This is a genomic window from Citrobacter sp. CtB7.12 (assembly GCF_001297795.1).
Classification (GTDB): Bacteria; Pseudomonadota; Gammaproteobacteria; order Enterobacterales; family Enterobacteriaceae; genus Citrobacter_A; species Citrobacter_A amalonaticus.
In genome coordinates this window covers 55,976-113,646 of record NZ_LIFT01000007.1, presented here as the reverse complement: position 1 = coordinate 113,646, position 57,671 = coordinate 55,976, and the positions used below count along the sequence as shown (strand labels likewise).

Annotated in this window: 53 protein-coding genes and 1 pseudogene (2 of these 54 running past the window's edge); 24 read left to right on the top strand and 30 right to left on the bottom strand. The window is 52.5% G+C overall.

The window, feature by feature from the left end; all coding sequences use genetic code 11:
- Both fdhF and AOY24_RS23815 read left to right on the top strand, forming a co-directional pair.
- On the top strand, nucleotides 1-1,275 hold the 3' portion of the coding sequence (fdhF, locus tag AOY24_RS10840) for a formate dehydrogenase subunit alpha (protein WP_054176615.1). The gene continues 873 nt to the left of window position 1, outside the view; 1,275 of the gene's 2,148 nt are visible here — the last part of the coding sequence; its start codon lies beyond the left edge, outside the window; its stop codon occupies nucleotides 1,273-1,275.
- 113 nt (nucleotides 1,276-1,388) lie between these two features.
- Nucleotides 1,389-1,594 (top strand): annotated as a pseudogene (locus tag AOY24_RS23815) (integrase); the annotation flags it as partial.
- Between the two features lie 533 nt (nucleotides 1,595-2,127).
- Here AOY24_RS23815 and AOY24_RS10835 read toward each other — a convergent pair.
- The 3 genes from AOY24_RS10835 to ycgZ all read right to left on the bottom strand — a co-directional run bounded on the left by AOY24_RS10835 (nucleotide 2,128) and on the right by ycgZ (nucleotide 3,051).
- Complete coding sequence (locus tag AOY24_RS10835; RefSeq protein WP_043001947.1) at nucleotides 2,128-2,394, bottom strand: biofilm development regulator YmgB/AriR family protein; 267 nt, start codon at nucleotides 2,392-2,394, stop codon at nucleotides 2,128-2,130.
- 41 nt (nucleotides 2,395-2,435) lie between these two features.
- Nucleotides 2,436-2,741 (bottom strand): hypothetical protein, encoded by a 306-nt coding sequence (locus AOY24_RS10830; RefSeq protein ID WP_051642342.1) that lies wholly within the window; start codon nucleotides 2,739-2,741, stop codon nucleotides 2,436-2,438.
- Between the two features lie 70 nt (nucleotides 2,742-2,811).
- Entirely contained in the window at nucleotides 2,812-3,051 is a 240-nt protein-coding gene (gene ycgZ / locus AOY24_RS10825) for a regulatory protein YcgZ (protein WP_043000940.1), read from the bottom strand.
- A gap of 324 nt (nucleotides 3,052-3,375) precedes the next feature.
- On the opposite strand from ycgZ, the gene AOY24_RS10820 reads away from it, so the two are divergent.
- Both AOY24_RS10820 and AOY24_RS10815 read left to right on the top strand, forming a co-directional pair.
- Nucleotides 3,376-4,596, top strand: a complete 1,221-nt coding sequence (locus AOY24_RS10820; protein ID WP_043000941.1) for a diguanylate phosphodiesterase — start codon at nucleotides 3,376-3,378, stop codon at nucleotides 4,594-4,596.
- 221 nt (nucleotides 4,597-4,817) lie between these two features.
- Nucleotides 4,818-5,549: a MerR family transcriptional regulator gene (locus AOY24_RS10815; protein WP_043000942.1), complete on the top strand. Its 732-nt coding sequence runs from the start codon at nucleotides 4,818-4,820 to the stop codon at nucleotides 5,547-5,549.
- 199 nt (nucleotides 5,550-5,748) lie between these two features.
- On the opposite strand, the gene AOY24_RS25365 is transcribed toward AOY24_RS10815, so the two are convergent.
- A complete protein-coding gene (locus AOY24_RS25365) occupies nucleotides 5,749-5,958 on the bottom strand; it encodes a hypothetical protein (RefSeq protein ID WP_224788339.1) in 210 nt (69 codons plus the stop codon).
- Nucleotides 5,959-6,430: 472 nt separating this feature from the next.
- Entirely contained in the window at nucleotides 6,431-7,681 is a 1,251-nt protein-coding gene (icd, locus tag AOY24_RS10805) for an NADP-dependent isocitrate dehydrogenase (protein ID WP_043000943.1), read from the bottom strand.
- A gap of 171 nt (nucleotides 7,682-7,852) precedes the next feature.
- Between icd and rluE the strand changes: the two genes are divergently transcribed.
- From rluE to purB, 5 genes are read left to right on the top strand one after another with little or no spacing between them, the layout of a single operon-like run.
- Nucleotides 7,853-8,518, top strand: a complete 666-nt coding sequence (rluE, locus tag AOY24_RS10800; protein ID WP_072185389.1) for a 23S rRNA pseudouridine(2457) synthase RluE — start codon at nucleotides 7,853-7,855, stop codon at nucleotides 8,516-8,518.
- Between the two features lie 3 nt (nucleotides 8,519-8,521).
- Nucleotides 8,522-8,983: an NUDIX hydrolase gene (locus tag AOY24_RS10795; RefSeq protein ID WP_044265517.1), complete on the top strand. Its 462-nt coding sequence runs from the start codon at nucleotides 8,522-8,524 to the stop codon at nucleotides 8,981-8,983.
- Between the two features lie 54 nt (nucleotides 8,984-9,037).
- The gene (mnmA, locus tag AOY24_RS10790; RefSeq protein WP_043000946.1) at nucleotides 9,038-10,144 is read left to right on the top strand and encodes a tRNA 2-thiouridine(34) synthase MnmA; all 1,107 of its coding nucleotides are present in this window, start codon (nucleotides 9,038-9,040) and stop codon (nucleotides 10,142-10,144) included.
- Between the two features lie 36 nt (nucleotides 10,145-10,180).
- Nucleotides 10,181-10,822, top strand: a complete 642-nt coding sequence (hflD, locus tag AOY24_RS10785) for a high frequency lysogenization protein HflD (protein WP_042320078.1) — start codon at nucleotides 10,181-10,183, stop codon at nucleotides 10,820-10,822.
- Between the two features lie 3 nt (nucleotides 10,823-10,825).
- On the top strand, nucleotides 10,826-12,196 hold the full coding sequence (purB, locus tag AOY24_RS10780) for an adenylosuccinate lyase (RefSeq protein WP_043000947.1): 1,371 nt from the start codon (nucleotides 10,826-10,828) through the stop codon (nucleotides 12,194-12,196).
- 320 nt (nucleotides 12,197-12,516) lie between these two features.
- Here purB and AOY24_RS10775 read toward each other — a convergent pair whose 3' ends face one another.
- A complete protein-coding gene (locus tag AOY24_RS10775; RefSeq protein WP_054176612.1) occupies nucleotides 12,517-13,827 on the bottom strand; it encodes an AppA family phytase/histidine-type acid phosphatase in 1,311 nt (436 codons plus the stop codon).
- 609 nt (nucleotides 13,828-14,436) lie between these two features.
- Here AOY24_RS10775 and iraM point away from each other — a divergent pair.
- From iraM to roxA, 5 genes are all read left to right on the top strand, one after another.
- On the top strand, nucleotides 14,437-14,766 hold the full coding sequence (iraM, locus tag AOY24_RS23800; protein WP_072185388.1) for an anti-adapter protein IraM: 330 nt from the start codon (nucleotides 14,437-14,439) through the stop codon (nucleotides 14,764-14,766).
- 617 nt (nucleotides 14,767-15,383) lie between these two features.
- Nucleotides 15,384-16,307 (top strand): lipid A deacylase LpxR family protein, encoded by a 924-nt coding sequence (locus AOY24_RS10770; RefSeq protein ID WP_224788347.1) that lies wholly within the window; start codon nucleotides 15,384-15,386, stop codon nucleotides 16,305-16,307.
- Between the two features lie 1,050 nt (nucleotides 16,308-17,357).
- A complete protein-coding gene (phoP, locus tag AOY24_RS10755; protein WP_043000951.1) occupies nucleotides 17,358-18,029 on the top strand; it encodes a two-component system response regulator PhoP in 672 nt (223 codons plus the stop codon).
- Nucleotides 18,029-19,492 (top strand): two-component system sensor histidine kinase PhoQ, encoded by a 1,464-nt coding sequence (gene phoQ, locus AOY24_RS10750; protein ID WP_043000952.1) that lies wholly within the window; start codon nucleotides 18,029-18,031, stop codon nucleotides 19,490-19,492. The genes phoP and phoQ overlap by 1 nt, the downstream gene beginning before the upstream one ends.
- A gap of 96 nt (nucleotides 19,493-19,588) precedes the next feature.
- A complete protein-coding gene (gene roxA, locus AOY24_RS10745; protein ID WP_044254920.1) occupies nucleotides 19,589-20,710 on the top strand; it encodes a [50S ribosomal protein L16]-arginine 3-hydroxylase in 1,122 nt (373 codons plus the stop codon).
- 103 nt (nucleotides 20,711-20,813) lie between these two features.
- Here roxA and pepT read toward each other — a convergent pair whose 3' ends face one another.
- Nucleotides 20,814-22,085, bottom strand: a complete 1,272-nt coding sequence (gene pepT / locus AOY24_RS10740) for a peptidase T (protein ID WP_054176610.1) — start codon at nucleotides 22,083-22,085, stop codon at nucleotides 20,814-20,816.
- A 327-nt stretch (nucleotides 22,086-22,412) separates the two neighbouring features.
- On the opposite strand from pepT, the gene potA reads away from it, so the two are divergent.
- From potA to potD, 4 genes are read left to right on the top strand one after another with little or no spacing between them, the layout of a single operon-like run.
- Nucleotides 22,413-23,549 (top strand): spermidine/putrescine ABC transporter ATP-binding protein PotA, encoded by a 1,137-nt coding sequence (potA, locus tag AOY24_RS10735; protein WP_043000955.1) that lies wholly within the window; start codon nucleotides 22,413-22,415, stop codon nucleotides 23,547-23,549.
- Nucleotides 23,533-24,390 carry a spermidine/putrescine ABC transporter permease PotB gene (gene potB, locus AOY24_RS10730; protein WP_043000956.1) on the top strand — a complete coding sequence of 286 codons (858 nt, stop codon included), beginning with the start codon at nucleotides 23,533-23,535 and terminating at the stop codon, nucleotides 24,388-24,390. Before potA ends, potB begins: the two co-directional genes overlap by 17 nt.
- Nucleotides 24,387-25,178 carry a spermidine/putrescine ABC transporter permease PotC gene (potC, locus tag AOY24_RS10725; RefSeq protein WP_054176609.1) on the top strand — a complete coding sequence of 264 codons (792 nt, stop codon included), beginning with the start codon at nucleotides 24,387-24,389 and terminating at the stop codon, nucleotides 25,176-25,178. The genes potB and potC overlap by 4 nt, the downstream gene beginning before the upstream one ends.
- Nucleotides 25,175-26,221, top strand: a complete 1,047-nt coding sequence (gene potD, locus AOY24_RS10720) for a spermidine/putrescine ABC transporter substrate-binding protein PotD (protein WP_054176608.1) — start codon at nucleotides 25,175-25,177, stop codon at nucleotides 26,219-26,221. Before potC ends, potD begins: the two co-directional genes overlap by 4 nt.
- Before the next feature lie 36 nt (nucleotides 26,222-26,257).
- Here potD and cobB read toward each other — a convergent pair whose 3' ends face one another.
- From cobB to lolC, 5 genes are all read right to left on the bottom strand, one after another.
- The gene (gene cobB, locus AOY24_RS10715) at nucleotides 26,258-27,079 is read right to left on the bottom strand and encodes a Sir2 family NAD+-dependent deacetylase (RefSeq protein ID WP_043000959.1); all 822 of its coding nucleotides are present in this window, start codon (nucleotides 27,077-27,079) and stop codon (nucleotides 26,258-26,260) included.
- 15 nt (nucleotides 27,080-27,094) lie between these two features.
- Nucleotides 27,095-28,006, bottom strand: coding sequence for an N-acetylglucosamine kinase (gene nagK, locus AOY24_RS10710; protein ID WP_054176607.1), 912 nt, complete (start codon nucleotides 28,004-28,006; stop codon nucleotides 27,095-27,097).
- A gap of 89 nt (nucleotides 28,007-28,095) precedes the next feature.
- Complete coding sequence (gene lolE, locus AOY24_RS10705) at nucleotides 28,096-29,340, bottom strand: lipoprotein-releasing ABC transporter permease subunit LolE (RefSeq protein ID WP_054176606.1); 1,245 nt, start codon at nucleotides 29,338-29,340, stop codon at nucleotides 28,096-28,098.
- A complete protein-coding gene (gene lolD / locus AOY24_RS10700) occupies nucleotides 29,340-30,041 on the bottom strand; it encodes a lipoprotein-releasing ABC transporter ATP-binding protein LolD (RefSeq protein WP_043000962.1) in 702 nt (233 codons plus the stop codon). Before lolD ends, lolE begins: the two co-directional genes overlap by 1 nt.
- Nucleotides 30,034-31,233 (bottom strand): lipoprotein-releasing ABC transporter permease subunit LolC, encoded by a 1,200-nt coding sequence (gene lolC, locus AOY24_RS10695; protein WP_044254927.1) that lies wholly within the window; start codon nucleotides 31,231-31,233, stop codon nucleotides 30,034-30,036. Before lolC ends, lolD begins: the two co-directional genes overlap by 8 nt.
- Before the next feature lie 252 nt (nucleotides 31,234-31,485).
- Between lolC and AOY24_RS10690 the strand changes: the two genes are divergently transcribed.
- From AOY24_RS10690 to AOY24_RS10680, 3 genes are all read left to right on the top strand, one after another.
- Nucleotides 31,486-32,559 (top strand): acyltransferase family protein, encoded by a 1,074-nt coding sequence (locus AOY24_RS10690; protein WP_054176605.1) that lies wholly within the window; start codon nucleotides 31,486-31,488, stop codon nucleotides 32,557-32,559.
- Nucleotides 32,560-32,668: 109 nt separating this feature from the next.
- Entirely contained in the window at nucleotides 32,669-36,115 is a 3,447-nt protein-coding gene (gene mfd / locus AOY24_RS10685) for a transcription-repair coupling factor (RefSeq protein ID WP_054176604.1), read from the top strand.
- Between the two features lie 199 nt (nucleotides 36,116-36,314).
- On the top strand, nucleotides 36,315-37,280 hold the full coding sequence (locus AOY24_RS10680) for a L,D-transpeptidase family protein (RefSeq protein WP_054176681.1): 966 nt from the start codon (nucleotides 36,315-36,317) through the stop codon (nucleotides 37,278-37,280).
- Nucleotides 37,281-37,376: 96 nt separating this feature from the next.
- Here AOY24_RS10680 and bhsA read toward each other — a convergent pair whose 3' ends face one another.
- Nucleotides 37,377-37,634 (bottom strand): multiple stress resistance protein BhsA, encoded by a 258-nt coding sequence (bhsA, locus tag AOY24_RS10675; RefSeq protein ID WP_043001950.1) that lies wholly within the window; start codon nucleotides 37,632-37,634, stop codon nucleotides 37,377-37,379.
- 243 nt (nucleotides 37,635-37,877) lie between these two features.
- Here bhsA and comR point away from each other — a divergent pair, with 243 nt between their 5' ends.
- Together comR and AOY24_RS10665 are read left to right on the top strand one after the other, a co-directional pair.
- On the top strand, nucleotides 37,878-38,513 hold the full coding sequence (gene comR, locus AOY24_RS10670; RefSeq protein WP_054176603.1) for a TetR family copper-responsive transcriptional repressor ComR: 636 nt from the start codon (nucleotides 37,878-37,880) through the stop codon (nucleotides 38,511-38,513).
- Between the two features lie 231 nt (nucleotides 38,514-38,744).
- Nucleotides 38,745-40,931: a TonB-dependent siderophore receptor gene (locus AOY24_RS10665; RefSeq protein WP_044257981.1), complete on the top strand. Its 2,187-nt coding sequence runs from the start codon at nucleotides 38,745-38,747 to the stop codon at nucleotides 40,929-40,931.
- A 57-nt stretch (nucleotides 40,932-40,988) separates the two neighbouring features.
- Here AOY24_RS10665 and AOY24_RS10660 read toward each other — a convergent pair whose 3' ends face one another.
- The 8 genes from AOY24_RS10660 to hinT form a co-directional block, all read right to left on the bottom strand.
- Nucleotides 40,989-41,528 (bottom strand): glycine zipper 2TM domain-containing protein, encoded by a 540-nt coding sequence (locus AOY24_RS10660; RefSeq protein WP_043000968.1) that lies wholly within the window; start codon nucleotides 41,526-41,528, stop codon nucleotides 40,989-40,991.
- 185 nt (nucleotides 41,529-41,713) lie between these two features.
- On the bottom strand, nucleotides 41,714-43,018 hold the full coding sequence (gene ndh, locus AOY24_RS10655; protein ID WP_044267520.1) for an NADH-quinone dehydrogenase: 1,305 nt from the start codon (nucleotides 43,016-43,018) through the stop codon (nucleotides 41,714-41,716).
- Nucleotides 43,019-43,263: 245 nt separating this feature from the next.
- The gene (gene ycfP, locus AOY24_RS10650; RefSeq protein ID WP_043000970.1) at nucleotides 43,264-43,806 is read right to left on the bottom strand and encodes an alpha/beta hydrolase YcfP; all 543 of its coding nucleotides are present in this window, start codon (nucleotides 43,804-43,806) and stop codon (nucleotides 43,264-43,266) included.
- 21 nt (nucleotides 43,807-43,827) lie between these two features.
- The gene (gene nagZ / locus AOY24_RS10645) at nucleotides 43,828-44,853 is read right to left on the bottom strand and encodes a beta-N-acetylhexosaminidase (protein ID WP_054176602.1); all 1,026 of its coding nucleotides are present in this window, start codon (nucleotides 44,851-44,853) and stop codon (nucleotides 43,828-43,830) included.
- Between the two features lie 10 nt (nucleotides 44,854-44,863).
- Complete coding sequence (gene thiK / locus AOY24_RS10640; protein WP_054176601.1) at nucleotides 44,864-45,688, bottom strand: thiamine kinase; 825 nt, start codon at nucleotides 45,686-45,688, stop codon at nucleotides 44,864-44,866.
- On the bottom strand, nucleotides 45,669-46,301 hold the full coding sequence (gene lpoB / locus AOY24_RS10635; RefSeq protein WP_043000973.1) for a penicillin-binding protein activator LpoB: 633 nt from the start codon (nucleotides 46,299-46,301) through the stop codon (nucleotides 45,669-45,671). Before lpoB ends, thiK begins: the two co-directional genes overlap by 20 nt.
- A gap of 22 nt (nucleotides 46,302-46,323) precedes the next feature.
- On the bottom strand, nucleotides 46,324-46,698 hold the full coding sequence (locus tag AOY24_RS10630; RefSeq protein WP_043000974.1) for a YcfL family protein: 375 nt from the start codon (nucleotides 46,696-46,698) through the stop codon (nucleotides 46,324-46,326).
- Nucleotides 46,698-47,060 carry a purine nucleoside phosphoramidase gene (gene hinT / locus AOY24_RS10625; protein WP_043000975.1) on the bottom strand — a complete coding sequence of 121 codons (363 nt, stop codon included), beginning with the start codon at nucleotides 47,058-47,060 and terminating at the stop codon, nucleotides 46,698-46,700. The genes AOY24_RS10630 and hinT overlap by 1 nt, the downstream gene beginning before the upstream one ends.
- A 351-nt stretch (nucleotides 47,061-47,411) precedes the next feature.
- On the opposite strand from hinT, the gene fhuE reads away from it, so the two are divergent.
- Nucleotides 47,412-49,607 carry a ferric-rhodotorulic acid/ferric-coprogen receptor FhuE gene (gene fhuE, locus AOY24_RS10620; protein WP_044267519.1) on the top strand — a complete coding sequence of 732 codons (2,196 nt, stop codon included), beginning with the start codon at nucleotides 47,412-47,414 and terminating at the stop codon, nucleotides 49,605-49,607.
- Nucleotides 49,608-49,667: 60 nt separating this feature from the next.
- Here the strand turns inward: fhuE and ptsG are convergent, their stop codons facing one another.
- The 9 genes from ptsG to fabG all read right to left on the bottom strand — a co-directional run.
- Complete coding sequence (gene ptsG / locus AOY24_RS10615; RefSeq protein WP_042319612.1) at nucleotides 49,668-51,101, bottom strand: PTS glucose transporter subunit IIBC; 1,434 nt, start codon at nucleotides 51,099-51,101, stop codon at nucleotides 49,668-49,670.
- A gap of 265 nt (nucleotides 51,102-51,366) precedes the next feature.
- Entirely contained in the window at nucleotides 51,367-52,191 is an 825-nt protein-coding gene (locus AOY24_RS10610) for a metal-dependent hydrolase (RefSeq protein WP_043000978.1), read from the bottom strand.
- A gap of 10 nt (nucleotides 52,192-52,201) precedes the next feature.
- Complete coding sequence (holB, locus tag AOY24_RS10605; RefSeq protein ID WP_044266009.1) at nucleotides 52,202-53,206, bottom strand: DNA polymerase III subunit delta'; 1,005 nt, start codon at nucleotides 53,204-53,206, stop codon at nucleotides 52,202-52,204.
- Entirely contained in the window at nucleotides 53,203-53,844 is a 642-nt protein-coding gene (gene tmk, locus AOY24_RS10600; protein ID WP_043000980.1) for a dTMP kinase, read from the bottom strand. Before tmk ends, holB begins: the two co-directional genes overlap by 4 nt.
- On the bottom strand, nucleotides 53,834-54,856 hold the full coding sequence (gene yceG / locus AOY24_RS10595; protein WP_054176600.1) for a cell division protein YceG: 1,023 nt from the start codon (nucleotides 54,854-54,856) through the stop codon (nucleotides 53,834-53,836). The genes tmk and yceG overlap by 11 nt, the downstream gene beginning before the upstream one ends.
- A gap of 2 nt (nucleotides 54,857-54,858) precedes the next feature.
- Entirely contained in the window at nucleotides 54,859-55,668 is an 810-nt protein-coding gene (gene pabC, locus AOY24_RS10590; protein ID WP_043000982.1) for an aminodeoxychorismate lyase, read from the bottom strand.
- A 119-nt stretch (nucleotides 55,669-55,787) separates the two neighbouring features.
- On the bottom strand, nucleotides 55,788-57,029 hold the full coding sequence (fabF, locus tag AOY24_RS10585; protein ID WP_043000983.1) for a beta-ketoacyl-ACP synthase II: 1,242 nt from the start codon (nucleotides 57,027-57,029) through the stop codon (nucleotides 55,788-55,790).
- 86 nt (nucleotides 57,030-57,115) lie between these two features.
- A complete protein-coding gene (gene acpP, locus AOY24_RS10580; protein WP_000103754.1) occupies nucleotides 57,116-57,352 on the bottom strand; it encodes an acyl carrier protein in 237 nt (78 codons plus the stop codon).
- Between the two features lie 277 nt (nucleotides 57,353-57,629).
- Nucleotides 57,630-57,671, bottom strand: the 3' end of a protein-coding gene (fabG, locus tag AOY24_RS10575; RefSeq protein ID WP_042319622.1) for a 3-oxoacyl-ACP reductase FabG. Its footprint extends 693 nt past the window's final position; only the last 42 of its 735 coding nucleotides appear in the window; its start codon lies beyond the right edge, outside the window; it ends in the stop codon at nucleotides 57,630-57,632.

Genomic DNA, 57,671 nt, shown 5'->3' with positions numbered 1-57,671 from the left:
ACAGTGATGTGGGGAATGGGCGTGACGCAGTTCGGTCAGGCCGTGGACGTGGTGCGTGGATTATCGAGCCTTGCCCTGCTGACCGGTAACCTGGGTCGTCCACACGTCGGCGTCGGCCCGGTTCGCGGGCAGAACAATGTCCAGGGTGCCTGCGACATGGGCGTATTACCGAATCTTTTTCCGGGATATCAGGATGTCACCGATGCGGCCGTCAGAGAGAAGTTCGCCAGAGCCTGGGGCATTGACGCCAGCCGGATGGATGACAAGGTCGGCACACGCATTACCGAAGTCCCGCATCTGGCGCTGGAAGGGAAAATTAAAGCCTACTACATCATGGGGGAAGATCCGCTGCAAACGGAAGCCGATCTGGGGCTGGTGCGTGACGGTTTCGCGGCGCTGGATTTTGTCGTGGTGCAGGATATCTTTATGACCAAAACCGCCGAGATGGCTGACGTCATTTTACCCGCCACCTCCTGGGGCGAGCACGGCGGCGTATTCACCTGCGCCGATCGCGGCTTCCAGCGTTTCGAAAAGGCCGTCGACCCCACTGGCGACGTGAAGCGAGACTGGGAAATTATCAGCCTGCTCGCCAGTGAAATGGGCTATCCCATGCACTATGAAAACAATCAACAGATCTGGGATGAGATGCGTGAACTGTGTCCGCTGTTCTACGGCGTCACCTGGGAAAAGATGGGCGACCTGGGGCATATCCAGTGGCCCTGCCCCGACCTCGACCATCCCGGCACGCCCTATCTGTATGAAAACAGCCGCTTCGACACGCCAGACGGTAAAGGCAAGCTGTTTGCTGCACCGTGGCGCGCACCCGCGGAAGTGCCTGACGAGGCCTATCCGCTGGTTCTGTGTACGGTGCGCGAAGTCGGTCACTACTCCTGTCGTTCCATGACCGGCAACTGTGCCGCCCTGCAGGCGCTTGCCGATGAGCCTGGCTATGTGCAGATCAGCACGCAGGATGCGCAAAAGGCAGGAATTCGCCATCGCGACCTGGTGTGGGTCAGCTTACGTCGGGGAAAAGTGATCAGTCGGGCGGATGTCTCCGGGCGCATCAATCAGGGAGCGGTGTACATGACCTATCAATGGTGGATTGGCGCGTGTAATGAACTCACGCAGGATAACCTCGACCCTATCTCAAAGACGCCGGAAACTAAGTATTGTGCGGTTAATGTCGAGAAGATCGACGATCAGTCGTGGGCTGAACGCTATGCCGCGCAGGCCTATAGTGACATGAAGACGCGCCTTTGCGAGGCGATAGGATAGCGGAACGGACGTAATAACGGGAGCCTGATGGCTCCCGTTCACATACAACCCAGAATCTGGAGTACATGCTTTTGATGATCGCGTCTGCGGCTTCGAACTACTGTATGCGACGCATCAATTTTAGCAAAGCAGGAGACCTTGCTGGCATTGAATGGGGAGAAGGAACGCCGGCAATTTTCCATGAACAGAGGTTATTATCTGAGCGTCTGTACAAAGTACAGGGTTAGATATACAAAAACTACCTGGCCATAAAACGCATCAACAAACCGATCGTTATCACGATGACTGCGGCAAAGGATGGAGCAAAGTAACGTTGTGAAAATTTAAGCATCCCAACGCCACCTTGATTAAGGATAGCGTTGCATCGACCCATTGAACTCACAGCGAAAAACAGACATAGACTTATCCAGACTCCAAAGGGATTCAAATGTAGCCGATGTAGCTTTCTGGGATAATTACACATTAGCGACTGAATCGCCTCGAGTTTTAATCTTCGCACCACCTGAACATTCAGCACGTTTGTTCCAAACGTCACTTCCGTCATGAGAATAATTTTGCTGCCACCTCGATCGCAGTTATATTTCAGGACGTCAATGTATTGGTTCTCGGTTAAAACACGTATCGTATTGCAGTATTCGCAAAGGAGATGTGTTCTAAAATGCTTTCCATTCCCCACCTGAGATAATTATCTGACAACCAGAGGTCGGCATGCGCTGACTGCACCTAGTTTTCGCTACGCATGATTTATTTTCCAGTTCAGGAAAACCAGGAACATAAGGTCGGCAATAATCGACTGACCCAACGCTGAGCATTTAAATAGAGCAGAAAATTGACTTCCCCCCGTTAAATACATCAAATATCGTCTATAGTATGTCCGACAACAATTTCCAGGGTTTTTCTTATCACATCTGCATGTACGATGTCATCCGTGACTTCCAGCGTTTGTATCAGAGATAAAATGATATTTTTGTTATTAATATGCTCACCCTTTATAAGAATATGGCGTATAGCTGCGCCCAAAACCATTGCTTCTTCAGCAAGGGCGTCGCCGGCATGACGAAAATAATCTGAAAGGACGTGATCAGGCAAAGCACTATAAATATCAGGTTGTTGTGTGATTGCTGTGTTCATCATTTTCACCATCATTAAAAGTTAAGCGTTTAGTGAATTTTTCCTTTTCCTGGCTTCAGGGTTGTCCCTGAAAGTGAGCGGACGGTGTCCATTTGACCGCTATGTCTGGATGTCGGTGTTGACGTTGCTTTATCAGCTATCACCGCTTCAATGTAAGAAATAATTAGCGGAAATACCTCTCGACGACGGGCGTCCATTTCAGTTTCCTGCATAACGCGGAGTTGAGTGACCAGGGCCATTGAATTCACCGCCGCTTTACGTTTCAGCAGCGTCAACACTGCCTGGCCGATAAGTTCGTCTGTGAGTTGTTCAATGTCACTTCTGTTCATCATCATTCTCTCTTCTGCCGTGTCGCCAAGGACAGGAACACAGCATCATGTTGATTCACGATTTTAATACGAGGGCTCAGCGCTCAAAAAGCAAACCAATCAGCGCGTTATAATGACCCTCCTCTTCTACACAGGTCGCTTTTTCCAGACGACCAAGTAATTTTGTACACAGTGTCTTGCGATTCAGATTGCGCCCGTCCATTAGAATTTCCACCACAATCTGCCCCAATGTTTCCTGCTGAGTCGGCAAATTGGCCTTACTGAAATACTGTGCAATGGCGTTAGCTGTATCTGAAATGTAACCATTTTGCTGCATGAGTCTCTCCTGTGCGAATCAGTAAAAGGTTAATGCTGCGTTATTCAAAGTTAGAAAAATTGTACACAAAACCTGTACAAATGCATGATTTCATTTTTAACAAAAAGTGCTAATGATTTATTTTCAATAAGTTATAACTTATACATAGGTATTGTTCTGATAGTTATCTGTACACTACTTTGAGGCTCATTTTTTGGTGATGCCATCGCTATCCTCCACTTCCAACCCCACCTGCCACTTTTAAGTAAAACTTTCGTTAATTTAATGTGTTATATCTCCTCCGTTCTGTTAGGGTTAAACATCATTCCTCAATGCCGGAAAATCATGCTCACTACCATTATCTACCGCAGTCATCTCTGTGATGACGTCCCGGTGAAGGCACTCGAAAGTATGGTCGCCGCCGCTAACCTTACAAATGGGCGTGCTGACGTGACAGGCATTTTGCTGTTTAACGGCACACATTTTTTTCAGCTGCTTGAAGGCCCTGATGAAAACGTAAGGGCTATTTATCAGGCGATTTGTGAAGACAAGCGCCACTATAATGTTGTCGAACTGCTGTGCGATCACGGTCCCTCCCGCCGCTTTGGGAAAGTGGGAATGGAGCTTTTTGATTTACGGGAACATGATCGGGAGGAGGTATTACAGACCATTCTCGATAAGGGCACATCCCGATACCAACTTACCTACAACGACCGTGCGCTGCAGTTCTTCCGCACCTTCGTGGAAGCCACTGAAAAAGAGAACTATTTTGAGATCCCTCCCTCTGACACGTGGGATTTTATTGCGACCGAATCCGCTCGCACGATTCCCCTGACGTCAGTCAGTGAGGAGGCCAATTGCAGCTTTGCTTTTCAGCCCATCATCGATCCTTTTGCTCAGGAAATTGTCTCTCTGGAAGCGCTGCTGCGTACCCGTTCGGGTGATTCGCCACAGCGCTATTTTGACAATATTAAGGGCGACGATATTTATCTGGCCGACCTGGAAAGTAAGAAAGTCGCTTTTACACTGGCGACCTCACTGGGTCTGCGCGATCAGGTTTTGTCCGTGAATCTGTTGCCCATGACGTTGGTGAAGGTGCCGGATGCAGCCAGCTATTTGCTCAATGCCATTGCTGACAGTGGTCTTGTTCCGGAACAGATCATCGTTGAGTTCACTGAACGCGAGGTTATCTCCGAGTTTGAAGCCTTTACGGAGACGGTGAGAACCCTGAAATCCTCTGGGATCAGTATCGCCCTCGATCACTTTGGTGCCGGTTTTGGCGGTCTGCGGCTGCTGGCGCAGTTCCAACCCGATCGCATCAAAATTAATCGCGACCTCATTTGCGATGTTCATAAAAGCGGCCCACGACAGGCCATCATCCAGGCCATGATTAAGTGCTGTGCGTCTCTGGAAATTGCGATATCAGCCGTCGGGGTTGAAAAGCCCGAAGAATGGATGTGGCTGGAATCGGCGGGTATTTCTCAGTTCCAGGGGCATCTTTTTGCCGCGCCTTGCTTCTGTGGAATTCCACCGGTTGCATGGCCTGAGAAAAAAACACCGCTGTAATCCTCTTATTTCACCTGCTGTATTCATGGCGGCAGGTGAACCTCGCTACACCATCAGGGGATGCTGTACACGTTTCCTGTCTCATCAGTCTTGTTTACCTGACGTTCATTATTTTTAGCTAGGCTTACTACGAGGCTGTTGTACAATAAACAATAAATTGTACAAACACGGCTGATTCGTTAGTTTGTAAGGAACGATTCGGTCCACGTATGAGGGACACTATGGGATTTTACAGCATAGGCGATGTCGCTGAACGATGCGGTATCAACCCCGTTACCCTGCGCGCCTGGCAACGGCGCTATGGATTGTTAAAGCCCCGGCGCAGCGAAGGCGGCCATCGTCAGTTTGATGAAGACGATATCCAGCGCATTGAAGAGATCAAGCGATGGATTAAAAGCGGTGTGCCGGTAAGCAAGGTCAAAGTGTTGCTGGAACAAAGCACTGTGGCAACCCATAATGACTGGACCACTTTGCAGGAAGAAATGATGGGCGTGCTGCGTTTTGCTCATCCGGACAGGTTACGGGCCAAAATCGGTGCTCTTGCCCGTGAGCATACTTCAGACGATCTTATCGATCACATTTTCGTTCCCGTACGCCAACGCCTTAGCCTCGACCATAATACAGCCCGCATCATGTGCAGCTTGCTTGATGGCGTGCTGATTGAATTTGTGACCGCCTGTATGTCCGAAGCCCGCAAAAAAGCAGGCAAAGATGCGTTGTTGATTGGCTGGGATACCGAAGACCGCGCACGTCTGTGGCTGGAAGCCTGGCGTTTGTCTCAGCAAGGCTGGCACATCGCCGTACTGGCTGAACCGCTGGATTCTCCACGTCCGGAACTCTTTCCTGGACAACAGTTGTTTGTCTGGACCGGCATCGAACCGACCCGCCGCCAGCAGGAATTGCTTCAGCATTGGCACGAGCAGGGTTATTCGCTGGTCTTTCACCATCCCTGATGCCATCACCGTTCGTCCATGATCTCACCCTGAGTGACGCTGTTCATACTCCAATCTCCTTAATGTGGGAGAGATGAGCAGGATTGTTCCTTATGAGCGAAAAACGGCCTAAAGTTGTTGTTTCAAACATGCGAAGATGACCGATCTCCTGCCTGGTTTCAAAAGGACGACAGACTGCCAGTCCTGCGGGGAAATGACTTCAGCTCCAGCGCCCTTGTACATGGGCAATAACGCGTTGATGGGCGTTTGCCGCCGTAGCTTCAGTGATTTGTTTCGCCATTTCAGGAACAGCCCCACCACATACGGAGTACCAGACCTCACAACCGGCATTTAATCCCAGCCCCGCATACGTATTGCCACTGATAGCGATGGTTACGCCAGCGCGCAGATGTTGACGTAACGCATTCACCCGCTCAGTCGCTGCAGCAGGGCTATCCGGGACGCCAGGGATCTTGACCGCGCGAACACCTCAAATGATGAGAGACGACCGTGTAGTTCGCCCGTAAAGGTAAAATGCGTAATGCCATCTCTTTTTACCGTAAGGTTGGGTTTACCGAAGTGGGTGAACATATCTTCCAGGTTGGGCTGATCCGCAAAGAGATATCATTATGAAACGCTCAACTTGTGTTAGCTGAACAAACATTAAGACGCCCGCACCTGGCACAGAACGGACCTAACTATTAACGAGCATCCACCACCAAAACTGAGAAATGCCTAATGGGAACCGGGCAGTGGAGCTGTCATCTGATCGACCAGCCTCCCCCAGACTACCAGGGGGGTTTTGATAACTAGTTTTGATAAAATTTTGATAACCGTTAGCAGACTAACAAAAAACAACGGGAGCGTTACGCTCCCGTTAATAGATTTAACAATTATCGCTATTACATATTCGCGATGATCGCGTCACCAAACTCTGAACATTTCAGCAGTTTAGCGCCTTCCATCAGACGTTCGAAGTCATAGGTCACGGTCTTCGCGGCAATTGCGCCTTCCATACCTTTAACAATCAGGTCTGCGGCTTCGAACCACTGCATGTGGCGTAACATCATCTCAGCGGACAGGATGATAGAGCCCGGGTTCACTTTGTCCTGGCCGGCGTATTTCGGCGCCGTACCGTGCGTTGCTTCAAACAGCGCACACTCGTCACCGATGTTAGCGCCAGGGGCGATACCAATACCACCTACCTGTGCTGCCAGGGCGTCAGAAATGTAGTCACCGTTCAGGTTCATACAGGCAATCACATCGTATTCCGCCGGGCGCAGCAGGATCTGTTGCAGGAACGCATCAGCGATCACATCTTTGACCACGATCTCTTTGCCGGTATTTGGATTCTTGATTTTCATCCACGGGCCGCCATCGATCAGTTCAGCGCCGAATTCGTCACGCGCTAACTGGTAACCCCAGTCTTTGAACGCGCCTTCGGTGAACTTCATGATGTTGCCTTTATGCACCAGGGTCAGAGAGTCACGGTCGTTAGTGATTGCATATTCGATCGCCGCGCGAACCAGACGCTTGGTCCCTTCTTCGGAGCATGGTTTGATACCGATACCGCAGTGTTCAGGGAAGCGAATTTTCTTCACGCCCATCTCTTCACGCAGGAATTTGATCACTTTTTCCGCATCTGCAGAATCCGCTTTCCACTCAATACCGGCGTAAATGTCTTCTGAGTTTTCACGGAAGATAACCATGTCGGTCAGTTCCGGATGTTTAACCGGGCTTGGAGTGCCCTGATAGTAACGAACAGGACGCAGGCAGACGTACAGGTCAAGTTCCTGACGCAGCGCAACGTTCAGAGAGCGAATACCGCCACCGACTGGGGTAGTCAGCGGGCCTTTAATCGCCACGCGGTAGTCACGAATCAGATCCAGGGTTTCAGCTGGCAGCCAGACGTCCTGGCCGTATACCTGGGTAGATTTCTCACCGGTGTAAATTTCCATCCAGGAGATTTTACGCTCGCCTTTATAGGCTTTCTCGACAGCGGCATCGACCACTTTCAGCATGGCAGGGGTTACGTCAACACCGATACCGTCGCCTTCGATAAACGGGATAATCGGATTCTCAGGAACGTTGAGTTTGCCGTTTTGCAGGGTGATCTTCTTACCTTCCGCCGGAACAACTACTTTGCTTTCCATTCACCTCTCCTTCGAGCGCTTCTGGTTTGCTCGTCTGTCATCGCGCTGCATGTGCCTTTGCGTCCTGCTGCACGACTGCGTTAGAGCAATTTTTTGTTAATGTTTTGTAATGAGCATGTCAATACTACCCTAATGTTCGCTGCCATGAAAGACACTCGTTATTAGGCTATAATGCGGCAATTGATAAGATCTGAAAATACCATGCAAAAAACTTCTTTTAGAAATCACCGGGTTGAGCGATTCAGCCAACGACAAGTCACTAAGACCCGGAAAGAAAACCAGCCAAAACGCGTGGTTTTGTTCAATAAACCTTACGATGTTTTGCCACAATTTACCGACGAGGCCGGACGCCGCACGTTAAAAGATTTTATTCCTGTGCAGGGCGTATATGCCGCAGGTCGTCTCGACAGAGACAGCGAAGGGTTGCTGGTGCTCACCAATGACGGCGCATTGCAGGCGCGTTTGACACAACCCGGCAAGCGCACCGGGAAAATTTACTATGTACAGGTGGAAGGCGAACCGACAGCGGAAGCGCTGGAAGCGTTGCGCAATGGCGTGACGCTGAACGATGGTCCTACCCTGCCCGCAGGAGTTGAGATCGTCGAGGAACCTGAATGGCTGTGGCCGCGCAATCCGCCGATTCGCGAACGTAAAAGCATCCCCACCGCCTGGCTGAAAGTGACCTTATATGAAGGACGTAACCGCCAGGTGCGGAGAATGACCGCGCATGTTGGCTTCCCCACGCTGCGCCTGATCCGCTATGCGATGGGTGATTACACCCTGGGAAACCTGAGCAACGGTGAATGGCGGGATGTCACTGATCAAAAGAAAGGATAAATCATGTTCAAACCGCACGTCACGGTCGCCTGCATCGTCCATGCAGAGGATAAGTTTTTAATCGTTGAAGAGACCATCAACGGTAAAGCGCTGTGGAACCAGCCCGCCGGACATCTGGAAGCCGACGAAACGTTAGTCCAGGCCGCCACGCGTGAACTGTGGGAAGAGACCGGCATCCAGGCGCAGCCTCAGCACTTCATTCGCATGCATCAGTGGATTGCGCCGGACAATACGCCGTTTTTGCGTTTCCTGTTTTCGATTGAACTTGCCAATATGTGCGACACCGAACCCCATGACAGCGATATCGACTGCTGCCGGTGGGTGAGCGCCGACACCATCCTTACCGCCCCAAACCTGCGTTCTCCGCTGGTTGCCGAAAGTGTTCGTTGCTATCAAAACGGCGTGCGTTACCCACTGGAGACGATCGGCGCATTTAACTGGCCGTTTACAGAGGGTGTCAACTAAAAGGGGTGCGTGATAGAATACGCCGCCTTGAAGTTCAATGTCGTGAGTATTCCAATGTCAGAAAGCCCAAAAAAAGTGATCGTCGGCATGTCCGGCGGTGTCGATTCCTCCGTTTCCGCCTGGCTGTTGCAACAACAGGGTTATCAGGTAGAAGGCCTGTTCATGAAGAACTGGGAAGAGGACGACGGTGAGGAATATTGCACTGCGGCCGCCGATCTGGCTGACGCTCAGGCCGTTTGCGACAAGCTCGGCATTGAACTGCATACCGTAAACTTTGCCGCAGAATACTGGGATAACGTCTTTGAGCTCTTTCTTGAAGAGTACAAAGCTGGCCGTACGCCGAATCCGGATATTCTGTGCAATAAAGAGATCAAATTTAAAGCCTTCCTGGAGTTCGCCGCAGAAGATCTGGGCGCTGATTATATCGCTACCGGGCATTATGTCCGCCGGGCGGATGTCGACGGCAAAAGTCGCCTGCTTCGCGGCTTAGATAGCAATAAAGATCAGAGCTACTTCCTCTACACGCTGGGCCATGAGCAGATCGCACAAAGTCTGTTCCCGGTCGGCGAACTGGAAAAACCGCAGGTGCGCAAAATTGCCGAAGACCTGGGACTGGTTACCGCGAAGAAAAAAGATTCTACCGGCATTTGTTTCATCGGCGAACGTAAGTTCCGCGAATTTCTGGGCCGTTATCTGCCAGCGCAGCCGGGTAAAATCATTACCGTGGACGGCGAAGAGATTGGTCAGCATCAGGGGCTGATGTACCACACGTTGGGTCAGCGTAAAGGTCTGGGCATCGGTGGCACCAAAGAAGGCACGGAAGATCCGTGGTACGTGGTGGATAAAGACGTTGAGAACAACATTCTGGTGGTCGCTCAGGGTCATGAGCATCCGCGTCTGATGTCCGTCGGCCTGATTGCGCAGCAACTACACTGGGTTGATCGCCTGCCGTTCACTGGCACAATGCGTTGCACAGTGAAAACCCGCTACCGCCAGACTGATATTCCGTGCACCGTCAAAGCGCTGGACGCCGAACGCGTAGAAGTGATGTTTGACGAGCCGGTTGCCGCCGTCACGCCGGGCCAGTCAGCGGTCTTCTATAACGGCGAAGTGTGCCTCGGCGGCGGTATTATCGAGCAGCAACTGCCCCTGCCGGTATAATTATTCTTAACAGACTGATACAAGGAAGCAGTGACCGTGGCAAAGAATTATTATGACATCACCCTCGCACTGGCTGGGATCTGCCAGTCTGCACGCCTGGTGCAACAACTGGCGCACCAGGGACATTGTGATGCCGATGCGCTCCACGTCTCACTGAACAGCGTTATCGATATGAACCCCAGCTCAACGCTGGGCGTGTTCGGCGGCAGCGAGGCGAATCTGCGTCTCGGCCTGGAAACCCTGCTCGGCGTACTGAATGCCAGCAGCCGTCAGGGGCTGAACGCGGAATTGACCCGCTACACGCTGAGTCTGATGGTACTCGAGCGTAAACTCACTGCCGCCAAAGGTGCTCTGGATACACTGGGCGAGCGGATCAACGGCCTGCAACGCCAGCTCGATCACTTTGATCTGCAATCCGAAACGCTGATGAGCGCGATGGCCGGAATTTATGTCGATGTCATCAGCCCGCTCGGTCCGCGCATTCAGGTGACCGGTTCCCCTGCTGTATTGCAGAGCCCGCAGGTACAGGCCAAGGTTCGCGCCTCGCTTCTGGCCGGCATTCGCGCTGCCGTGCTCTGGCACCAGGTTGGCGGTGGACGTCTGCAGCTCATGTTTTCTCGTAATCGCCTGACCACTCAGGCAAAACAAATTCTTGCTCATTTAACCCCGGAGTTGTGATCTATGGAATTATCCTCACTGACCGCCGTTTCCCCTGTCGATGGACGCTACGGCGATAAAGTCAGCGCGCTGCGCGGGATTTTCAGCGAATACGGTTTGCTGAAATACCGCGTACAGGTAGAAGTACGCTGGCTGCAAAAACTGGCCGCGCACGCAGCGATCAAGGAAGTTCCTGCTTTTGCTGCCGACGCAATCGGTTTCCTCGACGCTATCGTCGCGAACTTCAATGAAGAAGATGCCGCGCGTATTAAAACTATCGAGCGCACCACCAACCACGACGTCAAGGCGGTTGAGTATTTCCTGAAAGAAAAAGTGGCGAATGTGCCGGAACTGCATGCAGTATCCGAATTCATTCACTTTGCATGCACCTCGGAAGACATCAATAACCTGTCTCACGCGCTGATGCTGAAAACCGCCCGCGATGAAGTGGTGCTGCCTTACTGGCGTCAACTGATCGACGCGGTCAAAGATCTGTCCGTACAGTATCGCGACATTCCCCTGCTCTCCCGTACCCACGGCCAACCGGCTACGCCGTCAACGCTGGGTAAAGAGATGGCCAACGTCGCTTATCGTATGGAGCGTCAGTTCCGCCAGCTTAATCAGGTGGAAATTCTCGGTAAAATCAACGGTGCCGTCGGCAACTATAACGCCCACATCGCCGCTTACCCGGAAGTAGACTGGCATCAGTTCAGCGAAGAGTTCGTCACCTCGCTGGGTATCCAGTGGAACCCGTACACCACACAGATCGAGCCGCACGACTACATTGCCGAACTGTTTGACTGCATCGCCCGCTTTAACACCATTTTGATCGATTTCGATCGTGACGTCTGGGGCTACATCGCGCTGAACCACTTCAAACAGAAAACCATTGCCGGTGAGATTGGTTCTTCCACCATGCCGCACAAAGTGAACCCAATCGACTTCGAAAACTCCGAGGGCAACCTGGGTCTGTCTAATGCGGTATTGCAACATCTGGCGAGCAAACTGCCGGTTTCCCGCTGGCAGCGCGATCTGACGGACTCCACCGTTCTGCGTAACCTGGGTGTGGGTATCGGCTATGCGCTGATCGCCTACCAGTCCACGTTGAAAGGGGTAAGCAAGCTGGAAGTGAACCGCGACCATCTGCTGGACGAACTGGATCATAACTGGGAAGTACTGGCAGAGCCGATCCAGACCGTGATGCGTCGTTACGGTATTGAAAAGCCGTACGAAAAGCTGAAAGAGTTAACCCGTGGAAAACGTGTCGACGCGGAAGGCATGAAGCAATTCATCGACAGCCTGCCGCTGCCGGATGACGAGAAAACCCGCCTGAAAGCCATGACTCCGGCCAATTATATTGGTCGAGCCATCACCATGGTGGATGAGCTGAAATAATCACTTGCCCGGTGACACGACGTCACCGGGCCGACTTTCGCGCATGGCTCGCGCCGCCCCCGGCACGTCCCTTCCCCGGTTTACGAAATATTGATCCCCACAACACCATCATCAGCACAAACTACGCAGACAAAAAACAGTATCAAAACAAAACATTATATTAATACCGAGACATTAGAGAAGGATTTTCTCCCAAATCCTGCCCCAAAATGCGCACCTGAAATTCCCAAAACTTCGCTTTTAAACGTTCACCTGTTTGCCACTACCGTTCTTAATCTCCCTATTCTCTACGAATTATCCCTATTCTCTACGAATTATATTTAACGGTTTACATCAGCCATCACTGCACATTGTGGAATACGTGCTGTCTGCACAATGTCAATAAAATGCTTTAATGGACACATACCCTCAGGATTTTTATCCTGACAAGAGGGCAACGTAAGCACAATCTTGTTTGGGAGAGACGAAGATGAAAAAGGTATAAACTCACGCATTTGTTGAAGAGTCTGATAAACAAACGAAATTTGAATCCAGTCAGTGTTATCACTCACTCGCGTCCATCTTTCGAAAACCAGCTCCCCGCCAGGAGGTGTATTATCTGGCTGCCCAGGTAGAGACCAGTTAAGATCAAATACCCCACTGAGATTTGCAAGATTGGTATCATGACCAGCAATAAACAATAATGAGACGGGTAATTTAATTCCGTAATGATTTTCTGTTGACCCATCACTCACTAATGCTTCGCTGATCAAATCGAGTAATGGTGTTGCTCTGCTGCGGGCAACTTCGGGAGTTCTTTGCAAAAGGTCAAACTGAGCATTATGCAGACTTAATAATGCTGTCCATTCTTTCTCCCCGTGAATTCGTCCCCACGCAACCTCTGGCATTCCCTGCGCCTCTTGCAATAGAAATATTTCCGTCAGCATGGAAGAAAGACTCCACGCGCCAGATAATGCAACGGTATCCGCAGAAACCCTGAGTTCTGAAGGTAAGGTTCCTGGTAGCGTGCAACCAGACTGGCTTGCTGATCGGCATGCTGCTGACCGGGAGAAATTGAGAACCTGTTCCAGAGTACGGAATGCAGAGTCATAACGCTGAGTGTACCGTTCAATGTTTCCTTCGGCACGTGTCAGAATCGCTTCCTGAGTTTTTTGTACATTAAAAGCGCACACCCCCATTTTTACTGGATTAAAAAGAGGATCTTTTTTATCGTGATCTTTTTGATAATGAACCTTATTTTTACATCCCGGCGCAAATCCAGCCAGAAATGCCTCACCGGTTTTACGAGTGCGCTGATCGGTATCGGCAATAACTGCCACCTGTTCTGGTGACGGACATACATTACTTTCCAGAACGCCGTTATCGATTAATACTTTTTGTTGATATCGTCCCATTTCGGTGACGAGCTCACCACCCCGAGCCGTCAACCAGCCCAGGGGAACATCCCATTGCGGCCAATGGTAAGGTGTGATTTCCTGCATCAATGGGGTGAACTTTGTTGGTGCTCTTACACCGTGGCGACTTACTATCACAACTCGTTCAAGCTTCATGTCATCTGGCACTTCCGCCTGTAATGGGAAAGAACCAAACATGAATATAAACATTATTAATCGAAAAAGTAGCGTATTCATTGCCAGCCAACCTTATAGTTAATGAACCATAAATAGTTAACATAGGGATTACTGTATAATCATCTTATCACATAAACATTCATCCCACGCCACTATTCCAATGAACCTCATCGCATAAGAAAGAGAGACCACTACCAGGCCGACGCCGTTATTTTTCACTACGCGAAAGCCTTCTTCCATTAGCGCCCACGAGAGACATAACCACGACTTAACGTGATAACTGGCCTCCCAGGTGCAACATGATTTGTACTAGTCATAAGAATCGACCTTCAACATACAGGCTGTATCACCATCTCTAAAGAAAAGGATAAGGCATGTCACTATGCACAATGACAAATAGGGGTATCACAGATTAAATAATTCACTCTCACCCTGAAAAAATCTATGTTTATAATTTGACCACCAATTTTATAAAGACTTATAAAAAAGAAATACAAATATTAAAAAAGTGAAACAAAAAGATTCAACAAAAGATCGTTATAATAATAAAATCAATAACTCACGAACAAAAACACCATAAAAAAAATGATCTTTTTCAATGAGTTATCAAAAAACAACTACACTTTTCATCTATGAAAAATTGTCATTAGTAATGTTAAGGTCTCTAATATGGAATGGTTAGTTGTTGACACTATTGTCTGTTCTTCGAGTGGAATTTCATTTTCAATCCTCTGGTGTAAAATAAAGCTTATTATTTGGTATGAATCTGATGTTTTCCTTCCTCCAGGTTCCAGTGTCTCGCAGACTGACTCAGGGATTTACATTGACGGGAAATTTTTTCCATTGACAATTTATAACGTCACTCCCTTTAACAAGATCTTCTGGAAAATAATCGAGTGCAGCAATGAATGTCCTGGAAGGCAAAGCATTAAAGGAGCCCAATGTACAAGTGCTCTACACTGCAGAATAGCCATTTGTCCGTACGGATTGATAAAATAGTGTGTTCTCATAGCCATGTTACACTCTATCATCACGCAAAAAAGAAACAAAATGATAATAATATGAAAAGATCAGCATAATTAGCCTATGACACATTGAATAAACCTTCGTTATTTATTACAGTGTTCTTGCGAAATTCAGATGTGTTTAATATTCTTCCCAATGGTTTACCGCATAGCAATATGCGGTTTTTTTTGCATAAAAAAGCATAACCAAAATGAACATATTCATTGCAGTAGAGTCGATGACATGCATCATATCCCGCGCTTCAGGACAGGAATAACACTCATTTATCTTTCTGCTTTACAGAAAAAAAAACAATATCCCCCCGTAAAAACGCACAACTCCATCAAGAACATCCCCTATATGCAATAAATACGGAAGAGTTTTTCAAAAGTGCATGACTGTTCATATCCATCCCTCCTGAAAAAACTTTTACCACACATAAGCCATATAAAGCGATAAAAAAATAACACATTAACCACATTTTATTGCAGAAAGGAAGGTGTTTATTTTATGTTAATTTATGAAAGAAGTAATACCTGGCCGATTAAAAAAGGGAAATTCTCAGGAGGCTGCTTATGAATAAGTCATTAACCCGCATTGCGTTATTCACAATGTTTTTCATGACACCTGTTGTTCAGGCTGATAGCATCGCATTATCATTGTCAAATGATGACGCAGGTATCTTTCAGCCTGCGCTTAACAAAATTTATAGTCATAAAGATGAAGCTCGCGATGATTATACACAAGGTCTCTTCCTGGGTTATAGCCATGATGTTACAGACTCAAGCCAGTTATCGTTTCATATCGCACAAGATATCTACTCACCATCAGGAGACAATAAGCGGTTACCGACAGCAATAACCGGAGACAGAGCTTTTAGTGCCTTTCTGTACACGGGTGTTGAATGGAATTCTTTAGCGACTAGCTGGTTTCGCTATCGCCTGGGGACAGACGTCGGCGTGATAGGACCAGATGCTGGCGGTCAACAAGTTCAGAATAAAGCTCATCAAATGATTAATGCTGAAAAATATCAAGCATGGGATGATCAAATCGAAAATCGCTATGGATATACGGTTAAAGGAATGCTATCGCTGACTCCTGATGTGGATATCCTGGGAACGAATGTTGGTATTTATCCAGAAATATCCGCGGTAAGCGGAAATCTTTTTGAATATGTAGGATACGGTGCAACGCTTGCCATAGGCAATGACAAAACCCTGAACTCAGATAACGGGTATGGTCTGCTTGCGACTCGTGGGTTAATGCATACATCAAAAAATGATGGTTTAATATACAAGATATTTGCCGGGATGGAACGTCGGGAAGTTGACCGTAACTATACATTACAAGGAAAAACGCTTCAGACCCGAAATGAAACCGTCTCCCTTAATCATACCGTTGATGAATATCGCATCGGAGCCACTTTAGGTTATTCTCCGGTCGCTTTTACCTTATCTTTTAATCGTGTATCACCGGAGTTTAAAACTGGAAAAGATTATTCATTTGTCAACGGTTCTGTGACCTTCCTCTTTTAATCATCCGCCAAAACATAACGATAAGTATCTGCGGGGCTGTCGCTGATAAGTGGCAGTCCGCACACTTTTATATGCTTTTCACCCTCACCGCGACCTATAATCCCTGGAGATACAGATGAAGTTTCACTCCCTCAGTTATCTGTGAGAAAGATTAAGTGACCGCGAATACTATAACCTGACCGTACATTTCCCCGGACAGTCCTGCCCATCATGCCTGTCCGTCTGCATGGCAATATAGGGTAACCCTGCAATGCCAGAATTCATCAAAAAAGGTCGCTCCCCTTCAACAGTAAATAAACAAATGGCAGTTTTATCGTAAATGCTGAAGCTTGCGAACAGAAGTCAGTTTATATTACATGCACCTTATGAGGGGGTATCGAGGCTCCAGCTCGTTAAAGCAGATCCCGATCCACTTTTACTTCATGAGTATCAGGCGCTGATCTTGGCACTTCCCCACAAACTTGCCTTCATCATTATAGTGGCAACACACACGGGGATAAGACCAGGGGAAATATGTGCGCTGGCCTGGGAGGATGTAGACCTGAAAAAGGTGAGATCCATGTATCCAGAGACCAGACGAATAAACATTTGTGTGTTCCGCCCATAACGGTTGCTGGCATAAGAGAACGTCGCGTTGTCTTTATCCCCGGATCGGGTTCATACACTAAAGAAGGTTTCTTTTCCAAATACTCGATTTCCTGCAGCGGGAAACGTGGTACTAAACTTTCAGGTATCTGGCAGAGAAATGCCTGTCAGTCACGGCATAATTATGCTGGCTGGATGCTAATGGCCGCAGCGAACCCTTCATTCATTGCCCGCCAGATGGGGCATGAAGATGCTCGCATGGTGTGTGAGGTTTATTCTACGTGGATTGGTGACATGACCCAGGACCAGGTCAGCCTGCGGAATAATCTAATGCCAACAGCATTGCTCCAGGGATTATCCCAAGGGCGGGGCCTGATAAAAAAGTCATTTAATTTCATTGTGCTGGTTTCAACTTACATAATCAGCGTTAAACTATTCATACCGTAAATAGAGTGAGAAAAGATGATGCGTGTACTGGTTGTTGAGGATAATGCGTTATTACGTCATCACCTGAAAGTTCAGCTTCAGGATGCCGGACATCAGGTTGACGACGCCGAAGATGCCAAAGAGGCCGATTATTACCTTAACGAACACTTGCCTGACATCGCTATCGTCGATTTGGGTCTTCCGGATGAAGATGGACTTTCACTGATCCGCCGCTGGCGGAGCAATGACGTTTCTCTCCCGGTTCTCGTCCTGACCGCCCGTGAAAGCTGGCAGGACAAAGTGGAAGTGCTGAGCGCAGGTGCAGATGACTACGTCACCAAGCCGTTCCATATTGAGGAAGTCGCCGCGCGGATGCAGGCGCTGATGCGCCGTAACAGCGGCCACGCTTCGCAGATTATCTCTATTCCGCCTTTTCAGGTTGATCTCTCGCGCCGCGAACTCTCGGTCAATGATGAAGTGATCAAACTGACCGCGTTTGAGTACACCATCATGGAAACGCTGATCCGCAATAATGGCAAAGTGGTCAGCAAAGACTCGCTGATGTTGCAGCTGTATCCGGACGCCGAACTACGTGAAAGCCACACTATCGACGTGCTGATGGGCCGTCTGCGTAAAAAAATACAGGCGCAGTATCCGGATGAAGTCATTACCACTGTGCGGGGTCAAGGATATCTTTTTGAATTGCGCTGATGAATAAACTGTTGCGTCATCTTTTTCCGTTGTCACTGCGCCTGCGTTTTCTGCTGGCCACCGCAGGCGTAGTGCTGGTGCTTTCTCTGGCCTATGGCATGGTTGCGCTGGTCGGCTACAGCGTGAGTTTCGATAAGACCACGTTTCGTCTGCTGCGCGGCGAAAGTAATCTCTTTTATACGCTTGCAAAATGGGAAGGTAATAAGATCCACGTCGAACTTCCCGAGCACCTCGACATGCAGAGTCCCACGATGTCGTTGATCTATGATGAGAACGGCAAACTGCTGTGGGCCCAGCGTAACGTCCCCTGGCTGGTCAGACTGATTCAGCCCGACTGGCTGAAAAGTAATGGTTTTCATGAAATAGAAGCCGACATCAGCGCCAGCAGCTCGCTGCTCAATGACGATCACTCCGTTCAGGAACGATTGAAAGAGGTTCGGGAAGATGACGACGACGCCGAAATGACCCACTCGGTGGCGGTTAACGTCTACCCGGCTACCGCGCGCATGCCGCAACTGACGATTGTGGTGGTAGACACCATTCCGATTGAGCTTAAACGCTCGTATATGGTCTGGAGCTGGTTTATTTATGTGCTGGCTGCCAACCTGTTGCTGGTCATTCCCCTGCTCTGGGTGGCGGCCTGGTGGAGTTTGCGCCCCATTGAGGCACTGGCTCGTGAGGTGCGCGAACTGGAAGAACACCACCGCGAACAGCTTAACCCTGCAACGACGCGGGAATTGACCAGCCTGGTGCGTAACCTGAACCGCCTGTTGAAAAGCGAGCGCGAACGTTATGACAAATACCGCACCACGCTGACCGATCTCACCCACAGCCTGAAGACACCGCTCGCCGTGCTGCAAAGTACGTTGCGTTCGATGCGTAGCGATAAGATGAGCGTCAGCGAGGCAGAACCGGTAATGCTCGAACAGATCAGCCGGATTTCACAGCAAATCGGCTACTATCTGCATCGCGCCAGTATGCGCGGCGGGGGCGTCCTGCTGAGCCGCGAACTGCATCCGGTCGCACCGCTACTGGATAATCTCACCTCGGCGCTGAACAAAGTGTATCAGCGTAAAGGCGTGAACATTAGCCTCGATATCTCACCGGAAATCAGCTTTGTCGGCGAGCAGAACGATTTTGTCGAGGTGATGGGCAACGTGCTGGATAACGCCTGCAAGTACTGTCTCGAGTTTGTTGAGATTTCTGCCCGCCAGACCGACGATCATCTGTACATCGTGGTGGAAGATGACGGTCCAGGGATCCCACTCAGCAAGCGCGATCTGGTCTTTGACCGCGGTCAACGCGTGGATACGATGCGTCCGGGGCAAGGGGTCGGGTTGGCCGTGGCGCGAGAAATTACCGAGCAATACGATGGCAAAATCGTTGCCAGCGACAGCCTGCTCGGTGGTGCACGTATGGAAGTCATTTTTGGACATCAACAGCCGGGACCGAAAGACGACTAAACCAAAATGTAATAAATATGAGCCAACTGCACGCATCTGGTTAAGCATCCGTTATAATCGGTGACAGATACCCGCCCCAGCCTGTGGAAGCTCAATATGGAATACCAATTAACACTCAACTGGCCCGAATTTCTTGAACGTCACTGGCAAAAGCGCCCAGTGGTGTTAAAACGCGGCTTTAATAACTTCATCGATCCCCTCTCCCCTGACGAACTGGCAGGGCTGGCGATGGAAAGTGAAGTCGATAGCCGCCTGGTAAGCCATCAGGATGGCAAATGGCAGGTAAGCCATGGTCCGTTCGAAAGCTATGACCATCTCGGCGAGAATAACTGGTCGTTACTGGTGCAGGCGGTGAACCACTGGCATGAGCCAACCGCCGCGCTGATGCGCCCCTTCCGCGCCCTGCCTGACTGGCGTATCGACGATCTGATGATCTCATTCTCGGTCCCTGGCGGCGGCGTAGGTCCCCATCTCGATCAGTATGATGTGTTTATCATTCAGGGAACCGGTCGTCGTCGCTGGCGCGTGGGTGAGAAGTTGCAGATGAAGCAGCACTGCCCGCATCCGGACCTGCTGCAGGTCGATCCTTTTGAAGCCATCATCGATGAAGAACTGGAGCCGGGCGATATTCTCTACATTCCGCCAGGATTCCCGCATGAAGGCTATGCGCTGGAAAACGCGATGAACTATTCCGTCGGTTTCCGCGCGCCAAACACCCGTGAACTGATCAGCGGGTTTGCCGACTACGTCCTGCAACGTGAGCTGGGCAGTACTTATTACAGCGACCCGGACATGCCGTCACGTGAGCATCCTGCTGACGTCCTGCCGCAGGAGATGGACAAACTGCGCACTATGATGCTGGATCTGATTAATCAGCCGGAGCATTTCAAACAGTGGTTTGGCGAGTTTATCTCCCAGTCGCGTCATGAACTGGATATTGCGCCGCCGGAGCCGCCGTATCAACCTGATGAAATCTACGATGCCCTGAAACAAGGCGATGTGCTGGTGCGTCTGGGGGGGTTACGGGTACTGCGTGTGGGTGATGACGTTTATGCCAACGGCGAGAGAATTGATTCTCCGCACCGTCCGGCGCTGGAAGCCCTTGCCAGCCATATCGTGCTGACTGCAGAGAACTTTGGTGACGCACTGGAAGATCCATCGTTCCTCGCGATGCTGGCAGCCCTGGTCAACAGCGGGTACTGGTTCTTCGAAGGGTAACATTGAAATGATGCCGGATGGCGGCGCTAACGCGTCTTATCCGGCCTACGGTTCACATGTCCTGTAGGCCAGATAAGCGTCGCGTCAACAGGCATCAACCACGCTACGACCGCTTCGCCGTTAATTCGGCAATCCGCACAATCACCTGCACCGCTTTTTCCATCCCTTCCAGCGTCACAAACTCATGCTTGCCATGATAGTTGTAGCCGCCGGTGAACAGATTCGGGCACGGTAATCCCATGAAAGAGAGCTGTGCGCCGTCGGTACCGCCGCGAATCGGCTTCATATCTGGTTGAATATCGCAGTCACGCATCGCCTGCTGTGCGATATCCAGAACATGCGGATGCTCAACCACTTTTTCGCGCATATTGTAATAACTGTCTTCAATCACCAGTTCAATATAGCAGTCCGGATGCAGCCCCTTCCCGACCTTCCTGGCAATCTCCATCATCTTACGTTTGCGCGCTTCAAACTGTTTGCGGTCGAAGTCGCGAATGATGTAGTGCATATCGGCGCGATCCACGGTGCCTTTCATGCTCGCCAGATGGTAGAAGCCCTCATATCCTTCGGTCATTTCCGGGCTTTCATCCGCAGGAACCTCGGCGTGAATGCGCGCCGCCAGCGATAATGCGTTGACCATCACGCCTTTTGCCGTCCCCGGATGCACGTTATTGCCGACGATTTTGATATTCACCGAAGCGGCATTGAAGTTCTCAAACTCAAGTTCACCCACGCCGCCGCCGTCGACGGTATAGGCCCATTTGGCGTCAAAGGCTGCTACATCAAAGTGTTTCGCCCCTTTGCCCACCTCTTCGTCCGGTGTAAAAGCGACGCGAATATCGCCATGCGGAATATTTTTATGCTTCAGTACCGCCAGCGCGGTCATGATTTCCGCCACACCCGCTTTGTCGTCCGCGCCCAGCAGCGTTTTGCCGTCGGTGGTGATCAGCGTTTGACCAAGCAACTGATGCAGCACCGGGAACATCACCGGCGACAACACTTCATCACCAATGCCCAGCGCGATATCACCGCCGCGATAGTTCTCCACGATCTGCGGATTTACGTGCTTACCGCTGAAATCCGGTGAGGTATCCACATGGGAAATGAAGCCAATAGCAGGGATATCGCCAGGGACATTCGCCGGCAACGTTGCCATCAGCGTCCCTTTGTCACTTAACGTCACATTGACCAGCTCCATCTCTTCGAGCTGCTGTTTGAGCAAATTTAATAACTTCCACTGTCCCTCGGTACTGGGAACCTGTCTCACACCCGCTTTCGATTGGGTATCCAATGAAACGTAGTGTAAAAAACGCTCAAGTAGTTTATCCTTGCAGTCACCCTCACTATTTGTGACAACATTATCAGTAAGCCACAAAAGACAAATATTGCGTCAGGTCACTTTTATCCCCGCAAACGAGAATATTTCGCTTCCGGACCCCTTTATTCAGGAAATATATCCACAAAAGCGTACAGGATGCATCGCGGTGGCAAGCGCATGAATCCCCCAGGCGCGAACAAACCGTACGTGACTGGGGTATGTGAGTGCAGCCTACAAACAGGCAGTCTGAAGGATGAAGTGTAGAGTAATTAGCAACAAACATTGGCGATGACAACGGTTTGCCGTAGAATTACGGCCCTTATTAAGAGTCACCAAGGTGGTCAACCACAAACCCCGCATCGGTCAGCCATCCGTTGCGTCTACATGGGACAGAGTAAAAAATTGAATAAACAACCGCGTTCGCTTTCACCGCTGGTTCTTTTGTCAGGTATCAGCAAAAGCTTCGATGGAAAAGAGGTCATTTCTGAACTGGATTTGACAATCAATAATGGCGAGTTCCTCACGCTGCTTGGCCCTTCTGGCTGCGGTAAAACAACCGTTTTGCGCCTGATTGCCGGTCTGGAAACCGTAGATTCCGGGCACATCATGCTCGATAACGAGGATATCACTCACGTACCGGCAGAAAACCGTTATGTGAATACCGTCTTTCAAAGCTATGCGCTATTCCCCCACATGACTGTTTTTGAAAATGTGGCCTTCGGTTTGCGTATGCAGAAAACCCCTGCAGCCGACATCACGCCACGCGTACTGGAAGCCCTGCGGATGGTGCAACTGGAAGAGTTTGCACAGCGTAAACCACATCAACTTTCCGGCGGCCAACAGCAGCGCGTAGCGATTGCCCGTGCGGTGGTCAATAAACCCCGCCTGTTGCTGCTGGATGAATCCCTCTCCGCGCTGGACTATAAGCTGCGAAAGCAGATGCAGAACGAACTGAAAGCCTTGCAGCGTAAGCTCGGCATCACGTTCGTGTTCGTGACGCACGATCAGGAAGAAGCCCTGACCATGTCCGATCGCATCGTCGTGATGCGCGATGGGCGCATCGAACAGGACGGCACGCCGCGTGAAATTTACGAAGAGCCGAAAAACCTGTTCGTCGCCGGATTCATTGGCGAAATCAATATGTTTAACGCCACGGTGATCGAGCGTCTGGACGAACAGCGCGTTCGTGCTAACGTCGAAGGCCGTGAATGCAATATCTACGTCAACTTCGCCGTTGAGCCAGGACAGAAACTGCACGTTCTGTTACGCCCGGAAGATTTGCGCGTGGATGAAATCAACGATGACAACCACATTGACGGCCTGATCGGCTATGTCCGTGAACGTAACTATAAAGGTATGACGCTGGAGTCGGTGGTTGAACTGGAAAATGGCAAGATGGTGATGGTCAGCGAATTCTTCAACGAAGATGACCCGGACTTTGACCACTCTCTCGACCAGAAAATGGCCATTAACTGGGTAGAAAGCTGGGAGGTCGTACTGGCTGATGAAGAACACAAGTAAATTCCAGAATGTGGTGATTGTCACTATCGTCGGTTGGCTTGTGTTGTTTGTCTTTCTGCCCAACCTGATGATCATTGGCACCAGCTTTTTGACCCGCGACGATGCCAGCTTCGTCAAAATGGTCTTTACGCTGGACAACTACGCGCGCCTGCTCGATCCGCTCTATTTTGAAGTGCTGTTGCACTCGTTGAATATGGCGCTGATCGCCACCCTCGCCTGCCTCGTGCTCGGCTATCCATTTGCCTGGTTTCTGGCGCGACTGCCAGAGAAAGTCCGCCCACTGCTGCTATTTCTGCTGATTGTTCCCTTCTGGACCAACTCGCTGATCCGCATCTACGGGCTGAAAATTTTCCTTAGCACCAAGGGCTATCTGAACGAGTTTCTGCTTTGGCTCGGGGTGATCGATACGCCGATGCGCATTATGTTTACCCCGAGCGCAGTCATTATTGGTCTTGTGTATATCCTGCTGCCGTTTATGGTGATGCCACTGTATTCCAGTATTGAGAAACTCGACAGACCGTTGCTGGAAGCGGCAAAAGATCTGGGTGCCAGTAAATTGCAGACCTTTATTCGGATCATCATTCCGCTAACCATGCCAGGGATTATTGCGGGCTGCCTGCTGGTAATGCTGCCCGCGATGGGACTGTTCTACGTCTCCGATCTGATGGGCGGCGCGAAAAACCTGCTGATCGGTAACGTGATTAAAGTTCAGTTCCTCAATATCCGCGACTGGCCGTTTGGTGCCGCAACCAGCATTACCCTGACGATTGTGATGGGCCTGATGCTGCTGGTTTACTGGCGCGCCTCCCGATTGCTGAACAAAAAGGGAGAACTCGAATGATCGGTCGTCTGCTTCGCGGCGGTTTCATGACCGCTATCTACGCGTACCTGTATATTCCGATCATTATTTTGATTGTGAACTCCTTTAACAGCTCGCGCTTTGGCATTAACTGGCAGGGCTTTACCACCAAATGGTATGGCCTGCTGATGAACAACGATAGCCTGCTGCAGGCGGCGCAACATTCGCTGACGATGGCTATTTTTTCCGCAACGTTCGCCACCGCTATCGGGTCGTTAACGGCCGTGGCGCTGTATCGATACCGTTTTCGCGGCAAGCCGTTCGTCAGCGGGATGCTGTTTGTGGTCATGATGTCGCCGGATATCGTAATGGCGATTTCACTGCTGGTGCTGTTTATGCTGCTGGGCATTCAGTTGGGCTTCTGGTCACTACTGTTCTCACATATCACCTTTTGCCTGCCTTTCGTGGTTGTGACGGTCTATTCGCGGCTGAAGGGGTTTGACGTGCGGATGCTGGAAGCAGCAAAAGATCTGGGTGCCAGCGAAATGACTATCCTGCGTAAAATCATTCTGCCATTAGCGATGCCAGCAGTCGCCGCTGGCTGGTTGTTGAGCTTTACCCTGTCGATGGACGATGTGGTGGTTTCGTCGTTCGTCACCGGGCCGGGTTATGAAATTCTACCGTTGAAGATCTACTCAATGGTGAAAGTCGGCGTTTCACCGGAGGTGAATGCGCTGGCGACCATTCTGTTGGTGTTATCGCTGGTTCTGGTGATCGCCAGCCAACTTATTGCTCGTGATAAAACTAAAGTTCAGGGGACGTTAAAATGAAAAAATGGTCACGCCACCTGCTCGCGGCAGGCGCTCTCGTCATGGGAATCAGCGCTGCGCACGCGGACGACAGTAAAACACTCTATTTCTACAACTGGACCGAGTATGTTCCGCCAGGATTGCTGGAACAGTTCACTAAAGAGACCGGCATCAAGGTTATTTACTCGACCTACGAGTCGAATGAAACCATGTACGCCAAGCTCAAAACGTACAAAGACGGCGCATATGACCTGGTCGTGCCATCGACTTACTATGTCGATAAAATGCGTAAAGAAGGCATGATTCAGAAGATTGATAAGTCGAAGTTATCCAACTTCAACAATCTCGATCCGGAGATGCTGAACAAGCCGTTCGATCCCAACAACGACTACTCCATTCCGTACATCTGGGGCGCGACGGCCATTGGCGTGAACAGCGACAGCATCGACCCGAAAACCGTCACCCGTTGGGCTGACCTGTGGAAACCGGAATACAAAGGCAGTCTGCTGCTGACCGACGATGCGCGCGAAGTGTTCCAGATGGCGCTGCGTAAACTGGGCTATTCCGGCAACACCACCGATCCTAAAGAGATTGAAGCAGCCTATAACGAGCTGAAAAAGCTGATGCCTAACGTTGCCGCGTTTAACTCCGACAACCCGGCGAATCCGTATATGGAAGGCGAAGTGAATCTGGGGATGGTGTGGAACGGCTCTGCCTTCGTCGCCCGTCAGGCCGGTACGCCGCTGGAAGTAGTCTGGCCGAAAGACGGCGGGATCTTCTGGATGGACAGCCTTTCAATTCCGGCAAACGCCAAAAACAAAGAAGGCGCGCTGAAGTTGATCAACTTCCTGTTGCGCCCGGATGTGGCGAAAGAAGTGGCGGAAACCATCGGCTATCCGACGCCAAACCTGGCGGCACGTAAGCTGTTAAGCCCGGAAATCGCCAACGATAAATCACTCTATCCGGATGCAGAAACCATCAGCAAAGGCGAATGGCAGAACGATGTAGGCTCCGCCAGCACGATCTACGAAGAGTATTATCAGAAGCTAAAAGCAGGACGCTAATCCAGCAAAAAGGCCCGGAAAATCCGGGCCTTTTTATTACAAACCTTTCAATAACTTCTCTACAAACTCAGGTACAACCTGGCTTGCCGGACCGTAATATTTCTCTTCAAACTCACTGCCGACCTGGCTTGGTTCCAGATTCAGCTCAACCGTATGCGCGCCATGCAGCTTCGCTTCGTGGACAAAACCAGCCGCCGGATAAACGTGTCCGGAGGTGCCGATGGCGATAAAAACATCCGCCATGGCCAGCGCCATATAGATTTCATCCATCCCGAGCGGCATCTCACCAAACCACACCACGTGCGGACGCAGCGGCGCAGGAAACTGGCAACAGTGACATTTATCTTCCGGCGTCACATCGCCCGTCCACTCCAGAATTTGTCCGCTCTGCGAGCAGTGCACTTTCAACAGCTCGCCATGCATATGGATGATGTTCTGGTTACCCGCCCGCTCATGCAGGTTATCGATATTCTGTGTCACCAGCAAAAAGCGGTCGCCCAATGCCTCTTCCAGCTTTGCCAGCGCGATGTGCGCCGGATTAGGCTGGATTTCAGGCTGCTGCAATTGCCGACGGCGGGCATTATAGAATGACTGCACCAGCGCGGGATTACGGGCAAAGCCTTCCGGCGTCGCCACATCTTCAACCCGGTGTTCTTCCCACAGTCCATCAGCGGCGCGGAAGGTACGAATACCAGACTCCGCGGAGATCCCTGCCCCTGTAAGCACCAAAACTCTTGGTTTTTCCATCACTTCCGGTACCACTCTGTCTCTGAAAAAGATCCGTTGACGAAGGCGTTCGCGCAGATGGCGTTTGTTTTTCCGAAATCGACTTAACCGATGACCCCGACGCGACAGCATAGCAACCTCTTTTGATTAATCGGTAAGATGTAAGAAGGCAGCACCACGCATCCCACCGGCATCACCATGTCGTGCTCGCTCAATGCGGGGCACTCGTGCCACGGGAAGCAGATGACGCGGTAGTCTGTCCGCCAGATCGGTGGTAATGGCGGTAAAATTCGACAATCCGCCGCCGATGACGACCAAATCCGGATCGACAATAGTCAGGATATTTCCCAGACACACCGCCAGCAAATCCAGATAACGCTCAACATGCGCCCGCGCCTGTTCATCGCCTTGCTCCCACAGTGAAATGATTTCAGGCGCCTGTAACGGTTGATGATAATAATGCTGATACAACCAGGCAAATCCTCGCCCGGACAGATAATTTTCAATACAGCCGAGTTGACCGCAGCCGCAGCGGCGCAACGGGAAATCGAGACCCATCAGGGTGAGCGCATCGACCGGCAGACGCATATGACCAAACTCGCCGGTAATGTAACTGCGCCCGGTAATCGGTTTTCCGTTGAGGATTAAACCGCCGCCCACCCCGGTGCCCAGAATCAAGCCCATCACCAGCGGATAGCGGGTGAATTCATCATCCCAGGCTTCAGACAGGGCAAAACAGTTTGCATCGTTGTCGAGACGAACGTCGCGATCAAGGCGCGCGCTAAGATCAGCGCGCAGGGATTTGCCACTGGCAGCAGGGACATTCGCGGCGTACAGCGTGCCATCTTCGGTTTCCGGCATTCCGGGGATGCCAATGCCCACCGAACCTTTCACGCCAAAACGCTGATCGGCTTCCGCCACCAGCCCGCAAACAGCCTCTAAAAAAGCGTCATAGCTGTCGCGCGGCGTGGGAACACGCTTTTCCCACCGTAATCTCCGCTCGTTGTCAAAGACGCCTAGCGCAATTTTTGTCCCACCAATATCAAACCCGTAATACATTGCCGCTCCTTGTTTTATACACTTCATCCTTCAGGCGGCCGCTGTTCTGGTCACAGGGAGGTTGTTGTGTATCTCTCACGCAATTATGGTTACTGGCCGCTAAGTACTCTTGCAGGATCGATGTTACTGGCGCGCCGCGCCGGATACCAACTCGCCAACAAACTCAGCAACAGTGCGGTGACCAGCACATAAATCACATCCAGCCAGTGCAATTCGGATGGCAGGAAGTCGATAAAATAGATATCCCCGGAAAGGAACTGATGGCCGATCAGCGTTTCGATGCCGTTAATGATTGGCGTCAGCTGTAGCGAAACCACCACACCAATGACCACGCCGATCAGGCTGCCGAACAGTCCTGCCAGCAAACCGTACCAGACAAAAATGGCGCGGATCAGGCCATCTTTCGCCCCCAGCGTTCTTAATACCGCAATATCGCCACTCTTGTCTTTTACCGCCATCACTAATGTTGAGACAATGTTAAAACAGGCGACACCGATCACCAGCACCATCGCCAGATACATAATGGCGCGAATCATCTGGATATCGCGGTACATATAGCCATAGGTGCCAATCCAGCTCTTGATGTAAACATAGCTGTTGGTCACTTCACCAGCATCACGCACCAGTTTGTTGGCGTTGAAAACGTCGTTGACCTTCAGCGCGATGCCGGAAACCGTATTGTTCATCTCCAGATACTGCTGGGCATCGGCCATCGGGATCATCGCGAAGCTGTGATCCAGTTGACCGCTTAACTGCAAAATGCCAGCAACGTGCAGCCGCACGCGTTTCGGCTGCATCAGCTTATGATCGGCATTTGAATTGGGGATCATGATGGAGACCCAGTCCCCCTGCTTCACCTTCAGCGCGTCTGCAACGCCCTTACCGATAATGATTTGTTGTTCACCAGCTTTAAAATCAGCCCAGGCGTTATTCTGCACAAACGAGGGCAACGCGCTCAAACGCTGTTCCTGCTGCGGATCCACGCCTTTTACCTGAATAGCGCGCAAATTCGCCCCGCTCTCCACCAGTCCGGTAAAGTTGATGTACGGCGCTGCGGCGGTAATACCCGGCACCTTCTGTACCTTCTCCAGCGCTTCGCGCCAGTTGGTCCACGGTTGATTAACCGCTTCAATCTCGCCGTGCGGCACCACGGCCAGAATGCGGTTGTTCAGCTCACGCTCAAAGCCGTTCATCGCGCTCAGGCCGACGATCAGAACCGCCACCCCCAGCGCGATACCGATAGTCGAGATCACCGAAATCAGCGATACCATACCGCTGCGCCGCCGTCCCCGGCTAAAGCGCAGACCGATTAATAACGATAAAGGCGAGGCCATTACTCCGCCCCCATCAGGCTCAGTTCTGCCGTCAGGCGTCCGTCACGCATTTCCAGTTGGCGACTCATGCGCTTCGCCAGCTGCAGATCGTGAGTGACGACCAGAAACGCGGTGCCCTGCGAGCGGTTCAATTCGCCCAGAAGCTGGAAGATGCTGTCGGCGTTGCGCGCATCCAGATTACCGGTTGGTTCATCCGCCAGCACCAGTCGCGGGTTGTTGACCAGCGCGCGGGCAATCGCCACACGCTGACGCTCACCGCCAGACAGTTCAGACGGACGATGGCTGGCACGATGATCCAGCCCTACCGCTTTCAGCATTTCACGCGCCCGTGCGTTAATTTCAGCCGGTTTGTGTTTGCCAATCAGCAGCGGCATCGCCACGTTTTCCAGCGCGGTGAAATCCGGCAGCAGGTGGTGGAACTGATAAATAAAGCCGAGCTTCTGATTACGCAGCTCCGCTTTCGCCGCCGACGACAGTTTACTCATCGGCTGACCGCTAAAAATGACATCGCCGGAGGTCGGGGTATCCAGCCCGCCCAGCAGGTGCAACAACGTACTTTTGCCGGAGCCGGAGCTGCCGACAATCGCCATCATTTCGCCTTCGCCCACGCTGAAGCTGACATCGTGCAACACGTCGGTTTGCACGGAACCTTCCTGATAGCGTTTGCACAGTTTGTCGCATTGCAACAGGATCTTATTCATAACGTAAAGCCTCAGCGGGTTGAGTGGCGGCAGCGCGCCAGGAAGGATAAAGCGTGGAAAGCAACGCGATGGCCATTGCCACCAGCGCAATGATGATGACCTGCAGCGGCTCGATCGCCACCGGCAGCGCCGCACCGTCCAGCAGGATACCGATCACCGGCATCAGGGTATTGAGCTGACTGGCCAACAGCGCACCCAGCGCGGCACCCAGCAGTGCGCCAATAATCCCGGCGCTGGCCCCCTGCACCATAAAGACCATCATGATCTGTCGCGGCGTCAGCCCCTGCGTTTGCAAAATAGCCACTTCTCCCTGCTTCTCCATCACCATCAGACCCAACGAGGTAATAATATTGAACGCGGCAACCGCTACGATCAGGCTCAACAGCAGCCCCATCATGTTCTTTTCCATCCGCACGGCCTGGAACAGCTCGCCTTTACGCTCGCGCCAGTCCTGCCATTTCGTCCCTTCCGGCAACGTCTGCTGACTGAGCGAGTCCACCTTCAGCGGCTCATTCAGCCACAAACGCCAACCGGTGATATTCCCGGCCGGGTAGCGCATGATGCGCGAGGCGTCCTGAATATTGGTCAACATCTGGTAACCATCGACTTCGCTGTTCGCTGCAAAGGTGCCGATCACGGTAAACAGACGCTGGCTTGGCAGACGGCCCATCGGCGTGAACTGACTGGCAGACGGCACCATCACGCGGATCTGATCGCCACGATTGACCCCCAACTGGCCTGCGAGCTGCTCACCAAGGATGACATTATACTTGCCTGGCTGCAGATCGGTTTGCTTCACATTGACCAGATACGGCGTAAGCGGATCTTTTTGTGCCGGGTCGATACCCAACATCACCCCGACCGCCACGCTGCGCGCGCTTTGCAGCACGACATCGCCGGTTGTCAGCGGCGCAATACGATTGACACCGTTCAGTTTTACAGCGCTTTCCGGCAGTTGCTGTGGATTCAGAGAGCCTTGTTCCGCAGAAAGGATGGCCTGGGGCATCAACCCCAGGATGTTATTTTGCAGTTCACGTTCAAAACCGTTCATCACTGACAAAACCGTGACCAGCGCCATCACCCCAAGGGTAATGCCGATGGTGGAAAGCCAGGAGACAAAGCGACCGAAGCGATCTGCTGCACGCCCGCGCATGTAACGCAGGCCGATGAATAGAGCGACAGGTTGGTACATGAAATCCGTCTGGTTGCTGTTAGCAAAGTCACGAGTATATAAGCGAAAGCCGCATGGGTAAACGCCTGAACCGTAAGTGTTCGTCAGTACACAGTTGAAAGGGATCCACCGCGCGACAGGCGCAGGATACCGTCCTCGCTGACCCTGATCCTTTTCTTAAAAAAAACAAAAAACAGAATGTTACGCATTACAGCACCAGAGTCACCCCGCAGGATCACAGGCTATGTTGAATAACGCGAGCGTGCTGTCCTGATGAAAAAGAAAGAACTATGGATTAATCAAATCAAATGGTTATGTATCTGTCTGGTCGTCATCTATCACTCAGTCATCACCTTTTACCCGCATCTGACCCACTTCCAGTTGCCCCTTTCACAGCTGCTGTCGAAATGCTGGGTTTACTTTAATCTCTATCTCGCCCCGTTTCGCATGCCGGTATTTTTCTTTATCTCGGGCTTTTTGATTCGCCGCTATATCGACAGCGTGAGCTGGAAAGAAAGCGTTAATAAGCGAATCTGGAGTATTTTCTGGGTGCTGGCGCTGTGGGGAGTGGTCCAGTGGTTGGCGCTCAGCGCTCTGAACAACTGGCTGGCACCGTCACGCGATCTGCATAATGCGTCCAACGCCGCTTACGCCGGTTCCGTTAGCCAGTTCCTTCACAGCATGCTGACTGCCAGCACCAGCCTGTGGTATCTGTATGCGCTCATTGTCTATTTCGTAGTCTGTAAAGTGTTCAGCCGCTGGGCCGTGCCGCTGTTCACCCTGTTTGTCGTGCTGAGCGTGACGGTCAACTTTGCTGCCACCCCGTGGTGGGGAATGAACAGTGTGATCCGCAACCTGCCGTATTACAGCCTCGGCGCCTGGTTTGGCGTCCCGCTGATGGCAGGGATTAAAGAAGTGCCGTTGCGCCGATATGCGCTGCCCTGCGCAGCTGCCTTCGTGCTGGCTATCGCCGCATGGCTGTTTAACGTCTCATTGCTGCTGTCGTTGGTCTCTATTGTGCTGATCATGAAGCTGTTTTATCAGTATGAGCAGCGCTTCGGTATGCGTGAATCCAGTCTGCTTAACGTGATCGGTTCGAATACTATCGCGATTTATACCACGCATCGCATTCTGGTCGAGGCGTTCAGCCTGCTGCTGATCCCGCAAATCAATGCCGCCGTCTGGTCCCCCGAACTGGAACTGGCCCTGTTGTTGGTCTATCCGTTTGCCAGTCTGTTGGTGTGCACGCTGTTGGGTCTTGCCATGCGTAAAGTGTCGCAGGACCTGTTCGGCGATATCCTCTTCTCTCCCCCTTCTCGCCCGCAAACCGTTAGCTATTCCCGCTAAACTTTTCGCCCTCCGGTGAGGGCGATTCAATTTGCTAATGAGGAGCGATCACGGATAATAAAGGGCATTGCTTATCAGACGACTACCTAAAAGAGATTCTGACAACCGAATGCCTGAACAACAACGTTACACGCTGCCCGTGAAAGCGGGCGATCAGCGCCTGTTAGGTGAACTGACCGGGGCTGCCTGTGCCACACTGGTGGCGGAAATTGCCGAACGTCATGATGGTCCCGTCGTGCTCGTGGCGCCCGATATGCAAAACGCGCTGCGCCTGCATGATGAAATCCGTCAGTTTACCGATCAGATGGTCATGAGCCTCGCGGACTGGGAAACACTGCCCTACGACAGTTTCTCCCCGCATCAGGAAATTATCTCCTCACGTCTCTCCACGCTGTATCAGTTACCGTCGATGCAGCGAGGCGTGCTGATCGTCCCGGTCAATACCCTGATGCAGCGCGTCTGCCCGCACAGCTATCTGCACGGTCATGCGCTGGTGATGAAAAAAGGCCAGCGTTTATCGCGCGATGCCCTGCGTTTACAGCTCGACAGCGCTGGTTACCGGCACGTTGATCAGGTCATGGAACATGGCGAATACGCTACCCGCGGCGCGCTGCTGGATTTGTACCCTATGGGCAGCGAACAGCCCTATCGTCTGGATTTCTTCGACGATGAAATTGACAGTCTGCGCCTGTTTGACGCGGACACCCAGCGCACGCTGGAAGAAGTCGACGCCATCAATCTGCTGCCCGCCCACGAGTTCCCAACCGACAAAACGGCGATCGAACTGTTTCGCAGCCAGTGGCGCGATACCTTCGAGGTGAAGCGCGACGCAGAGCATATTTATCAACAGGTCAGCAAAGGCACTTTGCCGGCGGGGATCGAATACTGGCAGCCGCTGTTTTTCAGCGAGCCGCTGCCGCCGCTGTTTAGCTATTTCCCGGCCAATACGCTGGTGGTCAATACTGGCGATTTAGAAAACAGCGCCGAGCGTTTCCAGGCCGATACGCTGGCGCGTTTCGAAAACCGTGGCGTGGATCCGATGCGTCCGCTGCTGCCACCGGAGTCCCTCTGGTTGCGTGTCGATGAGCTCTTTTCTGAACTCAAACGCTGGCCGCGCGTGCAGCTCAAAACCGACCACCTTCCCGCCAAGGCGGCTAATACCAACTTAGGCTTCCAGTCGCTGCCGGATCTCGCGGTTCAGGCGCAGCAAAAATCACCACTGGATGCGCTGCGCAAATTCCTCGAGACCTTCAACGGGCCGGTGATTTTCTCGGTTGAGAGTGAAGGCCGCCGTGAATCTCTGGGTGAACTGCTCGCCAGAATCAAAGTCGCGCCGAAGCGCATTATGCGTCTGGATGAAGCGACGGAGGCTGGACGCTACCTGATGATTGGCGCCGCCGAGCACGGGTTTATCGATACGACGCGCCATCTGGCACTCATTTGTGAAAGCGACCTGCTGGGCGAGCGCGTGGCGCGCCGTCGTCAGGATTCACGCCGCACGATTAACCCGGATACGCTGATCCGCAACCTGGCAGAGTTGCATCCGGGTCAACCCGTGGTGCATCTGGAGCACGGCGTTGGACGCTATGCCGGGATGACCACGCTGGAAGCGGGCGGGATCAAAGGTGAATATCTGATGCTCACCTACGCTAATGACGCCAAACTGTACGTCCCGGTCTCCTCTTTGCATCTGATCAGCCGTTACGCCGGAGGCGCAGAAGAGAACGCACCGCTGCATAAACTCGGCGGCGACGCCTGGTCACGCGCGCGACAAAAAGCGGCAGAGAAAGTGCGCGACGTGGCAGCCGAGTTGCTGGACATCTACGCCCAGCGCGCGGCAAAAGAGGGCTTCGCCTTCAAACACGATCGCGAGCAGTATCAACTGTTCTGCGACGGTTTCCCCTTTGAAACCACCCCCGACCAGGCACAGGCGATTAACGCTGTACTTAGCGACATGTGTCAGCCGCTGGCGATGGACCGCCTGGTGTGTGGTGACGTTGGATTTGGTAAAACCGAAGTGGCGATGCGCGCCGCGTTTCTCGCGGTCGAAAACCACAAGCAGGTGGCGGTGCTGGTGCCAACCACTCTGCTCGCCCAGCAACACTTTGATAATTTCCGCGACCGTTTTGCCAACTGGCCGGTGCGCATCGAAATGCTTTCCCGCTTCCGTAGCGCCAAAGAACAGGCGCAGATCCTGGAACAGGTTGCCGAAGGGAAAATTGATATTCTGATCGGTACGCATAAACTGCTGCAAAGCGATGTGAAACTGAAAGATCTGGGGCTACTGATCGTCGATGAAGAGCACCGCTTCGGCGTGCGCCATAAAGAGCGCATCAAAGCGATGCGCGCCGATGTGGACATTCTGACGCTGACCGCCACGCCAATCCCGCGTACGCTGAACATGGCCATGAGCGGCATGCGCGATCTGTCGATTATCGCCACGCCGCCAGCGCGGCGTCTGGCGGTGAAAACGTTTGTTCGCGAATACGATGCACTGGTGGTCCGTGAGGCAATTCTGCGTGAAGTGCTGCGCGGCGGGCAGGTCTACTATCTTTATAATGATGTCGAGAACATCCAGAAAGCCGCCGACAGGCTGGCGGAGCTGGTGCCGGAGGCGCGAATTGCCATTGGTCATGGGCAGATGCGCGAACGCGAACTGGAACGCGTGATGAACGACTTCCACCATCAGCGTTTTAACGTGCTGGTCTGTACCACCATTATCGAAACCGGGATTGATATCCCGACCGCCAACACGATTATTATCGAGCGTGCGGATCATTTCGGTCTGGCACAGTTACACCAGTTGCGCGGCCGCGTAGGACGTTCACACCATCAGGCATATGCCTGGCTGCTGACGCCGCATCCCAAAGCGATGACCACCGACGCGCAAAAACGCCTGGAAGCGATTGCCTCGCTGGAAGACCTGGGGGCGGGCTTTGCGCTGGCGACTCACGATCTGGAGATCCGCGGCGCAGGTGAACTGCTCGGGGAAGAACAGAGCGGTTCGATGGAAACCATCGGCTTTTCGCTGTATATGGAGCTGCTGGAAAACGCCGTCGATGCCCTGAAGGCCGGACGCGAGCCATCGCTGGAAGATCTCACCAGCCAGCAAACTGAGGTCGAACTGCGTATGCCGTCGCTGCTGCCGGACGATTACATCCCGGACGTGAATACCCGCCTGTCGTTCTACAAGCGTATCGCCAGCGCGAAGAGCGAGAATGAACTGGAAGAGATCAAAGTGGAGCTGATCGACCGCTTCGGTCTGCTGCCCGATCCGGCGCGTACCCTGCTGGATATCGCCCGCTTGCGTCAACAGGCGCAGAAGCTGGGTATCCGCAAACTGGAAGGCAATGAGAAAGGCGGCACTATCGAATTCGCCGAGAAGAACCATGTTAACCCAGGCTGGCTGATTGGACTGCTGCAAAAACAGCCGCAGCACTTCCGTCTTGACGGGCCGACCCGACTGAAGTTCATCCATGATCTGACCGAGCGGAAAACACGGATGGACTGGGTGCGTCAGTTTATGCAGCAACTGGAAGAAAACGCCGTAGCGTGATTGAGTGGTGCCGGATGGCGGTTGCGCCTTATCCGGCCTACACATCGATTCCTGGCCGTAGGCCTGATAAGCGCCGCGCTATCAGGCAAGGTTCCGCGATCTTTACAACTCTTTGCACTTCCCTTGCATTTAAAGACACGCCGCCCCGCCATAATTATTATTGGATTCTTCTGGCATAATAACCCTTTGATTTGTGATGATAATGAACAAGATGCGACTTTCCCGCTGGCTGGCCTTTTTTGCGCTCGCCGCCAGCATTACGCTTGCGCTTCCCACACAGGCGAATACCTGGCCTCTTCCTCCGCCTGGCAGCAAACTGGTTGGGGAAAATAAGTACCACGTTGTTGAAAATAACGGAGGTTCGCTGGAAGCCATCGCGAAAAAATATAACGTCGGTTTTCTCGCGCTGTTGCAGGCGAATCCCGGCGTGGATCCCTACGTTCCCCGCGCGGGCAGCGTGCTGATCATCCCCTTGCAGACGCTGCTACCGGATGCTCCGCGTGAAGGCATTGTTATCAATCTGGCTGAACTGCGTCTCTACTACTACCATCCGGGGAAAAATTCGGTCACCGTCTACCCTATCGGCATTGGCCAGTTGGGCGGTGATACCCTGACTCCAACGATGGTCACGACCGTCTCCGACAAGCGCGCCAACCCAACCTGGACGCCGACGGCGAATATCCGTGCCCGCTATAAAGCGCAAGGAATTATCCTTCCGGCGGTGGTGCCTGCCGGACCGGATAACCCGATGGGACACCATGCCATTCGCTTAGCGGCGTATGGTGGCGTCTATCTGCTGCATGGCACCAACGCTGATTTCGGTATCGGCATGCGCGTCAGTTCTGGCTGTATCCGCCTGCGTGATGGCGATATTGAGACCCTGTTCAGACAGGTTACACCGGGCACCAAAGTGAATATCATCAATACCCCGATCAAAGCCTCGGTTGAGCCGGACGGGACGCGGCTGGTCGAAGTCCACCAGCCGCTGTCGAAAAATATAGATGATGACCCGCAGGTTCTGCCTATCGTATTGAACAGCACTCTGCAATCGTTTAAAGATTCCGCACAGACGGACGCGGCGGTGATGCAGCATGTGATGGACGTTCGTTCCGGTATGCCGGTCGATGTCCGACGCCATCGCGAGGTGGATCAGCAGTCGATGTAACGATTCCGGACATGAAAAAGCCCCGCTGAAATACAATCAGCGGGGCTTTTTTTATCACGTTATTTTGCAGCAGCAGGCATCAATGAGGGTTAATGCTTATTTATAAATTACCGCGGTACCGTGCAGGTTGTTTGGACCCGTTACAGAAGTAATGCGGAATGATTTCGCCCCCATGGCATCCGCTTTCTGCGCCAGTTCGTCCTGCAATGAACTCAGGTTAGTCCCTGCATTTGCAGAGATGGTGCCGACTTTTTGCTGACCGGCAGGCGTGGACTGAACTTCTACAGCCGCGAAGCTTGCGAATGACAGTGAACTCAGAACAGCAGCAGCGATGAGGGTTTTTACGTTTTTCATAATAGTGACCTTTTGCAGATGATTGGGCGTCGTAAGCATTTACTTAACGATCGATAGATAAATGATAGATGTGATCCAGGTCACACGTCAACTCATTTTTTATAACGATCGTTATATAAAAACAAAAGCACTTATCTTTCATACAACTAAGCTGAAAAACTTTTTCTCACGAATGCGCTGGAGCCTGTGCGGGTTTATTTTTATAATGGTTGCTCACTAAGCCCATTAAGGTACAACGGCATCATGACAACTGAATCGACAGGTTGTGTTAAAAAAAGCCGTGGCCGACCAAAAGTGTTCGACAGGGAAGCCGCGCTTGATAAGGCCATGACACTCTTCTGGCAGCACGGTTATGAAGCAACATCGCTTTCTGACCTTGTTGAAGCGACGGGTGCGAAAGCGCCAACGCTGTATGCGGAATTCACCAATAAAGAGGGTCTGTTCCGCGCGGTGCTGGACAGATACATCGCCCGCTTCGCGGCAAAACATGAAGCGCAGTTATTCTGCGAAGAGAAAAGCGTTGAAGCGGCACTGGAGGATTACTTCACCGCAGTGGCAACCTGTTTCACCAGCAAAGACACCCCCGCTGGCTGCTTTATGATTAATACCTCCGCGACGCTTGCCGCCGCGTCACGCGATATTGCACATACGCTGAAATCACGTCACGCCATGCAGGAACAAACCCTGACGCAATTTCTTCGTCAACGGCAGGAACGCGGCGAGATCCCGGCGCACTGCGATGTGCAACATCTTGCCGAGTATCTGAGCTGCATTTTGCAAGGGATGTCCATCAGCGCCCGGGAAGGCGCCAGTTTCGACAAGCTGCAGCAAATCACCCACACTACCCTACGCCTGTGGCCTGAACTGCTGAAGACCTGATCGCTTTGTTGACCGGGAAACGTCATTTCCCGGTCCTTCCACACCATGATTCCCGCATAATAACTAATGTTATCACTGAGTTAGGTTCACTTTTTTGTAAAAAAAACATTGATAATAACAATTATTATCAGCAATATTCGCATTTGATTTTGTATCTGTTTCACAATGTAACAGCCGGCTACGACCGGTGAAAACCTTCACCTGCACAGATATTTTCAGAAAGGAATGCGAATGAATAAGCGTCTTTGGGTTCTCAACCCTGTCCTGTTAGCCCTGACTCTGCCCGCTGCGGCGGCGCAAACAGAAGAAGAAAACCTCATCGTCAGCGCTAACCGTAGCCAGAAAACCGTCGCCGAGATGGCACAGACCACCTGGGTCATTGAAGGCCAGGAGATTGAACAACAGGTTCAGGGCGGCAAAGAGTTCAAAGACGTGCTGGCGCAACTGATTCCGGGCATCGATGTCAGCAGCCAGGGACGTACCAACTACGGAATGAACATGCGTGGTCGTGCGATTGTCGTGCTGATCGACGGCGTACGCCTGAATTCTTCACGTACCGACAGTCGTCAGCTGGATTCTATCGATCCCTTTAACATCGCCCACATTGAGGTCATTTCAGGCGCAACCTCGCTATATGGCGGCGGCAGTACCGGCGGCTTAATCAACGTTGTGACCAAAAAAGGCCAGCCGGACCGCCAGGTTGACCTTGAACTGGGCAGCAAATCGGGTTTTAACAACAGCAACGATCACGACGAGCGCGTTGCCGCCGCGGTCAGCGGTGGAACGGATCGCGCGTCTGGTCGACTGTCCGTAGCCTATCAGCGCTTTGGCGGCTGGTACGACGGTAACGGTGATGCCCTGATGCTCGACAACACGCAAACCGGCCTGCAGCACTCCGATCGTCTGGACGTAATGGGGACCGGCACCCTCGATATCGATGACAACCGCCAGATACAGTTGGTCACCCAGTACTATAAGAGTCAGGGCGATGAAGATTACGGGTTATACCTGGGCGAAAACATGTCCGCCGTTACCGGTAGCGGCACCGCCAGCACACGCAGCGGACTGAGTTCAGACCGTATTCCGGGGACGGAGCGCCATCTGATCAGCCTGCAATACTCTGACGCGGACTTCTTCGGCCAGAATCTGGTCAGCCAAATCTATTACCGCGACGAGTCACTAAAGTTCTACCCCTTCCCGACGCTCAGCAAAGGTCAGGTGACCAGCTTCTCGGCGTCGCAGCAGGATACCGACCAGTTCGGTGCCAAAATCACTCTCAACAGTCAGTTGATGGACAACTGGGAGCTGACGTGGGGCGTCGATGCGGATCATGAAACCTTCGACTCCAACCAGAAGTTCTTCGATCTGGCCTGGTCTGTGCCGTCAGGCGGGATGGACAATCGCACGGCCTACACGACCGGACGTTATCCCGGATACAGCATCACCAACTTCGCTCCGTTCCTGCAAAGCAGTTACGACATTAACGACATCTTCACTCTGAGCGGTGGTGTGCGCTATCAATGGACAGAAAACCGCGTTGATGATTTCGTGGGTTACGCGCAGCAACAGGGGATTGCCAACGGTTTAGCAAGTTCTGCCGATGTCATCCCTGGCGGCAAAACCGATTACGACAACTTCTTGTTCAATGCCGGGCTGTTGGCGCATCTCACCGAACGCCAGCAGACTTGGTTTAACTTCTCCCAGGGCGTTGAGCTACCGGATCCCGGGAAATACTACGGCAACGGCACTTACCAGTTGGTGGGCGATCATTACCAGCTCCAGCGCAGCGTGAACGTGGCGGATTCGCGTCTCGAAGGGATCAAGGTCAATTCGTATGAGCTGGGCTGGCGTTATACCGGCGATAATCTGCGTACCCAGCTGGCGGCGTACTATTCGACGTCCGATAAGTCGATTGTGATTAACCGTAGCGATATGACGATCCGCGTGGAACCTGACGATCGCCGGATTTACGGCGTGGAAGGCGCGGCGGATTACTTCATCCCTGACACTGACTGGAGTCTCGGTGCGAACTTTAACGTCCTGAAATCTGAAGTGAAAAAGAACGGGAAATGGGAAAAATGGGACGTAACGCTCGCGTCGCCGTCCAAAGCCACCGCCTGGGTCGGCTGGGCGCCCGAGCCGTGGTCGCTGCGGGTTCAGACCCAACAGTCGTTTGATCTCACCGATGCCAGCGGCAACAAGCTGGATGGCTATAACACCGTGGACTTTATTGGCAGCTATCAACTCCCGCTGGGCAAACTGACCTTCAGCATTGAAAACCTGCTGGATGAAGATTACACCACCCTGTGGGGACAACGCGCGCCATTGCTGTACAGCCCAACCTATGGCAGTCCATCGCTGTACGAATATAAGGGCCGGGGTCGCACCTTTGGTCTGAACTACGCCTTAACTTTCTGATAAAAAAAGCCCCTCAGCCTGAGCGAATGAGGGGCTAACTTACAGAGTACCGCTTTTTTACGCGTTGTTATTCAGAATCAGCTGGCCGTTATTATCCAGCGGGATCTGTGTGCCGGGATCTTTATCCATGCGAATCTTGCCCTGCTGGTCGCCAATCTTATAGGTGACATCGTAACCGAGCATTTTTTCCGACTTGTCATAGACGGTTTTGCAGCGCTGCTGCGTGGACGTATAGGTGTCGTTTTCCTGCATCGAGCCCTGGATCTGGTTACCGGCGTAACCGCCCCCCAACGCCCCGACCACCGTTGCCACATCCTTACCTCGTCCGCCGCCGAACTGATGACCAATCACGCCACCGGCAACCGCGCCCAGCACTGAACCGGTAATGCGGTTCTCATCCTGGACAGGCTTGCGATGCGTCACCGTCACGTTGCGACACTCCTGCCGCGGCGTCTTAATCGTCTCTTTGATAGGTGTTGCAGAAACCACCTGAGCATACTGTGGGCCACGATCAAACACGTTAAGACTGGCAACCGCCGCCACACCCAGCGCAGCAGCTACGCCAATCCCTATACCCGCCAACATCGATTTATTCACGGGAGATCCTCCTTCTTTGCTATTGGTTACAATCTTGCAACCAATGCAATAAGAAGCCCATCAGACTGCGGATGAAAATATCGTTGGTCGTCGTTAAAACAGGATGATTCAGAGAACTCTGAAGGAAGAGGCAGAACGGAGAAGGCACTCAGCACCGCCAACGGGCGATGCTGAGTCAGGCGGGATTAATGCAGTTTCAGACGCGGGCGGATCACACGGTTAATGCTGCCCACCAGCATCATCAGACCGGTTTTAAAATAGCCGTGCAATGCGATCTGGTGCATACGGTACAGTGAGATGTAGACGAAACGAGCAATACGCCCTTCCACCATCATCGACCCTTTGGTCAGATTGCCCATCAGACTGCCGACGGTCGAGAAGTTGGAGAGCGACACCAGCGAGCCGTGGTCTTTGTACTGATATGCTTTCAGCGGCTTACCGTTCATCTGCGCCAGAATATTGTTCATCGCACAGGTCGCCATCTGATGCGCAGCCTGAGCACGTGGCGGCACAAAGCCCCCTTCCGGACGCGCACAGGAAGCACAGTCTCCAATCGCGTAAACATCAGGATCGCGGGTGGTTTGCAGCGTCGGTTCGACCACCAGTTGGTTAATCCGGTTGGTCTCCAGACCGCCAATCTCTTTCATAAAGTCCGGCGCTTTGATGCCCGCCGCCCAGACCATCAGATCGGCCTCAATATATTCACCGTCTTTAGTGTGCAGGCCGCCCGCATCCGCGCTGGTCACCATCGTCTGGGTCAGTACGCGAACGCCGAGTTTCGTTAATTCGTTATGCGCCGCCGAAGAAATACGCGGTGGCAGTGCAGGCAGAATACGTTCACCGGCTTCCACCAGCGTCACGTTCAGCGCGTCGTTGGTCAGTCCTTTGTAGCCGTAGCTGTGCAGCTGTTTCACTGCGTTATGCAGTTCCGCCGACAGTTCTACGCCCGTCGCGCCGCCACCGACAATCGCAATATTCACCTTACCGTTCGCGCCCAGATTGGCGGAATACTTCAGGAACAGGTTCAGCATTTCCTGGTGGAAACGACGCGCCTGATGCGGGTTATCAAGGAAGATACAGTGTTCTTTCACGCCCGGCGTGTTGAAGTCGTTGGAGGTGCTACCCAGCGCCATCACCAGCGTGTCATAGGCAATTTTGCGTTCAGGCACCAGCAGCTCACCTTTCTCATCGCGCAGTTCTGCGATAGTGATGGTTTTCGCTTCGCGATCGATGTTCATCACCGAGCCCAACTGGAACTGGAAGCCATGGTTACGGGCATGCGCCAGATAGCTCAGCGCGTCCACGCCTTCATCCAGCGAACCGGTCGCCACTTCGTGCAGCAAGGGTTTCCACAGGTGGCTGTGGTTTCTGTCAACCAGCGTAATTTTCGCTTTTTTCTTGCGACCCAGCTTGTGTCCCAACTGCGTCGCCATTTCCAGCCCGCCAGCTCCCCCGCCGACAATCACGATCTTTTTCAATGGTGTAGTCAACGTGACCCCCTTAAAATGATTAACCAATTGTTAATTAAACGTTATAAACATAGCCTTTAATTAACAACAAGTTACGACAATGAAAATGTCCTTCGAGAGTGAGAATAACACATGCGGTGCATTGGTCATACCAAAATTGATGTGTATCAAGTTTTGCTGCTGAAAAGATAGACAACGCCAGAAAAACAGGCAAAAAAAACCAGCCCGAAGGCTGGCTTAATTCGACAATTCTGACAGACAAGGGGTCAACCCAGGGTCTTAAACGCTTTGATGCGCTGCAAGTGCGGCGAAATATTCTTAAACTTATGTGTCTGCTCTTCGTCCCACACGATCTCATAGAAATGGTGGAGCTCTTCTGACGACCGTTGGCTGTTCAGGGCTTCGTCATGACGCGAGAGAATAACCAGGCAACGATCGCGATTCTTCTCACGGAAGTTGGTCACGCACTTAGTGGCGATATCGGCATACTCTTCCGGACGATCGATCTTGCCTTCCATGTTCTCATACGGAAACAGGTTCGGATTAAACACCACCTGGCGAACATCGCAGAGAAAACCAATGCGTTCTGCCCAGTAGCCGCCGAGGCCAACGCCGCAAATCAACGGTCGCTCATCAACATTAAGCTGCAACATTTTGTCCACTTCTTTCAGCAGATGCTGCATGTCATGTTTCGGATGACGCGTGCTGTAGCTTATCAGTCTGACGTCCGGGTCGATAAACTGCAGCTGCAAGACTTTTTCGTGGTTTCCCGGACTGTTAGAGTCGAAACCGTGTAAATAGATAATCATCGCATCCTCACCAAACGTGCGTTAATGACCTGCTTTCTCTTCCTGCCAGCGTTCATGTAACTGGTTGAGCTGCGCGCTGACGGTTTTCCAGCGCGCCGAGTCCATCAGTTCCTGACGCGAAAATGAACCTTTATGATACAAACGTGTAACACGCTCTGCATTGATCGGCGACAGATTATCTAACACACTGACCGCCCCTTTACGATTATTGCAGACCAGAATCATATCACAACCCGCATCCAGCGATGCCTGCCCACGCTCAGCATAGCTGCCCATGATCGCGGCCCCTTCCATCGACAGATCATCAGAGAAAATGACGCCGTCAAAACCTAACTCCTGACGCAGAACTGTTTTCAGCCAGTGCGGAGAGCCGCTCGCCGGACGCGGATCAACGTCGCTGTAAATGACGTGCGCCGGCATGATAGCGTCCAGCTTGTTTTCGGTAATCAGCGTGCGGAACACGGACATATCTTTCGCCCGAATGTCCGCTTCCGGACGCGGATCGGTCGGCGTCTCTTTATGCGAATCGGCGGTTACCGCGCCGTGTCCAGGGAAATGTTTGCCGGTGGTTTTCATTCCTGCCGCGTGCATACCGTCAATAAAACGGGTCGCCATCGCCAGCGCTTTGATCGGGTCAGCATGATAGGAACGCTCGCCAATCGCGGCGCTGATATGCCCGACATCCAGTACCGGCGCAAAGCTGATATCAATATCCATCGCGATCATTTCACTGGCCATCAGCCATCCGGCCTCTTCCGCCAGTTTACCGCCTGTTTCCAGCCCGTGCAGCGCCGCAAAAGACTGTGCGGCGGGCAGTCGGGTGAATCCTTCCCGGAAACGCTGTACGCGCCCGCCTTCCTGATCGACGGCCACTACCAGATGGTTGCGCGACGCCGCACGGATCTGGCGCACCAGTTCACGTAACTGTTCCGGGTCGTGGTAATTGCGCGTAAACAGAATCAAACCGCCCACCAGCGGATGGGCCAGAATCTCACGCTCTTCCGCATCCAGCTCAAACCCTTCGACATTCAACATTACTGGACCCACACTGCTCTCCTTAATCCTTCGTTGCCAGCTGCCGCCAGGTTGCATCGGCCAGACTGATAAATTGTCGTTCGCCGGTCTGTTGCCAGCGGTATTCAAACCAACCGGCCTTCAGCATCAGTATCCACGGATACCAGCGTCTGACCTGTTGCCATAATTTGTGCCCGTCTATGCGTGCGCTAACGGCATACGCGTCGACCAGTTGCCGGTGTTGCTCAACATCGTCCACCCACACCGCCGCCAGTTCAAGAGCGATATCACCGTCTCCGGCATATTCCCAGTCGATTAGCCGTAGCCCTGCCGGGCCATGAACGATGTTGGCGGCGTGGACATCCATATGCAGCGGCGCGAGGCGTAGCGGACGAGGCTCCCCTCGCTTGCGCAGACGTTTTAACTCTCTTAACCAGCGTGGTGTTCGCCGTGCCGGATCGCTTCCCTGCCAGTATTGTTCCAGCAGCGGTAGCAGACAGATACGCCAGCCAAAACAGGGCTGCTGATGAAGATAATACAGTAAGCTCGCCAGTTCGTCGGCTCCTGGCAGTCCGGATTTTATCTCACCCGGAACATAGTCCACCGCCATCCAGCCGTTCAGGTAAAAACGCGGCTTCGGCGCAAGGCTTTCAGGCAGCCGCGATAAAGCATGATACTGGCGTAAAAAATGCGCTTGCGGCGCATCGGGATCGTGATGGCGGCGAAGAACCAGCCGCTGGGTTGGACTTTCAATAATCACACTCCCACCGCTAAGACCGCTCTGGCCTTCAGCGGCGGGACGATAGTGCGGAAAGTAGCGCGACAACACCGCGTCGCGCTCTGGGATATTATTGCTGCTGAACGGCACCTTTACCTGACCAGATTATCTCGCCAGTTTGTACCAGCATTAATTGCATTTGCAGTGATGGCGCGTTGACGTTACCCGAGGCGCTGGAATAAAGCACATAGTGCGCGCCAACGTTACGGGCAATACCAATCGCTTTGCTACGCGTTCCCAGACTGTCCTGCGGCGACAGCCCTAACTGCTGTTTTGCCATCGACAACTGTTGCGCAGAGACCAGGGTAAATTTGCCATTGTTCGCCAACGCATTGCGCAGCGTTTCAGTGGCTTCACCCGCGTTCAGCGAACCGTTAGTACGGTTATTCACGCTATCGACCAGCAGTACGCTCCCCGCCGTCACGCCGTCGGCCTGCAACATTTTGCCCACCATCGGCTGCATCGCGCTATTCCAGTCGTAATGACGTATGCGCGGCGCCGGTGCCGCAGTCTGATCTTCATGTTCAATAGGCCCCGGCTGTCCCGGGATCGTAGGCACCGAAGGGACCCCAGGAGCAGGTTCTTGCGGCTGTGCGGGCTGTTCCGGCGTGGGTTTCACCTCTTCAACCGGAGCAGGTTCACGTTGCACCACACAACCGGACAGGAACATCGCCAGCGCGGCTATCAATGCGTAGCGACTCATTTTTGTCTTCAAGATTCACCCCTTACAAATAAAGATAAAGTCTGACTTTGTGCGCCCCCAGATAATTGGCGCTGCCATACAGCGTGACCGACGAATGCGCCGGAATCGTCACGCTGCGCGGCGCTTCCAGAGGATGCATTTCTAACCCCCTGGCGTCATACCAGTAAAAGCGATAATGAACGGTAACGGGTTTTTGCCTTTCGTTATACAGCGTTGAGGATGCAGAGGGCTGAATATCAGACGTGGTCAATGTCGGCGCTTGCGCGGTGATACCCGCTGCCAGCAGCGTCGACTCCATCACCAGCGACTGTTCATCGCTTACCGGGATCTCAGGATGAGAACGGCACCCGGCAAGTAAGAGCAGACCCAGTGACAGCGCAATGCATCCTCTGGTCATCATGACAGGCCTTTGTGCGCGAGCATAGGACCGAGCGCGCGACCGCCCAGCAGATGCATATGGATGTGATACACCTCCTGACCGCCATGACGATTGGTATTCATGATCAGGCGGTAGCCATCTTCGGCAATGCCTTCCTGCTCAGCAATTTTTGCCGCCACGGTAATCATCCGTCCCAGCGCCTGCTCATGCTCTGCGCTGACGTCATTGACCGTCGGGATCAGAACGTTGGGAATGATCAGGATGTGTGTAGGCGCCTGAGGTGAAATATCCCGGAATGCCGTCACCAGGTCATCCTGGTAAACGATATCGGAAGGGATTTCACGACGAATAATCTTGCTGAATATAGTCTCTTCTGCCACGACGTTTTCCTTTTCTAAAAATTGCCATGCGTGATGTCATGCTACGCTGAGCCACATTGCGAGTATAGAGTATGATTGACTTAAACCTGCTCTTTCAACCTTAACCCACGATTTCTTAAGCAAAAAACCATCACAATGGCGCTCTTATAACCATTTATCCCCTCTCCTGTGCCAAAAAGTAATGAAACAAGATTTCAGAAAGCAAGTTACATCTGTTTACAGAGTAAATATGAATGCGTATATTTCGCATTTGCATTTTCATGCGTATTAAATGGTTTGAAAAATAAAAAGGGGCTCATCGCCACCTTACACGGCCTGAGCCAGAGTTCGTTCACTATTAAGGGCTTTCTGATGTCTTTCACAACACACAACAAGGATGAACAATGCCAGGCTGGCGCAACACCCTCGTTGCTGGCAGCCTGCATCGCGATGGCATTGATACCATCCATGAGTTTCGCGGCGACCACACCGGAAGAGACCGTCATTGTTGACGGTTCTGCGCCAGCAACCTTTGCGGACAACGACGAACAGGATTACAGCGTCAAATCCACCACCGCCGGAACCAAAATGATGATGACCCAACGCGATATTCCGCAGTCGGTCAGCATCGTCAGCGAACAACGTATGGAAGACCAGCAGTTGCAAACGCTGGGCGACGTGATGGACAGCACGCTGGGGATCAGCAAAAGCCAGGCGGATTCTGACCGCGTCAGTTACTTCTCCCGTGGTTTCCAGATTGATAACTATATGGTTGATGGTATTCCGACCTGGTTCGAATCCCGCTGGAACCTGGGGGACGCCCTCACCGATATGGCGCTCTATGAGCGCGTGGAAGTGGTACGCGGTGCAAACGGTCTGATGACCGGCACCGGCAACCCGTCAGCCTCCATCAATATGATCCGCAAACACGCCACCAGCCGCGAGTTCAAAGGTAACGTCTCGGCGGAATATGGCAGCTGGAATAAACAGCGCTACGTGATGGATCTGCAAAGCCCGCTCACCGATGACGGTAATGTACGCGGCCGCATAGTGGCGGGTTATCAGGACAACGACTCCTGGCTCGATCGCTATCACAACGAGAAAAACTTCTTCTCTGGCATCATTGATGCTGACCTGGGTGAAACCACCAGCCTGGCCGCCGGGTATGAGTACCAAAAAATCAGAGTGGATAGCCCAACCTGGGGTGGCCTGCCGCGCTGGAACACCGATGGCAGCAAAAACAGCTATGACCGCGCCCGTAGCACCGCGCCAGACTGGGCGTATAACGATAAAGAGATCAATAAAGTCTTTGTCACGTTCAAACAGCGTTTTGCCGACACCTGGCAGGCGACGATGAATGCCACTCACTCGGAAATCAAGTTCGACAGTAAAACGATGTATGTCGATGCGTATGTGAATAAGGCAGATGGCATGCTGGTCGGTCCTTACAGCAACTATGGACCGGGGTTCGATTACGTGGGCGGTACGGGCTGGAACAGCGGCAAACGTAAAGTCGATGCGCTGGATCTTTTTGCTGACGGCAGCTATGACCTGTTTGGTCGTCAGCATAACCTGATGTTCGGCGGCAGCTACAGCAAACAGAACAACCGCTATTACAGCTCCTGGGCTAACGTCTTCCCGGATGAGATCGGCAGTTTCAATAACTTCAATGGCAATTTCCCGGAAACCGACTGGGCACCGCAATCACTGGCCCAGGACGACACCACGCACATGAAGTCGTTGTACGCCGCAACGCGCGTTTCACTGGCTGATCCGCTGCACTTGATCCTCGGCGCACGCTATACCAACTGGCGTATTGATACCCTGAGCTACAGCATGGAAAAAAACCACACTACGCCCTATGCCGGTCTGGTTTATGACATCAATGATAACTGGTCTACTTACGCCAGTTATACCTCCATCTTCCAGCCTCAGAATAAACGCGATAGCGGCGGAAAATACCTTACGCCCATCACCGGTAACAACTATGAGGTTGGCCTCAAGTCTGACTGGATGAACAGCCGACTGACCACCACCCTCGCCGTGTTCCGCATTGAGCAGGATAACGTTGCCCAGTCGACCGGTTCACCGATTCCGGGTAGCAATGGCGAAATCGCCTATAAAACCGCGAACGGGACCGTCAGTAAAGGGGTTGAGTTCGAAGTTAACGGCGCGATTACCGATAACTGGCAGATGACCTTTGGCGCGACGCGTTACGTCGCAGAAGACAATGAAGGCAACGCCGTTAATCCGAATCTGCCACGTACCAGCGTCAAGCTTTTCACCCGCTACCGTCTGCCGGTGATACCTGATTTGACCGTCGGCGGTGGCGTGAACTGGCAGAACCGCGTCTACACCGATACCGCGACGCCCTACGGTACCTTCCGTGCTGAGCAAGGCAGTTACGCGCTGGTGGATTTGTTCACCCGCTATCAGGTAACCAAAAACTTCTCCGTGCAGGGTAACGTCAATAACCTGTTCGATAAAACCTACGATACCAACGTTGAAGGGTCGATTGTTTATGGTGAGCCACGCAATGTGAGCATCACCGCAAACTATCAGTTCTGATTGTAGCCCGTAAAAAAGGCAGCCATTCGGCTGCCTTAGTTCTCCCCAACTTCTTAGGTCTTAGCTGTTACGGATGTATTCATCCATCTCAGTTTTCAGGTTATCGGATTTCGTACCGAAAATTGCCTGAACACCGGAACCTGCGACCACCACACCAGCGGCACCCAGTTTCTTCAGGCCAGCCTGATCCACTTTCGCCACGTCAGCCACGCTGACACGCAGACGGGTAATGCACGCATCCAGGTTAGTGATGTTTTCTTTACCACCAAATGCCGCAATCAGCGCAGGAGCCATTTCACTGGTCGCGCCCGCTTTCGCGTCATCGGTATTATCTTCACGACCCGGAGTCTTCAGATCCAGCGCTTTGATCAGCACGCGGAAGATGGTGTAGTAAACAATCGCGTAGCCCGCACCGACAATCGGGAACAGCCACAGCTTGCTGCTGTTACCGGACAGCACGATAAAGTCGATCAGACCGTGTGAGAACGACGTACCGTCACGCATACCCAGCAGGATACAGATTGGGAACGCCAGACCCGCCAGAATCGCGTGGATAACGTACAGAATCGGCGCAACGAACATGAAGGAGAATTCGATCGGTTCGGTGATACCGGTCAGGAACGAAGTCAGCGCCGCGGAGATCATGATGCCGCCCACTTTGGCGCGGTTTTCTGGTTTCGCAGAGTGCCAGATAGCGATCGCAGCCGCCGGCAGACCATACATTTTGAACAGGAAGCCGCCAGACAACATGCCCGCTGTCGGATCACCCGCCATGTAGCGAGGGATATCGCCGTGGAAGACCTGACCTGCCGCGTTGGTGTATTCGCCGATCTGCATCTGGAAAGGAACGTTCCAGATATGGTGCAGACCAAACGGTACCAGGCAGCGTTCAATGAAGCCGTAGATACCGAACGCCACAACCGGGTTCTGATATGCAGCCCACTGGGAGAATGTCTGGATTGCCGTACCGATTGGCGGCCAAATGAAGGACAGAACCACACCGGTAAAGATCGCCGCCAGACCAGAGATGATCGGCACGAAACGCTTACCAGCAAAGAAGCCCAGATACTCAGGCAGCTTGATACGGTAGAAGCGGTTAAACATGTACGCTGCAATCGCACCGGAGATAATCCCCCCGAGTACACCCGTATCCGCAAGGTGTTTTGCTGCGATTTCTTCAGCAGGTAAATGCAGAACCAGCGGCGCGACCACGGCCATGGTTTTTACCATGATGCCATAGGCGACAACCGAAGCCAGAGCCGAAACGCCATCGTTGTTGGTAAAGCCAAGCGCGACACCGATAGCGAAAATCAGCGGCATGTTTGCAAAAACAGAACCGCCGGCTTCTGCCATCACGTGCGATACAACGGCTGGCAGCCAGCTGAAGTTTGCGGAACCGACGCCCAGCAGGATACCTGCGATAGGCAATACGGATACCGGCAGCATCAGCGATTTACCGACCTTTTGCAGGTTAGCAAATGCATTCTTAAACATAATTGAGAGTGCTCCTGAGTATTTGTGCTTTCTACGTTCACACGCATTGGCGAGGGGGGAGAACCCCGCCGTGGACAGGGCATCTAAGTGCCCTTTATTTATTACACAGAGTAAAATAAATCGGCGAAATATAGTTTGACGGCTATCACGTTTCAACCCAGGACAGCGCGTTAAGTTGCACATTTTGACAAAAAAGGTATCAGAATGTGTCAGTTCGCTCATTCACCGCCCACTTTGTGGCGGTGAACTTTACTCGCTTTAGTTATTAATTACGAGCTTTAAAAAAACTCAACGACGAGGCTGACTGCAGGCGGGAAGCGTTGATATGGAACAGGCGGGCAAAGTTATCGGTGGTGATCTGCGCCAATTCTTCAACCGCCACACCTTTCAATACGGCCATGTATTCCGCCACGTCGCGGACCATCGCTGGCTGATTCTCTTTACCCCGATGCGGTACCGGCGCGAGATACGGGGAATCCGTCTCCACCAGCAGTCGATCCAACGGCACATATCGCGCAGCGTCACGTAATTGTTCAGCATTACGGAAGGTCACAATGCCGGAAAAGGAGATATAAAAACCCAAATCCAGGAGTTTACCCGCCGTTTCTCTGTCTTCTGTAAAACAGTGTAGTACGCCGCCACAATCCGTCACGTTTTCATGACGAAGAATCGCCAGCGTATCGGCGCGGGCATCGCGCGTGTGGACGATCACCGGTTTGTTCAGTTCACGGCCGATCTGGATATGATGAATGAACGACGCCTGCTGGCGCACTTTTGTTTCGGGAGTATAAAAGTAGTCCAGTCCCGTCTCTCCCATCGCCACCACGTCGTCATCAGCCGCCAGATGACGCAGTTCTTCCACGTCATACGGTTCGTCCTGATTGAGTGGATGTACGCCGCACGAGAAAACGACGTTATCGCGCTGGCCGACCAGTTCCCGCATTCCGCGGTACCCTGGCAGCGTTGTCGCCACCGCCAGACAGAATTTCACATCGCGCGCAGCGGCTTTCGCCAGCACGTCATCCACATCCTTATGCAGAGATTGATAATCCAGGCCATCGAGATGGCAGTGCGAGTCGACTAAAAACATAATGTCTCTCTTACAGGTGGGGAACAGGCAACACAGTGCCTGGTTGCAGGTAATGCTCGATTTGCAAAAGAAGATCGGTTAACACCAGTTCACGGTTTATTCCGGTCACGTTAAGCAGTTGTTCGCGGCAGTGGCAGATGGCATTGAGGATTGCCTGAATACGCGTCTGAGAAAGCTGACCGGCAATCGTGGCGATCAGTTGCCCGGCATCCGCGTTGGTCATCACACTGGCCCCGTGCTGACGTTTAAGCGCATCCATCATTAACGTCGCCAGCCAGTGCAGTCTGACAGGCGCCTGTTCATGGTTAAGCACCGTCAATAATGAGTACCAGTCACCAGCAGGAATGCTGCTCGCCAGCGCCTGACACAACGCGTCACGTTGGGACCAGCTTTCGGACCCCAGGAGCGTCAGCGCCGCCCCCGGAGAACCGGCACTCAGGCGCAGCGCAGTCAATAACGCATCTTGTGACGCTGTCACTTCTCGTGCAAGCCACGATACCGCGTATGATTCACTCGGCGGCGCGAGATGATGTAAACGACACCGGCTGCGCAGCGTTGCCAGTAACCTCGCGGGTTCACGGCTGGCGAGAAAGAACCAGGTTTGCGCGGGCGGTTCTTCCAGCGTTTTGAGCAGCGCATTGGCGGCGGCATCAGTCATCAACGCCGCATCCGGGATCCAGACCACTTTGGCTCCGCCCAGTCGCGCACGCTCATACAGTTTTTCACTCACTTCACGCACAGCATCAATGCCCAGCGTGCTTTTCCCTTTTTCCGGGAACAGTGAATAGTAGTCCGGATGCGTTCCTGCCTGCATCAACTGGCAACCACGGCAGTGGCCACAGCTTTTATGTCCATCCGGTTGTTGACAAAGCAAGTAGCGGCTCAACGCATAGATCAAAGCATCGTCGCCCATCCCCGGTAGGGCTTGAATCAGTAACGCATGGTGACCCCTTCCCGCCTGATAGCTCGCTACCAGCTTCTCGAAGTCAGGTCGTAACCATGGATACCATTTCATTCTCCCTGCTCCTTCACCCACTCGGTGATGGTGGTACGGATATCGCTCATCACCGTATCCAGCGGCTGCGTCGCATCAATCGTGCGGATACTGGCATCCTGAGCGGCAAGCTCGAGGTAACGAGCGCGAGTACGATTAAAGAAATCAAACGATTCCTGTTCGATGCGGTCCAGTTCGCCACGGGCGCGAGCGCGCTTCAGACCCACCTCTGGCGTGACGTCGAGGTACAGGGTTAAATCCGGGCGGAAATCCCCCAGTACCGCATCACGAAGCGTCGCCAGCATCTGCTGATCGACCCCGCGACCACCACCCTGATACGCCTGCGTGGACAGATCATGACGGTCGCCAATTACCCATTTACCTTCTGCGAGCGCAGGTTTAATGACCGTCTCAACCAACTGCACTCGCGCGGCATAGAACATCAGCACTTCGGCTTTTACGGTAATGGTTTCGTCACCGACCGAACGAATGTCCAGTACCAGGCTACGCAGTTTTTCTGCCAGCTGCGTACCGCCCGGCTCGCGGGTAAAAACCATCTCGCGAATACCGAGTTGTTCAAGCGTCTCAACCACAACATTCTTTGCAGTCGTTTTTCCGGCGCCTTCCAGCCCCTCGATGACGATATACTTACTGCGCATTTTTTTCCTTAAGCACTTTCAGATAGTCCTGCACTGACCGGTTATGGCTGGCAAGATTAGTATTAAAAGTATGACCGCCTTTACCATCGGCCACAAAATAGAGATACGGCGTTTTGGCCGGATGCGCCGCCGCTTTTAGCGAGGCTTCACCCGGCATCGCAATCGGTCCTGGCGGGAGTCCTGTTATCGTGTAGGTATTATAGGCCGTTGGCGTTTCCAGGTCCGCGCGCGAGATCTTGCCATTATAACGCTCCCCCATTCCGTAAATCACCGTTGGATCGGTCTGGAGACGCATCCCGATCCGCAGGCGGTTAATAAAGACAGAGGCGACCTGATCGCGCTCGCTGGCAATGGACGTCTCTTTTTCAATAATCGAGGCCATCGTCACCAGTTGGTTTTGATCTTTATACGGCAGTCCTTCCGCACGCCCTTCCCAGACGCGCTCAACCGCCTTCACCATTTTCTGATGTGCGCGCTTAAGCAAGGCAACATCCGTGGTATTGGCGGTATACATCCAGGTATCGGGCCAGAACCAACCCTCCAGCCCATCCGTACTTTCAAGGCCCAGCGCTTTTGCAACGGTTTCGTAGCGATCGTCGCTCAGGGTATGCTTGATATACGGCGCATCACGCAGCTGTTTGAGATAGTCGCTTAAGCGCATACCTTCTACCAGCCGCAGTGGGAATTGCGCCTCTTTGCCACTTTCCAGCAGTTGCAGCATCTCGCGGACGCTCATACCCGGCGTTAAACGGTAGGTTCCGGCCTTAAAGTGGGAGAGTTCTGGTTCGACGCGCAGCAACCATTGAAACACGCGCGGGCGGTTAATTATCCGATCCGCATACAGCTGATCGCCCAGGGCCAGACGCCCGGTACCCGGCTTAAGGGTAAAAATGGTCTCTTCTTTGATCAGGATTTTACTGTCCGCAAGATGGCGAACCTTCCACATTCCCGCCCCTGCGGCAATGCCCAATACAACAACCAGTAAAAGGACAACACGAAACATTTTTTTCATGACTAATTCGGATGCTCACACAGTGGGGCCAGAAACTGAAATAATACACGTGAAGACAACGTGTTAGCGCCATAAGCCCGCACAGGTACAATCGGCATCAGCGCATTGCAGACCACCATTTCATCGGCATGTTGCAGCGCTGCTTCGCGGGCATGGGTTTCGACAACCTGAAAAGACGATTGTGCCAGTTTCCGGATACAGAATTGTCGCATAATACCGTTCACTCCCGCCTGATCGAGGCGCGGCGTATAGACCACATTGTCTTTTCGCCAGAATAAATTAGCCGCACAGCATTCCGTAACCCAACCCTCACTGTCAAGAACCAACGCCTCTTCGGCGTCCGTCTGCTCAAGATGAGAACGGATCAGCACTTGTTCGAGCCGGTTCAGGTGCTTGATGCCCGCGAGCAAAGGGTTACGCCCCAGACGAACCGGGCTTAAGGCAAGCGTGATCCCCTGTTCGCGCCAGCGGTCATAATGCTGCGGATAGGCAGACACAGAGAGAATGCGGGTGCTGTCACGACACTGCGCGCCGCTGTATCCTCGTCCCCCACTTCCACGGCTGATAATCACCTTCAGTACCGCACGTGGATGGCCCGCGGCCAGCACGGTCATTTCGCGCTCAAGCACATCCCAGTCATCAAAGGCAATCAGCAACGTTGCGCAGGCCGCCTGCAAGCGCCGCAAATGCGCCGCCAGCAGCGATACGGTGCCGTCGAGAATGCACGCAGTGGTAAAGCAGCCATCGCCAAACTGGATGGCGCGATCGCTTGCGGGAAGAGATTCCTGTTCACGGCCATTGATCAAGAACATGGTGGCTCCTTATGCATGGCCCGTTAGTGTCGCAGGATGGTTAGCGCAGGACAAGGGAAGAAAACGCAATAAAAAAGGCCCGACAAGCGGACCTTTTAACCAGGAAGGCAGAACGGCGGTCAGACCTTTTTAAAGATCAATGAACCGTTAGTCCCACCGAAACCGAAGGAGTTACACAGCGTGTACTCCATTCCGCTGACCTGACGCGCTTCGTGAGGAACGAAGTCCAGATCGCAACCTTCATCCGGGTTATCCAGGTTGATGGTTGGCGGAACAGCCTGATCGCGCAGCGCCAGGATAGAGTAAATCGACTCTACCGCGCCCGCTGCACCCAACAGGTGGCCGGTCATGGACTTGGTGGAACTCACCATCACACGGCTTGCCGCATCGCCAAAGACAGATTTAACAGCCTGCGCTTCAGCTTTATCGCCTGCCGGCGTGGACGTCCCATGGGCGTTAACGTAGCCAATCTGGCCAGGTTCAATCGCCGCATCACGCAATGCATTGACCATCGCCAGGGCAGCACCAGCGCCGTTTTCCGGCGGCGACGTCATGTGGTAAGCGTCACTGCTCATCCCGAAGCCAACGACTTCAGCATAAATTTTTGCGCCGCGCGCTTTAGCATGCTCGTACTCTTCCAGTACCACCATGCCTGCACCGTCGCCCAGAACAAAGCCATCTCGCTCTTTGTCCCACGGGCGGCTTGCCGCTTGCGGGTTATCGTTACGGGTAGACAACGCACGTGCTGCGCCAAAGCCGCCTACGCCCAGTGGCGTACTGGCTTTTTCAGCACCGCCCGCGACCATCGCGTCCGCATCGCCGTATGCAATGATACGCGCGGCATGACCGATGTTATGTACGCCTGAGGTGCAGGCGGTCGCGATAGAGATGCTTGGCCCACGCAGGCCATACATGATGGTCAGGTGACCCGCCACCATGTTAACAATCGTCGACGGAACGAAGAATGGGCTGATTTTACGCGGTCCACCGTTCACCAGAGAACTGTGGTTTTCTTCAATCAGTCCGAGACCGCCGATACCGGAGCCAATAGCGGCGCCAATACGGGATGCGTTCTCTTCCGTTACTTCAAGGCCAGAATCCTGCATGGCCTGAACGCCAGCGACAATTCCATATTGAATGAAGGCATCCATCTTGCGCTGTTCTTTGCGCGAGATAATGTCATCACAGTTAAAATCCTTTACTAAGCCAGCAAATTTCGTTGCATAGGCGCTAGTATCGAAATGGTCGATCAGGCTGATGCCACTCTGACCGGCAAGGAGAGCTTTCCAGGTAGACTCTACGGTATTGCCGACAGGAGACAACATGCCCAGTCCGGTCACAACTACACGACGCTTAGACACGGTTGTCCTCCAGGGAGGGATAATTGATTCAAGTGGGACAAAAAGATAAAACTCAGGCGGTCGAATGACCGCCTGGAGATGTTCACTTACGCCTGGTGGCCGTTGATGTAATCAATGGCAGCCTGAACGGTGGTGATTTTCTCAGCTTCTTCGTCCGGAATCTCAGTATCAAACTCTTCTTCCAGAGCCATTACCAGCTCAACGGTGTCAAGAGAATCTGCGCCCAGGTCTTCAACGAAAGAAGCATTGTTGGTAACTTCTTCCTGCTTAACGCCCAGCTGTTCGCCGATAATTTTCTTAACGCGTTCTTCGATAGTGCTCATACTCTTAAATTTCCTATCAAAACTCGCTTTCGCGATGGTTTTCGTAGTGTATAAAATGTTGAAAAATTTGCAACTAAATCCCGGCAGGTCTTACCACGATTTTACGTTATTTTGAGGCCAAGACCTATAATAACGCAAATATTTTTCTACGCTTTATCCTTCAAATTGTCTCTGTGTTGGCTGCATCCTCAAACTCTGGTCACATAGTCATCTATGCTCGCCGGCTTTTCGGTCTTGCCGCCTTGATACAATTTGGATGATTTTGCGTATCTCGTGGTTAAACCATATACATCCCGCCGTTGACGTGCAAAGTCTCACC

Coding starts and splice junctions, on each gene's coding strand:
- AOY24_RS10610 (WP_043000978.1), bottom strand. CDS start 52,191: ATGTTTTTAGTCGACTCGCACTGCCATCTCGATGGCCTGGATTATCAA.
- lolD (WP_043000962.1), bottom strand. CDS start 30,041: ATGAATAAGATCCTGTTGCAATGCGACAAACTGTGCAAACGCTATCAG.
- AOY24_RS10815 (WP_043000942.1), top strand. CDS start 4,818: ATGGGATTTTACAGCATAGGCGATGTCGCTGAACGATGCGGTATCAAC.
- AOY24_RS10820 (WP_043000941.1), top strand. CDS start 3,376: ATGCTCACTACCATTATCTACCGCAGTCATCTCTGTGATGACGTCCCG.
- potC (WP_054176609.1), top strand. CDS start 24,387: ATGATCGGTCGTCTGCTTCGCGGCGGTTTCATGACCGCTATCTACGCG.
- lolE (WP_054176606.1), bottom strand. CDS start 29,340: ATGGCCTCGCCTTTATCGTTATTAATCGGTCTGCGCTTTAGCCGGGGA.
- ycfP (WP_043000970.1), bottom strand. CDS start 43,806: ATGATTATCTATTTACACGGTTTCGACTCTAACAGTCCGGGAAACCAC.
- yceG (WP_054176600.1), bottom strand. CDS start 54,856: ATGAAAAAAATGTTTCGTGTTGTCCTTTTACTGGTTGTTGTATTGGGC.
- lolC (WP_044254927.1), bottom strand. CDS start 31,233: ATGTACCAACCTGTCGCTCTATTCATCGGCCTGCGTTACATGCGCGGG.
- lpoB (WP_043000973.1), bottom strand. CDS start 46,301: ATGAGTCGCTACGCATTGATAGCCGCGCTGGCGATGTTCCTGTCCGGT.
- ycgZ (WP_043000940.1), bottom strand. CDS start 3,051: ATGCAGCAAAATGGTTACATTTCAGATACAGCTAACGCCATTGCACAG.
- AOY24_RS10795 (WP_044265517.1), top strand. CDS start 8,522: ATGTTCAAACCGCACGTCACGGTCGCCTGCATCGTCCATGCAGAGGAT.
- tmk (WP_043000980.1), bottom strand. CDS start 53,844: ATGCGCAGTAAGTATATCGTCATCGAGGGGCTGGAAGGCGCCGGAAAA.
- fhuE (WP_044267519.1), top strand. CDS start 47,412: ATGTCTTTCACAACACACAACAAGGATGAACAATGCCAGGCTGGCGCA.
- cobB (WP_043000959.1), bottom strand. CDS start 27,079: ATGCTGTCGCGTCGGGGTCATCGGTTAAGTCGATTTCGGAAAAACAAA.
- potB (WP_043000956.1), top strand. CDS start 23,533: ATGAAGAACACAAGTAAATTCCAGAATGTGGTGATTGTCACTATCGTC.
- rluE (WP_072185389.1), top strand. CDS start 7,853: ATGCGGCAATTGATAAGATCTGAAAATACCATGCAAAAAACTTCTTTT.
- bhsA (WP_043001950.1), bottom strand. CDS start 37,634: ATGAAAAACGTAAAAACCCTCATCGCTGCTGCTGTTCTGAGTTCACTG.
- pabC (WP_043000982.1), bottom strand. CDS start 55,668: ATGTTCTTGATCAATGGCCGTGAACAGGAATCTCTTCCCGCAAGCGAT.
- comR (WP_054176603.1), top strand. CDS start 37,878: ATGACAACTGAATCGACAGGTTGTGTTAAAAAAAGCCGTGGCCGACCA.
- mfd (WP_054176604.1), top strand. CDS start 32,669: ATGCCTGAACAACAACGTTACACGCTGCCCGTGAAAGCGGGCGATCAG.
- AOY24_RS10630 (WP_043000974.1), bottom strand. CDS start 46,698: ATGACCAGAGGATGCATTGCGCTGTCACTGGGTCTGCTCTTACTTGCC.
- AOY24_RS10770 (WP_224788347.1), top strand. CDS start 15,384: ATGTTTTTCATGACACCTGTTGTTCAGGCTGATAGCATCGCATTATCA.
- acpP (WP_000103754.1), bottom strand. CDS start 57,352: ATGAGCACTATCGAAGAACGCGTTAAGAAAATTATCGGCGAACAGCTG.
- AOY24_RS10665 (WP_044257981.1), top strand. CDS start 38,745: ATGAATAAGCGTCTTTGGGTTCTCAACCCTGTCCTGTTAGCCCTGACT.
- nagK (WP_054176607.1), bottom strand. CDS start 28,006: ATGTATTACGGGTTTGATATTGGTGGGACAAAAATTGCGCTAGGCGTC.
- purB (WP_043000947.1), top strand. CDS start 10,826: ATGGAATTATCCTCACTGACCGCCGTTTCCCCTGTCGATGGACGCTAC.
- potD (WP_054176608.1), top strand. CDS start 25,175: ATGAAAAAATGGTCACGCCACCTGCTCGCGGCAGGCGCTCTCGTCATG.
- potA (WP_043000955.1), top strand. CDS start 22,413: ATGGGACAGAGTAAAAAATTGAATAAACAACCGCGTTCGCTTTCACCG.
- roxA (WP_044254920.1), top strand. CDS start 19,589: ATGGAATACCAATTAACACTCAACTGGCCCGAATTTCTTGAACGTCAC.
- phoQ (WP_043000952.1), top strand. CDS start 18,029: ATGAATAAACTGTTGCGTCATCTTTTTCCGTTGTCACTGCGCCTGCGT.
- AOY24_RS10775 (WP_054176612.1), bottom strand. CDS start 13,827: ATGAATACGCTACTTTTTCGATTAATAATGTTTATATTCATGTTTGGT.
- AOY24_RS10830 (WP_051642342.1), bottom strand. CDS start 2,741: ATGATGATGAACAGAAGTGACATTGAACAACTCACAGACGAACTTATC.
- AOY24_RS10690 (WP_054176605.1), top strand. CDS start 31,486: ATGAAAAAGAAAGAACTATGGATTAATCAAATCAAATGGTTATGTATC.
- mnmA (WP_043000946.1), top strand. CDS start 9,038: ATGTCAGAAAGCCCAAAAAAAGTGATCGTCGGCATGTCCGGCGGTGTC.
- phoP (WP_043000951.1), top strand. CDS start 17,358: ATGCGTGTACTGGTTGTTGAGGATAATGCGTTATTACGTCATCACCTG.
- ptsG (WP_042319612.1), bottom strand. CDS start 51,101: ATGTTTAAGAATGCATTTGCTAACCTGCAAAAGGTCGGTAAATCGCTG.
- icd (WP_043000943.1), bottom strand. CDS start 7,681: ATGGAAAGCAAAGTAGTTGTTCCGGCGGAAGGTAAGAAGATCACCCTG.
- holB (WP_044266009.1), bottom strand. CDS start 53,206: ATGAAATGGTATCCATGGTTACGACCTGACTTCGAGAAGCTGGTAGCG.
- iraM (WP_072185388.1), top strand. CDS start 14,437: ATGGAATGGTTAGTTGTTGACACTATTGTCTGTTCTTCGAGTGGAATT.